The 57,671-nt window shown below is 40.0% G+C and carries 48 protein-coding genes, 1 tRNA gene and 2 riboswitches (2 of these 51 only partly in view); of the genes, 30 read left to right on the forward strand and 19 right to left on the reverse strand.

What is annotated here, in order from left to right; genetic code table 11:
* On the reverse strand, positions 1-377 hold the 5' portion of the coding sequence (locus OTG27_RS06100) for a 4'-phosphopantetheinyl transferase family protein (protein WP_268936507.1). Its footprint begins 370 nt before the window's first position; the window shows 377 of its 747 coding nt (coding positions 1-377); it begins with the start codon at positions 375-377; the stop codon falls past the left edge of the window.
* 82 nt (positions 378-459) lie between these two features.
* Positions 460-1,782, reverse strand: a complete 1,323-nt coding sequence (locus OTG27_RS06105; RefSeq protein ID WP_268936508.1) for an alpha/beta hydrolase family protein — start codon at positions 1,780-1,782, stop codon at positions 460-462.
* Positions 1,783-2,115: 333 nt separating this feature from the next.
* Positions 2,116-2,281, forward strand: a riboswitch (M-box (ykoK) riboswitch).
* A 268-nt stretch (positions 2,282-2,549) separates the two neighbouring features.
* Here OTG27_RS06105 and mgtE point away from each other — a divergent pair.
* The 4 genes from mgtE to OTG27_RS06125 all read left to right on the forward strand — a co-directional run bounded on the left by mgtE (position 2,550) and on the right by OTG27_RS06125 (position 6,364).
* Entirely contained in the window at positions 2,550-3,908 is a 1,359-nt protein-coding gene (gene mgtE, locus OTG27_RS06110; protein WP_268936509.1) for a magnesium transporter, read from the forward strand.
* 312 nt (positions 3,909-4,220) lie between these two features.
* Positions 4,221-5,249, forward strand: a complete 1,029-nt coding sequence (locus OTG27_RS06115) for an NADP-dependent oxidoreductase (RefSeq protein WP_268936510.1) — start codon at positions 4,221-4,223, stop codon at positions 5,247-5,249.
* 436 nt (positions 5,250-5,685) lie between these two features.
* On the forward strand, positions 5,686-6,099 hold the full coding sequence (locus OTG27_RS06120; RefSeq protein WP_057275616.1) for a YbjN domain-containing protein: 414 nt from the start codon (positions 5,686-5,688) through the stop codon (positions 6,097-6,099).
* Between the two features lie 191 nt (positions 6,100-6,290).
* Positions 6,291-6,364: transfer RNA gene (locus tag OTG27_RS06125), tRNA-Gly, on the forward strand.
* A gap of 1,537 nt (positions 6,365-7,901) precedes the next feature.
* Here OTG27_RS06125 and OTG27_RS06130 read toward each other — a convergent pair.
* The gene (locus tag OTG27_RS06130; protein WP_268936511.1) at positions 7,902-8,570 is read right to left on the reverse strand and encodes a B3/B4 domain-containing protein; all 669 of its coding nucleotides are present in this window, start codon (positions 8,568-8,570) and stop codon (positions 7,902-7,904) included.
* 105 nt (positions 8,571-8,675) lie between these two features.
* Here OTG27_RS06130 and queG point away from each other — a divergent pair, with 105 nt between their 5' ends.
* The 8 genes from queG to OTG27_RS06170 all read left to right on the forward strand — a co-directional run bounded on the left by queG (position 8,676) and on the right by OTG27_RS06170 (position 16,543).
* Positions 8,676-9,815: a tRNA epoxyqueuosine(34) reductase QueG gene (gene queG, locus OTG27_RS06135; protein WP_268936512.1), complete on the forward strand. Its 1,140-nt coding sequence runs from the start codon at positions 8,676-8,678 to the stop codon at positions 9,813-9,815.
* 424 nt (positions 9,816-10,239) lie between these two features.
* A complete protein-coding gene (locus tag OTG27_RS06140; RefSeq protein WP_268936513.1) occupies positions 10,240-11,097 on the forward strand; it encodes an amidase domain-containing protein in 858 nt (285 codons plus the stop codon).
* 67 nt (positions 11,098-11,164) lie between these two features.
* Positions 11,165-11,653, forward strand: a complete 489-nt coding sequence (gene trmL / locus OTG27_RS06145) for a tRNA (uridine(34)/cytosine(34)/5-carboxymethylaminomethyluridine(34)-2'-O)-methyltransferase TrmL (RefSeq protein WP_034315177.1) — start codon at positions 11,165-11,167, stop codon at positions 11,651-11,653.
* 76 nt (positions 11,654-11,729) lie between these two features.
* On the forward strand, positions 11,730-12,479 hold the full coding sequence (nfsA, locus tag OTG27_RS06150; protein ID WP_063577254.1) for an oxygen-insensitive NADPH nitroreductase: 750 nt from the start codon (positions 11,730-11,732) through the stop codon (positions 12,477-12,479).
* Positions 12,480-12,741: 262 nt separating this feature from the next.
* A complete protein-coding gene (locus OTG27_RS06155; RefSeq protein ID WP_057275622.1) occupies positions 12,742-13,590 on the forward strand; it encodes an ABC transporter ATP-binding protein in 849 nt (282 codons plus the stop codon).
* Positions 13,541-14,461 carry an iron-hydroxamate ABC transporter substrate-binding protein gene (locus OTG27_RS06160; RefSeq protein WP_268936514.1) on the forward strand — a complete coding sequence of 307 codons (921 nt, stop codon included), beginning with the start codon at positions 13,541-13,543 and terminating at the stop codon, positions 14,459-14,461. Before OTG27_RS06155 ends, OTG27_RS06160 begins: the two co-directional genes overlap by 50 nt.
* 67 nt (positions 14,462-14,528) lie before the next feature.
* Positions 14,529-15,539: a FecCD family ABC transporter permease gene (locus OTG27_RS06165; RefSeq protein WP_063577251.1), complete on the forward strand. Its 1,011-nt coding sequence runs from the start codon at positions 14,529-14,531 to the stop codon at positions 15,537-15,539.
* The gene (locus OTG27_RS06170) at positions 15,536-16,543 is read left to right on the forward strand and encodes a FecCD family ABC transporter permease (RefSeq protein WP_057275625.1); all 1,008 of its coding nucleotides are present in this window, start codon (positions 15,536-15,538) and stop codon (positions 16,541-16,543) included. The genes OTG27_RS06165 and OTG27_RS06170 overlap by 4 nt, the downstream gene beginning before the upstream one ends.
* Before the next feature lie 82 nt (positions 16,544-16,625).
* Here OTG27_RS06170 and OTG27_RS06175 read toward each other — a convergent pair whose 3' ends face one another.
* Entirely contained in the window at positions 16,626-17,573 is a 948-nt protein-coding gene (locus tag OTG27_RS06175; RefSeq protein ID WP_034315164.1) for a response regulator, read from the reverse strand.
* 4 nt (positions 17,574-17,577) lie between these two features.
* The gene (locus OTG27_RS06180; RefSeq protein ID WP_268936667.1) at positions 17,578-18,840 is read right to left on the reverse strand and encodes a sensor histidine kinase; all 1,263 of its coding nucleotides are present in this window, start codon (positions 18,838-18,840) and stop codon (positions 17,578-17,580) included.
* A 421-nt stretch (positions 18,841-19,261) separates the two neighbouring features.
* Between OTG27_RS06180 and OTG27_RS06185 the strand changes: the two genes are divergently transcribed.
* From OTG27_RS06185 to OTG27_RS06195, 3 genes are all read left to right on the forward strand, one after another.
* Positions 19,262-20,251: a glutaminase gene (locus OTG27_RS06185; protein ID WP_268564305.1), complete on the forward strand. Its 990-nt coding sequence runs from the start codon at positions 19,262-19,264 to the stop codon at positions 20,249-20,251.
* Positions 20,252-20,455: 204 nt separating this feature from the next.
* Positions 20,456-22,090, forward strand: coding sequence for a glutamate/serine transporter AimA (locus OTG27_RS06190; protein ID WP_063577250.1), 1,635 nt, complete (start codon positions 20,456-20,458; stop codon positions 22,088-22,090).
* A 497-nt stretch (positions 22,091-22,587) separates the two neighbouring features.
* Positions 22,588-24,483 carry a PrkA family serine protein kinase gene (locus OTG27_RS06195; protein ID WP_034315159.1) on the forward strand — a complete coding sequence of 632 codons (1,896 nt, stop codon included), beginning with the start codon at positions 22,588-22,590 and terminating at the stop codon, positions 24,481-24,483.
* A gap of 210 nt (positions 24,484-24,693) precedes the next feature.
* Here the strand turns inward: OTG27_RS06195 and OTG27_RS06200 are convergent, their stop codons facing one another.
* Positions 24,694-24,903, reverse strand: a complete 210-nt coding sequence (locus OTG27_RS06200; RefSeq protein WP_034315156.1) for a metal ABC transporter ATPase — start codon at positions 24,901-24,903, stop codon at positions 24,694-24,696.
* Between the two features lie 118 nt (positions 24,904-25,021).
* Here OTG27_RS06200 and OTG27_RS06205 point away from each other — a divergent pair, with 118 nt between their 5' ends.
* On the forward strand, positions 25,022-25,201 hold the full coding sequence (locus tag OTG27_RS06205; protein WP_034315155.1) for a hypothetical protein: 180 nt from the start codon (positions 25,022-25,024) through the stop codon (positions 25,199-25,201).
* A 468-nt stretch (positions 25,202-25,669) separates the two neighbouring features.
* A complete protein-coding gene (gene yhbH, locus OTG27_RS06210) occupies positions 25,670-26,839 on the forward strand; it encodes a sporulation protein YhbH (RefSeq protein WP_057275627.1) in 1,170 nt (389 codons plus the stop codon).
* Positions 26,840-27,403: 564 nt separating this feature from the next.
* Here the strand turns inward: yhbH and OTG27_RS06215 are convergent.
* The 7 genes from OTG27_RS06215 to galU form a co-directional block, all read right to left on the reverse strand.
* Positions 27,404-28,630, reverse strand: coding sequence for a CynX/NimT family MFS transporter (locus OTG27_RS06215; protein WP_268936515.1), 1,227 nt, complete (start codon positions 28,628-28,630; stop codon positions 27,404-27,406).
* A gap of 14 nt (positions 28,631-28,644) precedes the next feature.
* On the reverse strand, positions 28,645-29,322 hold the full coding sequence (locus OTG27_RS06220) for a FadR/GntR family transcriptional regulator (protein WP_268936516.1): 678 nt from the start codon (positions 29,320-29,322) through the stop codon (positions 28,645-28,647).
* A gap of 619 nt (positions 29,323-29,941) precedes the next feature.
* Complete coding sequence (locus tag OTG27_RS06225) at positions 29,942-31,273, reverse strand: amino acid permease (protein WP_268936517.1); 1,332 nt, start codon at positions 31,271-31,273, stop codon at positions 29,942-29,944.
* A 519-nt stretch (positions 31,274-31,792) separates the two neighbouring features.
* Positions 31,793-31,957, reverse strand: coding sequence for a hypothetical protein (locus tag OTG27_RS06230; protein WP_268936518.1), 165 nt, complete (start codon positions 31,955-31,957; stop codon positions 31,793-31,795).
* A gap of 72 nt (positions 31,958-32,029) precedes the next feature.
* A complete protein-coding gene (locus tag OTG27_RS06235) occupies positions 32,030-33,424 on the reverse strand; it encodes a cytochrome P450 (protein WP_268936519.1) in 1,395 nt (464 codons plus the stop codon).
* Between the two features lie 192 nt (positions 33,425-33,616).
* On the reverse strand, positions 33,617-33,757 hold the full coding sequence (locus OTG27_RS06240) for a hypothetical protein (RefSeq protein ID WP_156404291.1): 141 nt from the start codon (positions 33,755-33,757) through the stop codon (positions 33,617-33,619).
* Positions 33,758-34,019: 262 nt separating this feature from the next.
* A complete protein-coding gene (galU, locus tag OTG27_RS06245) occupies positions 34,020-34,880 on the reverse strand; it encodes a UTP--glucose-1-phosphate uridylyltransferase GalU (RefSeq protein WP_268936520.1) in 861 nt (286 codons plus the stop codon).
* A gap of 162 nt (positions 34,881-35,042) precedes the next feature.
* Here galU and OTG27_RS06250 point away from each other — a divergent pair, with 162 nt between their 5' ends.
* From OTG27_RS06250 to OTG27_RS06275, 6 genes are all read left to right on the forward strand, one after another.
* Positions 35,043-36,713 (forward strand): DUF6044 family protein, encoded by a 1,671-nt coding sequence (locus OTG27_RS06250; RefSeq protein ID WP_307730024.1) that lies wholly within the window; start codon positions 35,043-35,045, stop codon positions 36,711-36,713.
* A gap of 15 nt (positions 36,714-36,728) precedes the next feature.
* The gene (locus OTG27_RS06255) at positions 36,729-37,751 is read left to right on the forward strand and encodes a glycosyltransferase family 2 protein (RefSeq protein WP_268936521.1); all 1,023 of its coding nucleotides are present in this window, start codon (positions 36,729-36,731) and stop codon (positions 37,749-37,751) included.
* Positions 37,711-38,166, forward strand: coding sequence for a GtrA family protein (locus OTG27_RS06260; RefSeq protein WP_268936522.1), 456 nt, complete (start codon positions 37,711-37,713; stop codon positions 38,164-38,166). The genes OTG27_RS06255 and OTG27_RS06260 overlap by 41 nt, the downstream gene beginning before the upstream one ends.
* Positions 38,167-38,517: 351 nt before the next feature.
* Positions 38,518-38,664: riboswitch (cyclic di-AMP (ydaO/yuaA leader) on the forward strand.
* 136 nt (positions 38,665-38,800) lie between these two features.
* Positions 38,801-40,627 carry an APC family permease gene (locus OTG27_RS06265; protein ID WP_098864973.1) on the forward strand — a complete coding sequence of 609 codons (1,827 nt, stop codon included), beginning with the start codon at positions 38,801-38,803 and terminating at the stop codon, positions 40,625-40,627.
* A gap of 490 nt (positions 40,628-41,117) precedes the next feature.
* Complete coding sequence (locus OTG27_RS06270; protein ID WP_034315121.1) at positions 41,118-41,972, forward strand: RhaT/GlcU family sugar-proton symporter; 855 nt, start codon at positions 41,118-41,120, stop codon at positions 41,970-41,972.
* Positions 41,973-41,987: 15 nt separating this feature from the next.
* Positions 41,988-42,773 carry a glucose 1-dehydrogenase gene (locus OTG27_RS06275; protein WP_101223333.1) on the forward strand — a complete coding sequence of 262 codons (786 nt, stop codon included), beginning with the start codon at positions 41,988-41,990 and terminating at the stop codon, positions 42,771-42,773.
* A gap of 77 nt (positions 42,774-42,850) precedes the next feature.
* Here the strand turns inward: OTG27_RS06275 and OTG27_RS06280 are convergent, their stop codons facing one another.
* A complete protein-coding gene (locus OTG27_RS06280) occupies positions 42,851-43,396 on the reverse strand; it encodes an NADPH-dependent FMN reductase (RefSeq protein WP_268936523.1) in 546 nt (181 codons plus the stop codon).
* 107 nt (positions 43,397-43,503) lie between these two features.
* Complete coding sequence (locus tag OTG27_RS06285; protein ID WP_268936524.1) at positions 43,504-44,472, reverse strand: bile acid:sodium symporter family protein; 969 nt, start codon at positions 44,470-44,472, stop codon at positions 43,504-43,506.
* 309 nt (positions 44,473-44,781) lie between these two features.
* On the opposite strand from OTG27_RS06285, the gene OTG27_RS06290 reads away from it, so the two are divergent.
* The 4 genes from OTG27_RS06290 to cobT all read left to right on the forward strand — a co-directional run bounded on the left by OTG27_RS06290 (position 44,782) and on the right by cobT (position 47,995).
* Positions 44,782-45,198, forward strand: a complete 417-nt coding sequence (locus tag OTG27_RS06290) for an RrF2 family transcriptional regulator (RefSeq protein ID WP_057275636.1) — start codon at positions 44,782-44,784, stop codon at positions 45,196-45,198.
* A gap of 114 nt (positions 45,199-45,312) precedes the next feature.
* Positions 45,313-46,020: a nitroreductase family protein gene (locus tag OTG27_RS06295; RefSeq protein WP_106026743.1), complete on the forward strand. Its 708-nt coding sequence runs from the start codon at positions 45,313-45,315 to the stop codon at positions 46,018-46,020.
* 262 nt (positions 46,021-46,282) lie between these two features.
* Positions 46,283-46,819, forward strand: coding sequence for a signal peptidase I (gene lepB, locus OTG27_RS06300; RefSeq protein ID WP_106026814.1), 537 nt, complete (start codon positions 46,283-46,285; stop codon positions 46,817-46,819).
* A gap of 129 nt (positions 46,820-46,948) precedes the next feature.
* Positions 46,949-47,995: a nicotinate-nucleotide--dimethylbenzimidazole phosphoribosyltransferase gene (cobT, locus tag OTG27_RS06305; protein ID WP_268936525.1), complete on the forward strand. Its 1,047-nt coding sequence runs from the start codon at positions 46,949-46,951 to the stop codon at positions 47,993-47,995.
* Positions 47,996-48,081: 86 nt separating this feature from the next.
* On the opposite strand, the gene OTG27_RS06310 is transcribed toward cobT, so the two are convergent.
* A complete protein-coding gene (locus tag OTG27_RS06310) occupies positions 48,082-49,485 on the reverse strand; it encodes a sigma-54 interaction domain-containing protein (protein ID WP_054397515.1) in 1,404 nt (467 codons plus the stop codon).
* 268 nt (positions 49,486-49,753) lie between these two features.
* Here OTG27_RS06310 and OTG27_RS06315 point away from each other — a divergent pair, with 268 nt between their 5' ends.
* From OTG27_RS06315 to OTG27_RS06325, 3 genes are all read left to right on the forward strand, one after another.
* Positions 49,754-51,427: an alpha-keto acid decarboxylase family protein gene (locus OTG27_RS06315; RefSeq protein WP_268564304.1), complete on the forward strand. Its 1,674-nt coding sequence runs from the start codon at positions 49,754-49,756 to the stop codon at positions 51,425-51,427.
* A gap of 1,371 nt (positions 51,428-52,798) precedes the next feature.
* Positions 52,799-53,002 carry a hypothetical protein gene (locus OTG27_RS06320; RefSeq protein WP_252268734.1) on the forward strand — a complete coding sequence of 68 codons (204 nt, stop codon included), beginning with the start codon at positions 52,799-52,801 and terminating at the stop codon, positions 53,000-53,002.
* A gap of 432 nt (positions 53,003-53,434) precedes the next feature.
* Positions 53,435-53,845, forward strand: a complete 411-nt coding sequence (locus OTG27_RS06325) for a hypothetical protein (RefSeq protein ID WP_268936527.1) — start codon at positions 53,435-53,437, stop codon at positions 53,843-53,845.
* Between the two features lie 879 nt (positions 53,846-54,724).
* On the opposite strand, the gene OTG27_RS06330 is transcribed toward OTG27_RS06325, so the two are convergent.
* The 3 genes from OTG27_RS06330 to OTG27_RS06340 all read right to left on the reverse strand — a co-directional run.
* Entirely contained in the window at positions 54,725-55,897 is a 1,173-nt protein-coding gene (locus OTG27_RS06330) for a C40 family peptidase (RefSeq protein WP_268936529.1), read from the reverse strand.
* Between the two features lie 284 nt (positions 55,898-56,181).
* On the reverse strand, positions 56,182-57,018 hold the full coding sequence (locus OTG27_RS06335) for a TIGR03943 family putative permease subunit (protein ID WP_214769968.1): 837 nt from the start codon (positions 57,016-57,018) through the stop codon (positions 56,182-56,184).
* Positions 57,019-57,032: 14 nt separating this feature from the next.
* Positions 57,033-57,671, reverse strand: the 3' portion of a protein-coding gene (locus OTG27_RS06340; protein WP_222620109.1) for a permease. The gene runs 243 nt beyond the window's last position; the window shows 639 of its 882 coding nt (coding positions 244-882); the start codon falls outside the window, past its right edge — the gene reads right to left on this strand; the stop codon is at positions 57,033-57,035.

Consider the following 57,671-nt stretch of genomic DNA (forward strand, 5'->3'; position numbering starts at 1 on the left):
TCACTGCTAAAAGTACTTTTGGCAATTTCATAGATGTTGAAATCTTTGACCTCTTCTATATCAACGCCTATGGAATCATTATGAATGCCAACAACAACCCAATCACCTGAATGGGAAATATTAAAGTGAATTCTTCCTCCTGCTAGATGGGGTTTCCCATTTTCACCTAAGACAAATTGGATATTTTGAAATGGATCTTTTAAACTGTCACTTATGCACCACTTAGCTAATAGCTCCCCAAATAAAGAACGGTATTTATCCTTTATCTTTTGTAATTTGTGTATGTTCAATTGTCTTTGTCGAGAACACAAATTGAGCATTTCTTCATAAGTATTTTCATTCAAATCATTTGGTAATTTTAAAGCGATAATCTTCAATTTTGATCTCCTTATTTACCTTAATATTGTAGGCACGAGAATCATTTGAGTGATCTTTGCAAACCCGGGGGAGACACAATTCTCAATTTCTGGTGATGTCATTTTTGTTTAAAAATTCAATGATTCCACTCACCAATCCAGAGGATAATGGTAGTTCAGGATTTGTATAGGTTGCTAAATTTCCTGCTCGATCTGCAGGGGCTTCTTTCAATACATGATTCATCTTTTCGATTATAAGTAATTCTGAATCGCCTTTTTCCTCATGTAAAGCTTTTGCATTAGTTGCCGGCACTTGAATGTCTCTATTGCCGTTTACGATTAGAACAGGAATATTCAGTTCCTTTACTGATTCTAGCGGGTTATATTGAATCCAAGAAATCATGTAAGGCTGAACAGAGGGGCGGAATACACTTTGCAGATCAGCACTGACAGTCTCGACTTGTTTTCCTTGTTTTAGCTTTTCCAGAATATCTTTGGATTCCGTTAATAACGCCGGTGCAAGCTGCTCTTCAAGCTGTTTGATGAGAACTTGGTCAATAGGTTCACCTGCACCCGCCAATGAAATGAATATGTCTGTTTCTGTTTTCTTTGCGGCTGCCATTCCAATTAACGAGCCTTCGCTATGGCCGATGATGCCGACTTTGGAAAAACGGCCATCCTTTTTGGCAAATTGGACCCAGGCAGCTGCATCATCAATATACTGTTCAAATCTCAGGTCCTCTTCTTTTCCTGCCAATTGCATATTTTCACCAATTCCGCGCTTATCATACCGGATGCTTGCACTCCCTTTTTCAGCAAGACTTTCGGCTAACATTTTCAAACTATTATTTTTTCCGGGATTTGCAATGGTGTTACCATCTTTATCGGTCGGCCCGGAACCCGCAATTATAATCATCACAGGAAAAGGCCCTTCATGTTTTGGTGTTTCTAAAAGGCCTTTAATGGTTCCGTTCTTTAAGTCGGCCTGCACGATTTCACCTGATTCTTTTTCTTCAACTGCCTGATTGGATTTCTTGAGCAATTGAAAGGGGAAGGCTTGCCCTTTTTGAACGAATGTTCCTGAAATCTTATCCTGATTTACTTTCCCATCAAACGTAATTTGCTGGTTTTGGATTTTCATATCAAAAAACAAGTCTGATTCACTTAACATTACCCTTGTTAAGGGGAATTCATTCAACCCTTGTACAGGAATACTTATCGTTCCATCTTTCTTCGTAAAATGAACAATGATTGGAAGCGGTTGATTTGGGATCTTAATATCTCCTTCCCATCTGCCTTCAATAGCATTCAATGAGCTCACTTCCTTCGATTTCTCTTCCACCTGTACCTCGTCCTTGGTTCTGCAACCAGCCATTAATAAAGCAGCACTTACGATAATACATATAATCGACAAAATTTTTTTCATTTGAGCCGGTTCCTTTCTTAAAATAATTAGACTCAGTCATTGGATATCCGTCTTCATTATAAATAAGTTTCAATATGTAATTCCAATATTTTCCCTTGTAGTTGCATGTATTTCTCCGTTGTATCCTTTTAAATAGGGTGGCAATTGTGGCTGTTAAGAGGAATTCTTAAAAAATATCGAAGGGACATTCAATCAGGCATAATAACCGGGAGAGCAAAAGTCGGTGTTTTTTTCAGGTAACTTTTTTGGGGATGGATATCAGGTCAAAATTAGAATTATTTGAATTAACCATTGACATCTAAATGAAACTCTTTTAGAGTGGATGTGTAAATTAAATATCCTCGTTAGGTGAGGCTCCTGTGTAGGAGATACGCTACTGCCCAAAAATGTCGAAAGACGCCAATGGGTCAACAGAAACCATCGACATAAGGTGGTTTTTAATGTAGCTGGCTTTGTCCTATGCCACACAGTGCTAAAGCTCTACGAATGGAGGAGCTGGATTTATGCTTGTATTTGTCATTCAGTCATATACGGCTGTTTGTATTTGTCATCCAGACAATGTACGCATATATACCGTATTTAACACCTTCATTTGTAATGGAGGTGTTTTTGTTTTTTTCCTGGAGGTGAGGGATTTGGATAACTATTCACGACGATATACTCGTGAATGGAAACAAGATTTTGGAAGGGGAATAATAATATTTTTTTTACTTTTAATATTTAAGGGAAATATTTTTTGGCTCCCCTAAAAAGGAGTGAGAGATAAGATGATAAAAGTCCTGACGGAAGATCAAATGACTTTACAGATCATAAAGGTATTAAAAGAAGGAAAAAAGAAAGAATTTCAAGCGATATTGGATGAACTCCAACCATATGACATTGCGCGTATTTTTGAGGGGCTCCCAGAAAAACATCATACACGCTTCTTGTTGTTACTCGATTCAGAACAAATCGCTGAACTGATTCAAGAAGTTGAGAAAGTCCATCAATTAAAAATCCTTAGTAAATTGGGAATAGAAAAATCCGGTCATGTAATGGATTTAATGGATAATGATGATCTAGCTTCATTGTTAGAGGACCTATCCCCTGGAAAAATCGAAGAACTTCTTTCTGGCATGAAACAAGAAGAATCAAAAATCGTTCAAAATATCATGAATTATCCCCCTGAAACGGCAGGGAGAATCATGACAAACCGTTTTGTATGGATCCCCCAACATTATTCGGTCCGTGAATCAGTTGAAAAACTGAAAATCTTTGCGGAGTTTTCGGAAACGATCAACTATCTTTATGTAATAGATAATGATAAAAAATTAGTAGGTGTTGTCTCATATCGGGATTTAATAATAAATGATGAATCTGAAAAAATTCAAGATATTATGTACAGCCGGGTTATCTCCGTATCTGCAGATGAAGACCAAGAAGAGGTGGCTCGTGTTATCGAGCGGTATGATTTTTTAGCAATTCCAGTAGTTGAAAAAAATAATGAGTTATTAGGAATTGTAACCGTCGATGATATTATTGATGTTGTCATTAAGGAAGCGAATGAAGATATTGAAAAATTATCGGCATCCGGTAAAGCTATAGACTTTGACACGAAGGCGCATGTGGCCGCATATCGTCGGCTGCCCTGGCTTATTTTACTTTTATTCATCGGATTAGTGTCCGGAACCATTATAAGCGGTTTTGAAGAAACCTTGTCCAAAGTTGTTGCACTTGCCTTCTTTATGCCGATGATCGCAGGGATGACTGGAAATACAGGCACTCAATCTTTAGCTGTTGTTGTAAGAGGCCTAATCACTAGTGATACGGATAAAGGAGTCGTGATCAGGCTCATTATACGGGAACTGAAAGTTGGCTTGATAATAGGCATCACCTGCGGAATATTAATTTCCATCATAGCTTATGTTTGGCAGGGAAATCCCGTTTTGGGATTAGTGGTTGGAAGTTCATTGGTGATGACCCTGATTATCGGGACTTTAGCTGGGACCATTATTCCTTTGATCTTATATAAATTCAACATCGATCCCGCAGTTGCGTCTGGTCCGCTGATTACAACACTGAATGATATACTCTCGTTACTAATTTACTTTGGAATTGCAACGATGTTCATTTCAAAATTGATGTAGACTATCCATGAATTAGTTCATAAGAAGATGGGGCAGTAGCCCTGTAACGGAAAATAAAAAAAGAGTATTTCAAGCTACGGCCTTTTCCCGGTATCCAATCGGGGAAAGGCCGTTAAATTTTTCTGGTGAGCGAAACGTTTATTAAAATGAAAAACATGGGACATAATAGGCTGTAGCAAGTTTGAGGTTTTCAGGAAAGGATACATAAATAGTGTTATGGAAGCAATAGCCAATCATATTCTTTGACCTATGAACTTCATCAGTGATACGCTTCTTTTCGAAATTACGTATTCAAACCAAGGAGGAACAATGATGACACAAAACAAACAACAAATAATCACCCTGGCAAATCGTCCGAAAGGTATGCCTTCGAAAGGGGATTTTAACTTTGTTGAGAGTGAAGTTCCCACACCGAAGGAGAATGAGATTTTAGTACGTACACTATATTTATCTGTCGATCCATACATGCGTGGCAGAATGCAAGATACCAAATCATATATAGCTCCATTTGAATTGAATAAGGTCATCACGGGGGGCGTTGTTGCTGAAGTTGTTGAGTCGAAATCGAATTCCTTCAAACAAGGGGATGTCGTTGTTGGGAATATTGACTGGGCAGAATACACAGTTGTCACTGAAAAGGAAATCCGTGTGATTGATCCCAAGGTGGCTCCGGTCACAACTCATTTGGGGATTCTTGGAATGACCGGTTTAACTGCTTATTTTGGTTTGCTTGATATTGGTAAACCTCAAGAAGGTGAAACGGTAGTCGTTTCAGGAGCAGCTGGAGCAGTTGGTTCAGTAGTCGGACAAATTGCTAAGATTAAAGGTGCGAAGGTTGTTGGCATCGCTGGTTCGGATGAAAAACTTGAGTACTTAACGAAAGAGCTCGGGTTTGATGGAGCCGTAAATTATAAAAGTGATAGTTTTGCGACAGATTTAGCCAATGCTGTTCCTGATGGAGTCGATGTTTATTTCGATAATGTGGGCGGCGAGGTGTCCGATGCTGTTTTTACACTTTTGAATGCGAATGCCCGAATTCCATTATGTGGGGCGATTTCCTCATATAACGCGGAAGGAAAAGATCTAGGACCGCGTCTGCAATCGGCAATGATCAAAACCAGTGCACTAATGAAAGGTTTCACAGTTGGAAATTATGCTGCTAGATTCCAGGAGGGTGCTACGGAATTAGGTAAGTGGCTTCAAGAAGGAAAGCTGAAGTATGAAGAAACGATTATTGAAGGGTTCGAAAACACACCGGATGCATTTTTAGGTCTGTTTAAAGGAACGAACCTCGGAAAACAGCTTGTAAAAGTTGCGGAACCCGAATTCGCTCAACTATAAGTTTCATGGAAATATAGCTGAGGAAGGTTCTTCGATGTGATTTTTAAGCAGCTATAACAAAAGCGGCCTTTTTTCGATATTCAATCGGGAAAAGGCCGTTTTCCTTTCAAGTAAAATATATTAGTGGTATCTCTTAAACCATTTGAAGGATAAGCCATCGATAGCGGCAGATAAAGGTCGACTACTTACGAATAAAGAAGTTCCTGACATGGAAGGATACTCAAAAAACCGCCAGGTAATTTTGGACCTGCAAGTAGCACTTCAGTTTTGCGGAGAAGCAACTGGATAATCAATCCAGGAAGGGAGTTCATATATGACTCCCTTCCTTTTAAGGTCGCCCCTGTTAAAAGGAGGAAATTGGCAGGATAATAGAAAAGTCTGTAAAAATGCTTGTTTTCATTATAAAATGGACTTATAAACAGAAAGGTGATGAACCATGTCAAACGTTGCTAAATTTCGTGATTTTTTAACTAGTGAGAAAATCTATATGAATGAGTTGAATGAAGATGGCACCACCTTTTTTAGAGCCGAGCAAAAGTTAAAGGACGGGTGGAAGGTCCTTTTAGTATTTGCTTTCAATCAAGATGAAAATGTGGCGGACTTATTTTGCTTTAATGTCGCCGAGTTGAAGAACCCCGAAAAGAAACAGGATGTACATACACTGTTGAATGAATTTAATGCTAATTTCAGGTATTCCAAGCTGTATGAAGAAAATGGGACCATTTCGATTCGTTATTCATACTCCATTGAGGGGGATATCGTACCGGATCTGGCGTTCAGGAAGTTAATCATGCTGCTTGAAACGGCACAGGAAGTTTATCCGCGTTTAATGGAAGTCATTTGGTCTTAAATCATCATATAGGATGAAAAAAGTTCTCTGAATCAGAGGACTTTTTAACATACTTACTAGAGTGAATGAATATATTAACGTTACAATACGCTAATTATTAATTTTTTTTAAAAAACCTATTGCATTTTTTCACATTAAACTATATAATTAATTTTGTTGATTGGTAATTCGACAAACTTCTACAAGAATATGCGGGTGTAGTTTAGTGGTAAAACCTCAGCCTTCCAAGCTGATGATGAGGGTTCGATTCCCTTCACCCGCTCCAATACATACTCATAACGTAGGGTTTCGTTACCTGGAGAACGAAGCTTTGCGTTTAAATATTATTACAAGAATTCTACTGTTTACAGTGGGATTTTTTTATTGTCCAAATTCCCTGCATTTCATCGAAGCGGTAATACAGTAGTCATACCATTCATCCTTCATCCGGGAGTGTGGGGATTTCGATGCAGCACAAACTTAGTCAATATGATTAACTACGTTAGTAGAATCAGTTTGAATAGGTTTGTGCTTTTTTTGTTAAAGGGGAAGAGAAAGGCGTACCAGGCTTATGTAGCATCGATGATTATCAATCGAAAGGCAGAAAGTAACCATTGCAAATCGGCTGCCGGGACCTCGGAGACGTTTGCTTTGATGAGGCTTCGCAGACAGTCGGAGGGAAGGGAGCGGGTTTCTGGGGTAAAACGGAAAGTGTTTTTGAGGGTTAGCAAATCTGATCGTTGATTTCCACTACAGGCACTCGCTTTCCGCGGGCGGGCGGGAGCCTCCTCGGCGCGCCTGCGGGGTCTCACATGCCACGCTTTTCCCGCAGGAGTCTCGTACCTTACGTTCCAATCAACTTTGTGTTTTAAAAGAAAAAACTGCAGGCCGGTTTCATCACGAACCATGTTTAAGACTAATTTATCTTTCGTATTTTTTTCCAGTACTCCTTAATTGGATGGAAGAAATATGTGACACTCCTGCCGAGTAACTGGCTAGCCGAGATCCCGGAGACGTTTACGTCGAGGAGACTTGGCAGACAGTCGGTGGAAAGGGAGCGGATTTCTGGGATCGACTGGAATGAAATATTAAGAAAAATCCGTAGGCTGGACATCCCGAACCAAGTTTAAGACGAGGTGATCCTTGAGTTTTTTTCCAGTACTCCTTAATTGGATGGAAGAAATATGTGACACTCCTGCCGAGTAACTGGCTAGCCGAGACCCCGGAGGTGTTTACGTCAAGGAGGCTTGGCAGACAGTCGGTGAAAAGGGAGCGGATTTCTGGAATCGACTGGAATGAAATATTAAGTAAAAATCCGTAGGCTGGACATCCCGAACCAAGTTTAAGACGAGGTGATCCTTGAGGTTTTTTACATTAATCCTAAAAAGATGGAAGAAATATGCGACACTCCTGCCGAGTAACTGGCTAGCCAAGACCCCGGAGACGTTAACTCGAGGAGGCTTGGCAGACAGTCGGCGGAAAGGGAGCGGATTTCTGGAATCGACTGGAATGAAATATTAAGAAAAAACCGTAGGCTGGACATCCCGAACCAAGTTAAGACGATGTGATCCTTGAGGTTTTTTACATTAATCCTTAAAGGATGGAAGAAATATGTGACACTCCTGCCGAGTAACTGGCTAGCCGAGACCCCGGAGACGTTTACGTCGAGGAGGCTTGGCAGACAGTCGGCGGAAAGGGAGCGGATTTCTGGAATCGACTGAAAAGAAAATTTTAAGGTATGGATCGATCTGTTAACTGGTTTTATTAAGTGGAACAATAATGAAAAAACCCCTTCCGATTGTGGAAAGGGTTTATTTCCGTAATTATCCTTCCATAATCGAGTAAGTCCCTTCACCACCGTGGATTTCAAGGAACATATCCATCAAGGATTTCGTTAGCTGATTTGCTTCCGTGGTTGAAGTATTGGGTTGTAAATAAATGATTTGGATGGCTTTTTTCGTTTCCTTAGTGACTTTCGTGCGTTCTGAATCAACGTAGGGACTTCCGAATGCGCCAGCATGATCGGCTGAGGTAATCATATTTTCCATGGAATTGAAGCGGCCGTTCAAACCGTCATACCCATCTGCCCCCTCGCCAATCTTGATCGAGATGTCTCCCGTTAATTTTTCAGCATCATAAATGCCGATCGGAACTTCATATAACAATGAGAAGAAGTTATTCAAATCGATGGCCGAATGGATGGGCGTCAAGTAATTCTGTTTTTTCACGCGGCGGTATAGGGCTTCCGCGGAGGGACGATACCGTGATGGGTTTGTTCCTGTAGCCTTGAAAATTTCCCGCCACACTTTAATGCCGGAAAAGTCGGTCAATTCCTTTTCTTCAAGGTCGAAGAAAAGAGCTTCCTGAAATAGTTGAAGTCTTCCTTTCACCATTTGCGGGGAGGGACCGACTTCGATGTTTTCATATGTAATGACCCCGACTTTGAATTCAGGGATTTTACTGCTAAGATTAGCTGATACGGTAATTTCCAACCGTTTCACCTCCAAAAATGATTGCAATTAGTTTATCATAGATAGCAATGGTTTGAAATGGATTCAAGCTTCAATGGGAATACTGAATGAACGTAGGTGATTAATATGGATATGAACTCATTCAAGCAAGAAGTGATTTTATATAGTAAGGAAATCGGCATCGATAAAATCGGCTTTACTTCGGCTACGGCTTTCACCGAACTGAAAGGTCGGCTGATACGTCAACAGGAACTGGATTACCAGTCAGGGTTTGAAGAAGCCGATATAGAAAAAAGGGTAAGGCCTGAATTGATATTCGATAAACCGCAATCCATCATTTCGATTGCGCTTGCTTATCCTTCGAAATTGAAGGATGCTCCGCAAAGTACAAAAAGTGAACGCCGCGGGATCTTTTGCCGGGCGTCTTGGGGAACAGATTATCATACCGTTCTTCGTAATAAATTGCAGTTACTTGAGAATTTCATTAAAGATAAAGTGTCCGGGGCAATGATGAAGTCCATGGTTGATACGGGTGAGTTATCAGATAGGGCAGTGGCTGAGCGTGCAGGTATTGGCTGGAGTGCAAAAAACAGCATGATCATCACACCGGAGTTCGGGTCTTATGTATACTTGGGAGATATGATCACCAACCTGCCGTTTGAACCGGATCAACCGATGGAAGATCAATGCGGGACATGCAATAAATGTGTCGATGTTTGCCCGACTGGAGCGCTCGTTCAGGGCGGGCAGCTAAATTCCAAGCGTTGCATTGCGTTCTTGACACAGACAAAAGGTTTCCTTCCGGATGAGTTTAGGACGAAAATAGGCAATCGTTTGTATGGATGTGATACATGCCAGACCGTTTGTCCGAAAAACAAAGGAATGGATTTTCATTTTCATGAAGAAATGGAACCCGATCCCGAGCTGGCGAAACCGCTGTTAAAACCCCTGCTTACGATTTCAAATCGGGACTTCAAAGAGACATACGGCCATGTATCTGGCTCTTGGCGCGGTAAAAAACCAATCCAACGAAATGCCATTTTAGCATTGGCCCATTTCAAAGATGAAACGGCATTGCCTCTATTGATACAGGTCATGAAGAATGATCCGCGACCTGTCATCAGGGGGACGGCAGCCTGGGCAGTTGGGAAAATTGGCCGGGAGCAGGCTGTTTCCGCATTGGAAGAAGCACGAATGAAGGAAAAGGATGAAGAGGTATTGGCGGAAATTGAGAAAGGACTGCAGTTTACCTTGGAAACAAAATAATATTTAAAATGCAGCCGCCTCGTAAATATAACGGGGCGGCTTTTTTGCTTAGGCTCTTTTCGTAAAGATTGGTTGTTTTTAAAACGAAACTATTTAAGGTTGATTGGAGCGGAAGTGCGAGACTCCTGCGGGAGCAGCGGGACAGGTGAGACCCCACAGGCGTTTACGCCGAGGATGCTCACCGCCCGCACCAAGGAAAGCGAGCATCTGGAGGGGAAATCAACCACACCGCACTACTTGGTAAATAGCAACAAAGTATGTGAAAACAGCCTTTGCTTAAGATATTCCGGTTCCTTCAAGGAAAATCTTTATAAAAAGTTTCATTATGGTTAAGGATTGAAACTCCCACATTTATGAAGTTGTGTTTTTGTCCATGCCCTCGTACATACACATTAGCATAGATGGTAAGAAGGAGGGCATGAACTTGAGGGAACAATTGCAACGCCTTTTACAAGAAAGAGTGGAGTTTTATACTACAGATGATCTGGAACGGGGTGAAAGGAAGTTACATTTGAAGAAGAAAATGTTGAGGAACCGCGCCGCCGAAATTGTTCGGGTGAATGCGGCAGGCAAGGTACATTCGAAGAGAAAGGAAGACAGGGATACAGTCCTGACCTATCATGTCCATCTGCAATATTTATTAAAACAGGAAGATTCATTTTATATAGAAGAAGAAATGGAAGAAAGGGAGGCACGGTTTCGAAATGGGTATATAGTGGATGAAAATGAGTTGATTCCCAGCTTTGAAACCGAAGAGGCACCGCCAAAATGTGATCCAGGCGCAGATCGTCTCGCATATAGGTATGATCGAATGAAGGCCGTTCAATATGCCGAGCGTTGGTGGAATGAATTCAATCCGGCTTATCATAAATTCACTGATGATTGTACGAATTTCATTTCACAATGTTTACATGCAGGGGGAATACCGATGTGGGGGGCGCCAAATAAAAATAAGGGCTGGTGGATAAGGGGGAAAAGCTGGAGTTATACATGGACGACAGCTCATTCTTTATATCATCTGCTTAAAGCCGGGAATGCCATCAGGACAAAGCAGGTGGAGTCGGCCAAGGAATTGAATTTGGGCGATATCCTCTGCATAGATTTCGAAGGGGACGGACGGTTTGACCATAACTTGATTGTAACGGCGAAGGATCAGGACGGGATGCCGCTTGTGAATGCACATACGATGAACAGCCGTCACCGATATTGGACGTATGAGGATTCAACCAGATATACACCGAACATCGTTTATAAATTCTTTGTGATTTTGGATGGAGGGTGATAGGTTTTTAGTCTTTTTTGTTTAATGCTATAATTAAGGTGAAGTTCAAACTAGAGGTGAAAATGAAGTGTCAATACATGTAGTTTTATATCAACCACAGATTCCAGCAAATACAGGAAATATCGCAAGAACATGTGCAGGGACGGATACGTCTTTACATCTCATTCGCCCGCTCGGTTTCTCGACGGATGACAAACAGCTCAAACGGGCCGGGCTCGATTACTGGGAGAATGTAAAGATCCATTATTATGATTCGTTAGAAGAGTTTTTTGAAAGAAACGCCGGCGGCGAATTTTATTACTTGACGAAATTTGGGGAGCAGCCGCATTCCAGCTTCGATTACAGTGATCAAGAAAGTGAGATATTCTTCATTTTTGGCCGTGAAACGACGGGTCTCCCGAAAGATCTGATCCAAGAAAATATGGATCGGTGCCTGCGGATTCCAATGACGGATAAAGTACGTTCCCTTAATCTGTCGAATACGGCAGCCATCTTGGTTTATGAAGCACTTAGACAGCAAAATTACCGTGAATTGGATTTAAAAACAAAAGGTTAAGTTTCATCAATACTGTCATCGGGGGCATTTTAGCCCCGATGATGGATACTTTACATATTCTTTAGGGGTGGGAGCATTGAATAACATTATTGAGAAGATTTTAGATCACCGTTCCATTCGTTCCTTTGAGGACAAGTTATTGTCTGGGGAGCAAATCAATACGATTGTGGAATGTGCCCAAGCTGCATCGACTTCAAGTTATATTCAAGCGTATTCAATCATAGGGGTAACCGACCCGGAAAAGAAAGCCAAGCTTGCCGAACTTGCCGGACCACAGTCATATGTAGAGAAGAATGGACATCTATTCGTCTTTTGTGCCGATTTATATCGTCAGGATATGGTTTCCGAAATGGAAAACACGGACCTGTCCGAATCGATTGAAAGTACCGAGAAATTCATGGTTGCCTGTATTGACGCGGCACTAGCGGCCCAAAATGCAGCATTGGCGGCAGAATCGATGGATTTAGGCATTTGCTATATAGGCGGGATCCGCAATAATCTCCCGGAAGTGTCAGCGATTTTGAATATACCGCATCGTGTTATACCATTATTCGCTCTAGCGGTCGGATATCCGAAAAACCGTTCGGATAAAAAGCCGCGTTTGCCGTTGTCCAACATTTATCATGAAAATGGATATCAGGAGGATAAGCAAGAGTTCATCGGACAACTTGAAGAGTATAATGAAACGATTTCCAGTTATTATGAGCTTCGGACTAAAGGTAAACGAAAAGACACCTGGACCGGGCAAATGGCAGGAATGCTTGGAAAGAAAAGCAGGCTGTACATGAAAGATTATGTTGAGAAGCAAGGATTTAAGAAACATTGATTAATGAATACGGCCTATTAGGAATATTCTTGCCAAAGTCCTGAGTATGAGGCAAACAGTAAAGATCCCGGGAACGTCTCCGGGATCTTTGTTTTCATTGTCAGTCGGTAATACAGACCGGCCCCAAACTTCTTATATGACCATGAAATTACCATTGACAATATATTTAGATAGAATTATAGTAATTAAGTAGTGGATAATGATAATCATTTTCATTTGAGTTTTTACTTACCTATTTTTTTCAGTAATTGGAGGTTAAAAAATGGTTCGCCTATATACAGAGAATTTGAATATTGGTTATGGTGAACGTTTAATTGTAAAAGATCTCAGTGTGGAAATACCAGATAAAAAAATCACAACGATCATCGGTTCAAATGGATGTGGGAAATCGACACTTTTGAAAGCGATCACCAGAATCATTCCAAATCAATCAGGTACGGTTGTTTTAGATGGGGTTAATATCTCAAAAGAAAGCACTAAGATCCTTGCAAGAAAAATGGCTATACTTCCGCAGACACCTGAGAGTGCAAGCGGATTGACGGTTGGGGAGCTCGTATCATATGGGCGCTTTCCCTATCAAAAAGGTTTTGGGCGCCTGACCCAAAAAGACTATGATGTAATTGATTGGGCACTTGAAGTGACCGGCACGAAAGACTTCAAGTTCCGTCCCGTGGATGCTCTTTCAGGAGGTCAGCGCCAGCGTGTTTGGATTGCGATGGCCCTTGCCCAGGAAACGGAAATCATCTTCCTTGATGAGCCGACCACCTATTTGGATATGGCCCATCAGCTGGAGGTTCTGGAATTATTACAGAGGCTGAATGTAGAACAGGGACGTACAATTGTCATGGTTCTTCATGATTTAAACCAAGCTGCTCGCTTTGCCGACTACATCATTGCCTTAAAGGACGGGGAAATAGTCAAAGCAGGAGATTGTGAAGAAGTCATCACTCATGAAGTTCTTAAGGAAGTATTCCATATTGATGCGGTAATCGGACGAGATCAACGAACGAACAAACCAATGTGCAGCACATACAACTTACTAAAAGGAGATTTGACAACAAATGAAAAAGATAATGTTTCCGTTTATACTGCTGTTAGTGTTAATTATTAGTGCTTGTGGTAACGAGTCAGCCGAAAAAGAAAAAAGCTCCGCTTCCAAAAAGGAAAAATCAGGTACCATCACCTATCAATCTGAAAATGGTCCTGTTGAAGTTCCGGCTAATCCTCAGCGTGTTTTAGTACTATCATCTTTCGCAGGTAACGTAATGGCTTTGGATGTTAACCTTGTAGGGGTTGATTCCTGGTCTAAAATGAACCCGAATTTTAAAGAGTTAAAAGATGTGGAAGAAGTGACGGACGAAAACCTGGAAAAGATCATCGAGTTGAATCCGGATTTAATCATTGGTTTATCGACGATTAAAAATGTCGATAAATTAAAGGAAATTGCTCCAACCGTAACTTATACATACGGAAAAGTTGACTATTTAACACAACATGTAGAAATCGGTAAACTTTTGAATAAAGAAAAAGAAGCTCAAGCATGGGTGGATGATTTCAAAAAACGGGCAAAAACAACTGGTGATGAAATTAAAGCCAAAATTGGAGAAGATGCTACCGTTTCCGTTTTCGAAAAGTTTGACAAACAGTTCTATGTATACGGTGATAATTGGGGACGTGGAACGGAAATCCTTTATCAAGAAATGAAATTGGGTATGCCTGAAAAGGTAAAAGAAGTGGCACTGAAAGATGGTTACTTTGCCTTATCATTAGAAGTCCTTAAAGACTATGCAGGTGATTATGTGATTTTGAGCAATAACAAAGATCAGGACAATTCATTCCAACAAACTGAAACGTTTAAAAGCATACCTGCCGTTAAAAACAATAAACTGTATGAAGCTGATGCAAAAAAATTCTACTTCAATGATCCAATCACATTAGATTACCAATTAGACTTCTTTTCCAAAAGTTTTCTTGGAAAATAATACAGCGAGGGAGAGGGATTCCAATTCCTCTCCTTTTATTCTATAAAAAAAGAAATGAGAGAGACAGATGACTAATGAAAATCAACGTTTCATCCCATTTATAAGTAAACTGATCATAGCGATCGTCGCCTTTATAGGCATGTTCATTATTTCAATGGCATTTGGTGCGGCTGATGTTACCGTTAAAGACGTCTGGCAAGCACTGACATCAAATGCTGTTGGTGAAAAGATTTCAATCATTCGGGAAATCCGCTTCCCTCGTGAAGTGGGGGCAATCTTTGTGGGTGCAGCCCTTGCCGTTTCTGGGGCCATCATGCAGGGAATGACAAGAAATCCACTTGCCGATCCCGGGTTGCTTGGATTGACGGCAGGAGCCAATGCAGGTCTCGCCATCACTTTGGCATTCATTCCAAATGCTAATAATTTAGGGATCATGATTGCGTGTTTTATAGGTTCCGCTGTCGGGGCAACCATGGTTTTCGGAATCGGTGCGATGAAAAAGGGAGGATTTTCACCATTAAGGATCGTATTGGCTGGTGCTGCAGTCTCTGCATTCCTATTTGCCGTTTCGCAAGGGGTCGGCATATATTTCAAGGTATCAAAAGATGTATCGATGTGGACAGCTGGCGGGAATATCGGAACTTCATGGGAGCAGCTTCGTGTAATCGTTCCGTTCATTCTAATAGGAATCCTGATTTCCCTTATCTTTTCCAGACAGCTCACCATACTTAGCTTAAGTGAAGAAGTGGCCGTAGGCTTAGGACAAAAGACAACACAAATAAAGGCGGTTCTCTTCGTGGTCATCATTCTCCTGGCAGGGGCTGCCGTTGCGCTTGTCGGAAATATGGTTTTCATCGGGTTAATGGTCCCACATATCGTTCGGGCTATCGTGGGTACGGATTATCGATTCATCCTCCCTATGTCTGCGATTTTGGGAGCCACCTTCATGCTGCTTGCCGATACGATCGGCCGTACGATCAATTCTCCATATGAAACACCTGTGGTAGCGGTTGTTGCGATGATAGGTTTACCTTTCTTCCTCCTAATCGTGCGTAAAGGAGGTAAAGCATTTTCATGATCCAGTCAGCTTTAGTCAAAAAACAGCGTTGGATAATAGGTGCATTGAGTGCACTCATCATCATTACGATCATTATAGGGACGTGTTCGGGCTATTCCAATCTTTCTATAGGACGACTGTTTCCAACGCTCTTCGGGCAAGGGACGTTTAAAGAGGAATTCATATTATTTTCCGTCCGCTTACCGCGTATCATCATCACCCTTTTAGCAGGCATGGCCCTTGCACTGTCGGGAGCCATTCTACAAGGGATCACACGTAATGATTTAGCCGATCCCGGAATCATCGGGATCAACTCAGGAGCAGGTGTTGCCATTGCCGCATTCTTTCTGTTTTTCCCGCTTGACGCTGGTTCTTTTGTTTATATGGTTCCGCTTGTTGGTTTTATCGGAGCGTTACTGACGGCCTGTTTAATATATATCCTCTCATACAAGAGGAAGAGTGGACTTGAACCCGTCCGGTTAGTGTTGATCGGCGTAGGTTTTTCAATGGCGCTTTCAGGCCTGATGATTGTCCTCATTTCGTCAGCGGAACGAGCGAAGGTCGATTTCATCGCAAAATGGTTGGCAGGAAATATATGGGGCACGGATTGGCCTTTCATTTGGGCAATCATTCCATGGTTAGTCATCCTCATTCCATTCACCTTATATAAAGCAAATCGTTTGAATCTGCTTGGTTTAAGTGAACCGGTCGCAATTGGGGTCGGTGTATCGATAGAAAAGGAACGGATCGTACTGCTGATCACGGCTGTGGCACTGGCAGCGGCTGCCGTTTCTGTTACAGGCGGAATTGCATTCATTGGACTTATGTCCCCGCATATAGCAAAATCCTTGGTAGGACCTCGAAATCAACTATTCATTCCGGTTGCCATTTTAATCGGTGGATGGCTATTGCTGCTTGCCGATACGATAGGACGAAATATAATTGAACCCGAGGGGATTCCCGCAGGTATCATGGTTGCATTGATCGGTGCACCTTATTTCATGTATTTATTGTTGAAAAAATAAGATATTGTTAAAATCCCTTGAAATCATTCAGGGGATTTTATGTTTTTTGGTTCTTCCGTAATTTTTCGTATTTAATCATGTATTATCTATATCTATTTATTTCATCAGGATTCAATCGTTTCGCTTCGAAATAAAATACTTGAATAAACTTTTTTGTATTTACCCGGGTAGGTGTAAGAACGATTTTTGAATCATTTTGCAGTTCTTTCATCTTTTGGCGAACGACAGTGAAATCAAAAAATTTGGAAGCGTAATTTTCAAACTTCGGATTCGAAAAATCCGTTAAACCTAGCGAAGCGAAATGATTTAACGAATGGTTAATCGTTCTGCGTATTCTCTGTTCGGCAGCTTTTATTTCCCGATTGATATCAACCGGCAAAGCTGCTGTTCCGAGCTTTTTTTTGGTGATTTCTACAAAGATTTCTTTAAGGGTGGGGAATTGCTTTCCAAAAGTAAAAGTCCGTTCATACATAAATAAATACTGAAGCATTTCCATTAAATCTTTTGCGCCATTTTCTCCAACGACCCCTAATTCCGATAAAAGGAATTCACCCACCTCTCTTATACTTTTTTCATTAAAACTATTGGAATTATCAACTTTTGGCTGTTCAAAGTTCAATACACTATTTAAAGAGGCTTGGATATTAGTGATCGATCTTTCTAAATGGATGCGTTCCATGACTTTTCGAATGACTGTCAATATCTCAATCCGATTGATTGGTTTAGTAATATAATAATCAATTCCGAGCGAGTAAGCCTCGCCAATCAACTCTTTGGATTCAACCTGCGAAATCATTATTATTTTCCCGTTAAATGTACTTTTTATATGACGAAGTGTCTCAATGCCATCCCGGATGGGCATTAATAAATCAATAAATAATATATCAATTTGTTTTAAATTCAAAATATGTCCTTCCAATAGACTGCCATCTTCCGCTTCCTCCACCACTTCACCTAAATCTTCGTTTTCTATAATTTGGCTTAAGTTTGAACGTATGGCACAATCATCATCTGTTATAAAAAAACGCATGGAATCACCCTTTCTGAGTCAACTTCTGGATTGGTAACTTTATTGAAAAAACAGCGCCATTAAAACTATTCTCAAATAGGATTTCCCCTCCCAGTTCTTTCACGACTTCTTTAACATATGAGAGTCCAATCCCTGTTGAAGGTGTCCCGAACTGATCATACTTTGATGTAAAACCAGGTTTGAATATGACAGTCTGGTATTTTTGAGGAATTCCAGGTCCGGTATCAGCAACTTTAAATTCTACATTGTCACTAATTTCAAACAAACTTAAACGGACGGTTCCCTTTTCTTTAATTGCTTCCACTGCATTGGCGACTAAATTATTGAAAAGAGATAACACGGTATATACATGATAAGGTGAATCGTTTTTTCCTTCCAATGAGTATTCAAATTGAATGTCCTTTCCTAATGATAAGGCATATTTTTCATTAATTCGGATAATTAAATAAAAAAGTTCAGCAGCATTCATATAATCTTTAAAACTCTCATTGGAGATCAATTTGGAGAGACCAGCAAAAATCCGCTGATTATCTTTCTTGACTTCATGCATTTCACCCGCGATGCGTAATGCTTTTTGACTATATGGCTCTGTAAGATCATGAAGTAGCTTTTCCCTTTTTTCCAATGCTTTTAATTCACGATACAAATCATATGATTTCTTTGTAATATTCTCAGCATTTTTTAATGTTTTTTTTAAATGAATCGTTTCCTCGTATAAATTGGAAATGAGCATCAGCATATGTTCATTTTGTTTTCTGATTTGCCTTTCCCTTGATTGTGCTTCATAAAGTTTCATCATATTAAAAAAGCTCAAAACGATAAAACTGTGGCCGAATGCGATCACGATCATCTCATTTAGTGAACCAAACGTAATCGTTGTTTCCAACACAATATATTGAAAGATTAATTCTACGGAGTCGGACAATATTTCGATAATGAGACCAATAAATCCAATAATCAAAGTTCGGCTTTGAAAGCGGTTGATTTTCGCAAAATAGAATAGAACGGAATAGGTAAAATAAAAGAAAAAACTAGGATAATGAGCGTGAAATGCGGAAATCCAGGAGAAATTATCCTGCATGAAAAAGTCGATTAGAATGCGAAATATCACAACCATTGTTCCTGTCAAGATGCCCGAAAATATGGCAGGCGTTTTTTGTAATAATAGTAAAAAGAAGAAAAATGCAGGCACACCAAAACTTACCCGAAACGTTTCATTGAAAGGATAAAAACTCAATTCGCCTGCTAATGGCACAGTTAACAACATCAAAGCAAGGACATAGACCTCTTTTTTCATTAACGTACTGAGATACAAGTCGTCACCTCCTAATTTGTTTAAAAAATCAGTATACAGTTTCATCGGCTTCAATACAACGCTTACTTTTTCCTGAATAGAACGGCTTATAATCAATTATGGCAAAACCAAATTGTTTTTCTATCCACAAAAAATGGTAACGGGACATGTGAGATGATCACGTTTTTTTAGTGGATTTTTATTTTTTAGATTTTGTAGGTTTTTGTATGATTATGTAGTTCCTAATTTAAAATTAAGCAGAAAGAAATTTTTGAAAGCGCTTAACAATTTTTAGAATATTCATTATTTTTTCATCGAATCTAGTAATGGCATTCGGTAAAACGCTCATATTGAAAATATAATGATACAACAACTGAAGAGGTGGAAGAATGTGATTGAAGAATTGTCAAAAGAGTATGACATTCACGTTAATAGTCAAAGAAAATCCGACTTAGATGAATGGGTAGCATATTACAGATCCTTTGCTATTGAAGGACAAACCGCTAATTATATACCGGCATTGAGAAATGCACATTTATCGCAATTGGGCATTACCATACTGGAGCCGGGTGGAACAATGATCAAGTCAGGGGATTGGGAAGTTCCTTTCACGCTGCAGAGTATTTCAAAAGTGCTTAGCTTTATAGCCGCATGTTTGGGTCGCGGCATTTCTTATGTGTTAGAGAGGGTCGATGTGGAACCGACTGGTGATGCTTTCAATTCAATTATTCGTTTAGAAATGCATAAGCCGGGAAAGCCGTTCAATCCTATGATAAATGCAGGGGCGATTACAGTAGCTTCGCTTCTCCCAGGGGATTCTTCACAAAATAAATTGGAATTTCTCTATGAGCTATTTGAAAATTTGTTAGGGAAGCGCCCGACAATCAATGAGGAAGTGTATCAATCTGAGTGGTTAACCTCTCATAGAAATAGAGCTTTGGCTCACTATTTGAAAGAGACGAATTATTTGGAATCGGAAGTAGAGGAAGCTTTAGAGGTTTACCTCATGCAATGTTCCATAGAAGTGACCACAGAAGACATAGCCCTCCTTGGACTGATTCTTGCTCAAGATGGTTACCATCCCGTTCGTAAAGAACAAGTAATCCCTAAAAAATTGGCTAAGCTTGCCAAAGCATTAATGCTTACTTGCGGTATGTACAATGCTTCGGGGAAATTTGCGGCTTTTATTGGGGTGCCGGCCAAAAGCGGAGTATCTGGCGGGATTATGGCACTAGTTCCTCCAAGTGCCAGAAGCGAAATGCCTTTTCAAGATGGATGTGGCATTGGTATTTATGGACCAGCCATCGATGAATATGGGAATAGCGTAGCAGGTAGTCTGTTATTGAAACAAATGGCACAAGAATGGGATTTAAGCATTTTCTGAAATGCAGAAAAATTTGGCTCCGGTGTAATTAATAGAAGCAATAAGGGGAGATCCTTAAGGTTTCCTCATCAATTTTCAAACTTTTACAAGAGGTGATGTAAATGCAGCAATTACTTTAAGATGTAATTGGGCGCACTACACGAATCATTAAACCAGTTACTTTTAAACGTAAAGAATAATTTTAGAAAGCATGGTGAAAAATGTATGAATAATATGCAGCGAAAGATGGGAACATTTTCGTTAATGATGGTGGGACTCGGGTCAATTATTGGCTCAGGTTGGTTATTCGGAGCTTGGAGAGCGGCACAGATTGCAGGACCCGCTGCCATTATCTCTTGGATTATCGGGATGGTTGTTATTTTATTTATCGCACTATCTTACAGTGAATTAGGGTCTATGTTTCCTGAAGCTGGGGGAATGGTAAAATACACGCAGTACTCTCATGGTTCTTTTTTAGGGTTTATTGCAGGCTGGGCAAACTGGATTGCAATCGTTTCCGTAATTCCAGTTGAAGCGATTGCTTCTGTTCAATATATGAGCTCATGGCCATGGGAATGGGCACGGTGGACACATGGATTAGTAGAAAATGGAAGTCTTACTGGGGGAGGCTTGGCAATTGCCTCTGTATTGCTGATTGTCTACTTTTTATTAAATTACTGGACAGTCAGTTTGTTTTCGAAAGCTAATTCATTCATTACAGTCTTTAAGGTTATTATTCCTGGACTTACGATTGGCTCACTTTTATTTGCCGGATTTCATGCATCCAATTTTACATCTGCAGGAAGTATCGCTCCTAATGGATGGGCAAGTGTACTTACTGCTGTAGCAACTTCTGGTATCATCTTTGCATTTAACGGTTTTCAAAGTCCAATTAACATGGCAGGTGAGGCAAAGAATCCTGGACGTTCGATCCCAATTGCAGTAATTGGCTCCATTTTAATTGCAACGGTCATCTACGTTCTATTACAGGTTGCATTTATTGGAGCCGTTGACCCGTCCATGATTGTGAATGGATGGCAACATTTGAATTTCAATTCACCGTTTGCTGACTTAGCAATTGTTTTAGGCATAAACTGGTTGGTTATTTTACTATACGTAGATGCTTTTATTTCTCCTTCGGGGACAGGAATAACATACACGGCGACAACGTCACGAATGCTTTATGGAATGGAAAAGAATAAATATTTACCAAGCGTGTTTGGAAAACTGCATCCTCTTTATGGTATCCCGCGTCAAGCCATGTTTTTTAATCTAGGCGTATCTTTCTTATTTTTATTCATGTTTAGAGGCTGGGGCGTATTGGCAGAGGTTATTTCAGTTGCGACTTTAGTCTCTTATATTACAGGTCCAGTTACTGTAATGACATTAAGACGCACAGGTCAGAACTTGTACAGACCATTACGTTTAAAAGGATTAAGCATCATTGCACCACTGGGCTTTGTTTTTGCTTCTTTGGTTCTATATTGGGCAAGATGGCCGCTTACAGGTCAAGTATTATTTATCATTATGGCTGGTCTTCCCGTTTATTTCTATTATCAATCAAAAATAAAATGGAAGGGATTCCGCCAAAACTTTTCAGCAGGGCTTTGGATGGTTGTTTACTTACTCTGTATGATGACCATTTCATACTTAGGCAGTGAAAAGTTTGGTGGACTAAATATAATCCCATTTGGTTTGGATATGGTCATCATTACATGTTTATCACTAATGTTTTATAGTTGGGCATTAAAGAGTGGTTTCCAAACGGAATATTTGGAACAAGGACAAAAAGTAAATGAAGACTTGAGATCGATGGAGAACAACGTTTCAGCTCAAACTGATAAAAAGAACGCTGTATAAATGATGAAGCTTATTCGTTTGGCATGCTCAATAAGCCATTCGTGAATGACTGCGAAAGTGCTTCTATATTTATATAGATGAGGAATAAAAAAAGGGACGGCAAATTTAATTTGCTGTCCCTTTTTTTGGAGTTTTGGAAAAGGCTGTTATTTTTTATTTCACACCTGGTTTATCGTCATACCCGGCAGTGAAGATAGCGGCTAAAAATGTTAAAGCAACTCCAACGATAATAACTGTGCCCATGTTGTGACCTCCCTTTACCCATATTGTCCCACTTAAGTATAGGCTTAGTATACCCTAATTTTTAGCAGGAGTGCACACAAATTTTCTTGCCAGCATATTTGTCATCAATTCTCAATGATTAAGCCCTTTTCGATACATGGAGAGTCAAGGGGGATTCGAAACAATGCCCGTCCACTTTTTAAAGTCTGACATGTTTGTCAGACTTGGAGCATAGATTTAAGTATTCTCTGAAAGTGACAGGGGGAGGTTCCTTAATGGATATTTTAAAGAAAATCGAAAAATTTAGAGAAGATGAACAGAAGCTGAAGTGGGAAGGCACCTTCGCAGAGTACTTAGAAATATTGAAAGAAACGCCTTTAGTTGCTCAATCTGCTCATTCACGTGTATACAACATGATCAGAGATGCAGGGATAGAAGAAGTAAATGGGACAAAGAAATACAATTTTTTCAGCGGTCAGTTATTTGGCCTTGAAGATTCACTGGAAAGGCTCATCGAGGAATATTTCCATCCGGCAGCAAAACGGCTCGATGTCCGTAAGCGGATATTGCTTCTCATGGGTCCGGTGTCAGGTGGGAAGTCCACACTCGTTTCTTTACTGAAGCGTGGACTTGAAAATTATTCGTTAAAAGACTCTGGTGCGATTTATGCAATAAAAGGATGCCCGATGCATGAAGATCCACTGCATCTCATCCCGCAGTATTTACGGGATGATTTCTTTGAAGAATATGGCATCAGGATTGAAGGAAATCTTTCGCCGCTGAATGTAATGAGGTTAGAACAGGAGTATGGAAGCAGGATTGAAGATGTTATGGTCGAACGTATTTTCCTTTCGGAGGATAAGCGTGTTGGAATTGGAACATTCAGTCCTTCTGATCCTAAGTCACAGGATATTGCTGATTTGACGGGCAGCATCGATTTTTCGACCATTGCCGAATACGGTTCTGAATCAGATCCGCGAGCCTATCGCTTTGATGGCGAGCTGAACAAGGCGAACCGCGGGATGATGGAGTTCCAGGAGATGCTGAAATGTGATGAGAAATTCTTATGGCATTTGCTATCATTGACACAAGAGGGGAATTTTAAAGCTGGCCGTTTTGCATTGATCAGTGCAGATGAACTCATTGTGGCTCATACGAATGAAACGGAGTATAAAGCGTTCATTTCCAACAAGAAAAATGAAGCATTGCATTCCCGTATCATTGTCATGCCTATTCCATATAACTTGAAGGTTACCGAGGAAGAGAAGATTTATGAAAAAATGATTCGTGAAAGTGATGTCTCGGATGTTCATATAGCCCCGCATACATTGAGGGTGGCGGCTATCTTCAGCATCATGACCCGCCTGAAAGATCCCAAAAAGGGCGATATCGATTTAGTGAAAAAGATGAGGCTTTATGATGGGGAAAATGTTGAAGGATTTAATTCCGCAGACATCAATGAATTGAAAAAAGAATATCAGGACGAAGGCATGAGCGGAATTGACCCGCGTTACGTAATTAACAGGATTTCCTCTACGATCATACGTAAGGAGAATCCGTCCATTAATGCATTGGATGTACTTATGTCATTAAAAGCAGGTCTTGACCAGCATCCGTCCATTACGAACGAACTCCGGGAGCGGTATTTAAATTTCATTTCACTGGCACGTAAAGAATACGATGCCATTGCAAAAAATGAAGTGCAAAAAGCTTTTGTATATTCATATGAAGAGTCGGCGAAAATCCTCATGGATAATTATCTGGATAATGTCGAAGCATACTGCAATAAATCAAGGCTGCGCGATCCATTGACTGGAGAAGAAATCAACCCAGATGAAAAATTGATGCGCTCGATAGAAGAGCAAATTGGAATTTCCGAGAATGCAAAAAAAGCATTCCGCGAAGAAATATTGATTCGAATTTCAGCATATGCCCGTAAAGGGAAGCGATTTGATTATAATTCCCACGATCGTTTACGGGAAGCGATCCAGAAAAAACTATTCGCTGATTTGAAGGATGTCGTTAAGATCACCACTTCAACGAAGACACCAGACGAAAGGCAACTGAAGAAAGTGAACGAGGTCATCACGAGACTTATAGACGAGCACGGATATAATTCGACTTCAGCCAATGATTTGCTGCGCTATGTGGGCAGCTTGTTAAATCGGTAATCCATAGTTTTTTTGCTCCTGCCCCCTCATCGGGCAGGGGTTTATTACCGTTTACGGTAGGTTGGATGGATGAAAGGTGGATTAGAGGAAATCCAGAATTTATTGAAATCATGAATCTTTTGAAAACGGTGATTATAGTAGGCATGGGAGATTATAACTCAACAAAGCATCGGGCCCTTCTGAACGAAGGAAACCCGGTGCTATTGATTTCTATTTAGTTACATTCAAGCCATACTGTTCAATAAGTGTAATAAGTTGATTCGGTGAGAGTTTTTCTTCGCTATGGTCGATTTTAATTTCCCCATCATCAACATCGATGATCGCACGTTCCACACCTTCCGTTTTCAAAAGTATGGACTCCAGATTTAAAATAGGGCCTTCTGACGTTGCTTCCTTTACATAAAGGGTTGTTGTTTGCATAGATCTTGCACCTCCTTACATTTGCTCATAATGTTTTATCTATACCCCATATTTCCATTAGATATGTTACGTTTCGGATTTGGTAATATTGGGTATCAATAAGTAGAGGTGATGGCAAATGAGCAAAGAGGAACTGAAAAAAGAACATGTACCGGAAAATAGCTCCATGGCTAAGGATTATGAAGAGATGAAAGAACTTGGAAAGCAGATGGAAAATCAAAGGACGAATGAAGAATTGAAAGAGTGGGATAAACGCCCAGGTACAGTTCAACATGAAATAGAGGAAGAGAAGGATTGACGAATACCACAACCAGAATCATTCTATCTGTGTAAAAGGGGTGTCCAGAAAAACTGCTGGGACACCCTTTTTGTTGTGTTCCATTGCTTTTTTTTAATGTCCTTGGAAGTCTTTTGCTGCTCCATTACTTCTGGCTTAAAGCGATCCTATTACGAATGAATGAAAAAACGAACAGACCTGAAAATCATCAGGTCTGTTCGTTTTGTTATATTCCTTATTTAGAAATAACCTTAAAGGGCTTTAACGCCCCTGTCAGGACTTGTCTAGTTCATGGGCAAACATCCATTATTAATTTTGTTGTAAATTATCCTGCGTCGCTGCATAAGATAGAGTAATACTTTTCTTTTCATCCGTTTTTTCGCACTGTATTTTTCAATGGAAAACCGGAATGATGTGGGCATTCCCACACTAACTTATTATATGAAGGAATGATGAAAAGCGTGCAAACATTTTTAAGGGGGGAAGAGAATGTCGGAAGAGAATAATCAACAGTATGTAATCTCACAGGAAAATTGGACCCTCCATCGGAAAGGCTATGATGATCAACAACGTCATCAGGAAAAGGTGCAGGAAGCGATCAAGAATAATTTGCCTGATCTAATTTCAGAAGAAAGCATCGTAATGTCCAATGGCCGGGATGTCATCAAGATCCCCATTCGCTCCTTGGATGAATACAAAATTCGTTATAACTATGATAAGAACAAACATGTAGGGCAAGGCGATGGAGACAGTAAAGTGGGGGATGTAGTCGCAAGGGATGGCTCACCGTCCGATGCCGGAGCCGGTAAGGGTCAAGGTGCAGGTGACAAGGCCGGCGAGGATTATTATGAAGCCGAAGTGTCGATGATGGAATTGGAGGAGGCCCTGTTCAGTCAACTGGAACTCCCTAATCTTCAGAAGAAAGAACATGCGGAGCACACTCTTGAACATATTGAATTCAACGACATCCGCAAGACAGGCCTGATGGGAAATATCGATAAAAAGAAAACGATGATATCCGCTTTCAAACGGAACGCCTTAAGGGGGCACCCCGGTTTTCACCCTATTTATAAGGAAGACTTTAAATTCAAAACCTGGAATGAGGTTCAGAAACCTGATTCCAAAGCAGTTGTACTGGCAATGATGGATACTTCCGGAAGTATGGGGTTATGGGAAAAATATATGGCTCGAAGCTTTTTCTTTTGGATGAACCGTTTCTTGCGGACAAAATATGAAACCGTGGAAATCGAGTTCATTGCCCATCATACAGAAGCGAAAGTCGTTCCGGAAGAGGATTTCTTTTCAAAAGGGGAAAGCGGCGGTACGATTTGTTCGTCCGTATACCGAAAAGCATTAGAACTTATTGATCATAAATATGACCCTGCGAAGTTTAATATCTATCCGTTTCACTTTTCCGATGGTGATAACCTAACATCCGATAACGTCAGATGCGTTAAGCTTGTTGAAGAACTCATGAAGGTTTCCAATATGTTCGGATACGGGGAAGTCAATCAATACAATCGCCATTCGACATTGATGACAGCTTATAAGAACATCGATAATGAAAAATTCAGGTACTATATCCTTAAGCAAAAGGCTGATGTTTTCCATGCAATGAAGAGCTTTTTTAAAGATGAGGAAAGTAAGAAGTATGCTTAAAATAGGAAGAGTGGAGAGTAATTTTTTTTCAATTCAATATAGTTGAAGGTAAAAAGGCGTGCGGTTCACATCGGACGCCCTTTTCGGAATATTCGGTTTTATTTCGTATTAAGGAAATACACAAAGGCCATTGCTCAACACTAAGCAATGGCTTTTTCGCATGCACATCATTCGGATATTGAGCGAGGATCCGAAGAATGTAAATGAGTTATCGGAATCACTTTGTACTTTAACCCAATGATAATGAACCATAATATGCAGCAACCTCCTCTAAGTATAGGGCATTTCTTTTTCTCCAAATGGAGAAGGTGAAACTTTCTTATCTGACAGAGTTTGAGGTTGATAATTTTTACTAAAGATAAGGGAGCCGCGAAATGACCGAAACGAGAAGCGAGAACGCCATATATTCCTTCTCTATTTAAACCAAAGACCACTCTCTACTTATTCGAAATTAAAATCACGGAATAGGAACCTGTCGTACCGCTATCAGTGGCTGGTATGTAAATGGCCCCGGTACAATACCGGGGCCATTGCCGTTTAGAACCTTTTATACCTTTACTGGCTTTATTGAGTCGTTACATATTCATTATTTCCTGCACGCATTCCAACAATGAAAATAAGTGCCGATATAGCGGCCAACATCAGTAAGGGAAGAGTCCAGCTGTGTGTAATGTCATGAAGCAGCCCGAATAATACCGGTCCAATGGCAGCTAAAAGGTACCCGAATGATTGTGCCATTCCTGATAATTCCGTCGCTTCATGGGTGCTTTGTGTTCGAAGACTAAAGAACATCATCGATAAACTGAATATGGTTCCGACTCCAATCCCAATCAATATCATGCATACTGGGATGAAGAGAGTGCTTCCGAATAATATTCCGAATATCCCTGATATAAGGAAGATGACAGGCGGGACCACTAACAGACGCTGACTTTGTAAGCGCCCTGCTAAAATTGGCACAAGGAATGTTATGGGAATGACTGCAAGCTGCATGATGGAAAGCATCCAGCCAGCTTCATCAGCATTCAGGCCTTTTTGCTCCAGGATTTCAGGCATCCAGGTAATTACTGTATAGAAAATAAACGATTGCAAACCCATGAAAAATGTAATTTGCCAGGCTAAACCAGAACGCCATAAGTTAATCTTTTTATCCTTTTGCGCCGTTTGTACATCCTTACCTGAGTTGAATGGCCGTCTTAATTGCGGCATCCATAAGAAAACTGTAATAAGTGATAAAATCCCCCAACATCCAAGGGCACCAGCCCATCCCAATCCGGATGAAGAAGCAAGGGGAATGCTGATCCCAGAACCTATTGCGCCGCATAAATTCATGGAAACAGCATAGGTTCCTGTCATCAAACCGATGTTCCTGGCAAAGTTATGTTTAATCAGACTGGGTAACAAAACATTGCCTATTGCAATGGCTAACCCGATTAAAATGGTCCCTATGAACAATGTCGGCACTCCGCCAACTGAGCGTATCCCAATTCCGATCGTTAATAATACCAAGGAAAGGAAAAGTGTGAGCTCCATTCCAAAACGCCGTGCTATCCTAGGTGCAAACGGTGATAATAAAGCGAAGGAAAGCAAAGGCAATGTCGTTAATGAACCTGATAATGTATTGGAAATCCCCAAGTTATCACGGATCGAAGTGACAAGGGGTCCAACCGATGTTAAGGGAGCCCTCAGATTTGCCCCTAGAAGAATGATTCCGATGATGAGCAGTCCTAATCTGGGTTTAATATCCACTTTTCTTTGTTCTAGTTGATTTGCCGCTTGATGAATGCCCATAATCTCCTCCTTACTTACTCTAAAGATTTTTTGAATTGTGCAATGTATTCATTCACTGTTTCGATTGCCCGGTTCATATCTTGTTCGATGATGGCATCCACAAGTTTGCAATGAATGTTCAAATGAAAGTTCACATCAGAACTCATCACCACTATCTGATGGATGGATTCATGCAGGGAGTGTTCCATATGTTCGTACAAATCAATCAATAAATCATTATGTGATGAAACCATAATCGATTTATGTAACTGTATATCCGCTTCTTCGTAGGCCTTGATATCCTTTGCTTCGGCAGCTCTACTGCAGGCTGATATATGAAACCGCAATTGTTCTATATCTTCTTGATTACGTCTTAATGCCGCCAACTGGGCTCCTTCTCTTTCAAGGGCATGACGGACCTCTAACGTTTCTAATATACTTGACTGCTGGATCCTTCTTTCAAATGCTGCCCCCAAGGCACTTGAGGACCTTACGAATGTCCCCTTTCCTTGTTTCGTTACTAAAAGCCCTGCATAAACAAGTGATCGTACAGCTTCCCTTAATGTATTTCTGCTTACATCGAACTGTTGGATCAAATCCATTTCAGGGGGAATTTGATTTCCTATTTTCCATTCACCTGATTCGATTAACGATTCGATTTGGGAAACCACCTGCTCTACAAGTGATAAGCGATTTGTTTTAGATATGGTCAAGATACACACCTCAAATTTGTAGGATGATTGGTTCATTGGTTATTTTAACATATGTATGTTGAAAATGGGTATATTCTTGGAAAAATTGCAGTTGATTTCAGAAATCCGCTCCCTTTCCGCCGACAGTCTGCCAAGCCTCCTCGACGCAAGCGTCTGTGGGGTCTCGGCTAGCCAGTTATTCGGCAGGAGTGTCGCAAATTTCTTCAATCCAATAAGGATTACAGGAAAAAGCATGAAGGATAAATTAATCTTAAACATGCTTCGGGATGAGACTAACTCTCAGTTTTTCTTTGAAAAAATTGCAGTTGATTTCAGAAATCCGTTTCCTTTCCATCGTCGGTGTTAGAGTATTCCGATTCTCCTTTATTATTAGTTTGTAGACAAAAGGTGTTATTTCTTTTAAAACAAAGTTGATTGGAGCGGGTGTTCGAGACTCCTTCGGTAAAAGCGAGTCCATGGAGACCCCACAGGCGCAAAAGCGCCGAGGGCGGACCGAGTTTCTTGAGTGGAAATCGACGTCCAATTTGTACTGACACTAAAAAGACTGAAGGCAAACCCGATTTTCATCGAGTTTGCTTTCAGTCTGAAATCCCTAATAAAATTCAGGGGGATAATATTTCTATTTTTTTTGTTTGACAATAAATGAGAGAAGGATGAATATCACTAACGTGACAAGACATACTGTAGTCCCGATGATGTTTTGCTTATTAAAGAGAAATGCCAAAAAGATAATGCTTAAAGCCGTGATGGCTAATATAGTTGTATATGGATACCATTTTACCCGGAATCCTGGTTTGCCAGTGTATTGCTTACGCAGTTTCAATTGCGCGGAACAAATACTGATCCACAATAATAAAACCGTGAATCCAGGAATGGCCATAAGGTAGCTTAAAATCAGGTCAGGATACAAATAGGATAAAAACACACCAGCCAAGATGCATAATGTAGTTAAAAATATACCATTAAGCGGAATACCCTTTTTCGTTGTTTTTAAAAATGCCTTGGGCGCTTCCCCGTTCTGGGAAAGAGTGAACAGCGTTCTTGAGGTAGCGTATATACCTGAATTTGCAGCTGATAAGACAGCGGTTAACAGAACGAAATTCATGATATCGGCGGCTCCGGGAAGACCCGATAAGCTGAAAACCTGAACGAAAGGACTTACTTCGGTGCTTACTTGGTTCCAAGGTATTACTCCACAAATGATAAGTATCGGCAAGACATAGAAAAGAATCACCCGCCATACTGTTCCTTTTATGATTTTTGGTATGACTCGCTGACTATCTTTTGTTTCCGTGACGGCTACACCAATTAATTCTGCACCCCCGTATGAAAACATGACCACTAAAAGTGCACTTAACATTCCGTCAATTCCTTTTGGAAAAAAACCGCCATGTTCCGTGTAATTAGAAAATGAAGCCGAACTAGGAAAAAGTCCTAGCATGATCAAAGCTCCTAAAATGATAAAAGCAATTAAGGTTATTATTTTAATTCCTGCGAACCAAAATTCGAGTTCTCCATAGTATTTTACTTGAAACAAATTAATTCCTATTATTACTGAAGAGCAAAGTATGCTTAACAGCCATAATGGTACTGTAGGAAACCAATATTGTAGAAAACTGCCGGCTGCAACTATTTCTACAATGATTACGATAATCCAATTGAACCAATAGAGCCATCCGACAATGAAGGATAGTTGAAACCCAAAAGCTTTATTAATGAGATGTTGGACGTTCATATTAGGAAAAGCGGTTGCCATCTCCCCTAGTGCGGCCATTACAATGAATAACAATAGCCCCCCTATTAAATAGGCTATTACAACACTTGGGCCTGCCATATTTAATGTATCGGAACTCCCCTTAAAAATCCCCGTTCCTATCATTCCGGCTAAAGCAATGAACTGGACATGCCTCGGCAATAGGCCCTTTTTTAGATCTTGATGAGTCTTCTCCATTATATTCATGCCTTTCTTTCACAATTTTAATAAAATAGCCTATCAGTAAAACTTAAAAGTTTCTTCTACTATTGAACGCTTTCACGTACTAAAGTACTATATTAATATATCATGAATCGGAAAAAAGTCAATTTAGGCCGGTGAACGGGAATGGATTTCCAACCGGCGAAAAAAGGTTATCTGAAAATATTGAATTTTATGAAATGAATCAAAGTAAAAAACTGCTAGGTGATTTTTTAAGGGATGAATTAACAATTCTTCATTCTTTAAAATACATATTGAAAAGAGAGAAATATAATCCTGTTTAATTGCATTATTACTGTCATTTGTTTCGTAGTAAATAAGTTGATGGAATCAGTTTCAGTCCTTAATAGTCGAAGTCGCTTAGTTTTCCTATCAGGTTTGTCGCAGCCAGCATTTGGGGCTGCGGGGGCCAGGGTTATGGAACATACTGCAGAATTACAAAAAACCGACCTTTCAAGGTCGGTTTTTCTTTAATAATAGGTACGAAGCGGGAAACTATCCGTTCCCATTTGAAAAGGGGAGCGGCGCCTGTAGGTACTCGGTTTCTTGTTTCGGTTCAATTTCGCTTAAAAATTGCAGATAACCGGTATATACCTGTGAAGCCATTCCTAAATAGTGCAATTCAGTGTGGATGATTCCCTTTGAATGGAGCAAATACATTTTTTCATCCCTCCTTTTAAAAGGGTAGGCCAGTTAGTACAACGATATTTATTAGGGAAAAAACCCCTATTACTAAAAATTGGATGCACCAGGTTCAAAGGCTTCTGCAGCTCTTTCTTCTAACACCATGCGCAGTCCATTCTTGGGTCTGAGTGTAAGGGAGGGAAGGGGAGTTACATCATGATGGTCAGGTGCAAGCTTTATCCTATATCTCTTTGCAATGCAGGCCAGGACAAACACCGCTTCCATCATGGCAAAGTGATTGCCAATACAAACCCGCGGCCCTCCGCCAAATGGAAAATAAGCGAACGCAGGCAGGCTTTTCATAAAGTTATTTTCAAATCGCTCAGGGATAAATGATTCCGGTTGATCAAAATACTCTGGATTATGCTGCATCACATAAGAACTTATTAGTATCATATCGCCTTTTTTAAAGCGATATCCTCCTATTGTGACATCCTCCGTCACATCACGGGATATGATATACAGTGGCGGGTAAAAGCGAAGTGTTTCATGAATGATATTTTGAGTGTATTGTAATTTCATGAAATCTTCAGGCTTGGGTGTCCGTTGACCGATTATGCTATTGACTTCATTGAAAAGCTTGACTTGAATTTCCGGATGCTTCGAAATTGCATACAATGCCCAGGAAAGAGCATTTGCTGTCGTTTCATGACCGGCAAGAAAAATAGTCATTAATTCATCACGGACCTGATGGCTTGACATGCCTAACCCGTCGTCGGCATCACGGGCGTCCATCAAGACCCCTAGCATGTCTTCATGTTTTACTGTGTCGTTCTTCCGTTTTTCAATAATGCCGTATATCACTTTATCAAGCCTTTGTATCGCCTTTTTATATTCACGGTTGATTTTAGTCGGTAACCATAATGGCATACGGAAAATCTTTCTCATCCTTTTGACTGTTATTCTCAATGCAGTTTCCAGAGGTTTCCCAACGATTTCATATCCATCCTTGAATTCCATGCTGAACATGGTCTTGCTGATTATCCCGAGAGTGATGTTCATCATATCCTTCGTTATACTCCGTTCATCATCATGTTGCCAAGTTGATATATAATCCATTGTGACATCAATCATATCCTTGGCATATTGGCTAATATGAGTCTTTTTGAAAGAGGGTTGGATAAGCCTTCTCTGTCGCATATGAAAGTCTTTTTCGCTTGTAAGCAGACCTTCACCGATAAGCGGTTTTAATAGATTGAAGTCACTGGATTTGACGAAAGATTGTTGTTTTGTTACAAGTATTTGTTTGATTAAATCAGGATTTAAAACGTGATAAACAGTTTGTAATGGTCCTAAACGGAATTTAGCGACTTCCCCATATTCCTTGGACAATCGGGTCAGGAACCCAATCGGATCTGTTTGGAACTCTTTTGTATGTCCGGAAACCAGCCTTCCTTTTGGAACCATTTGAGAAGTGCGGAAGACATCATCAGCGTGGCTCAATGAAGTTTTTCCCCTTTCTTTAAAATACTTACATGTAATCATTGTATGAGGATAAGCTAAATTGGTTTGGACAAGTCGTTAAAGAAAGGGCTGATAACTCTATTGAAGAAATAAAGTTACAGCGAAAAAACCCTGGATGAATATAGCCAGAGTTTTTCATGAGAGCTTTAGATTAATGAAGGGGGATTCAATTCAACTTCTTTCATCATCGCCCCTATGTTGGAAACGATCATTTTTTTCATTGATGGGCCCGCCAAATTGTGCATTGATCTCCTTAACCACTTTTTCTAAAAATTCATCAGATATTATTGGATTATTTGCTTTATTGTGCATGTGTTTCTCTACAATCCTTTCTGGATATCGTGTGTTTGGAACAATCATGAAGGATATGTTATCAACATAACCTCACTTATAGAAAACTATTCTTTCTCTGTTCAACTTTTTCTGCTGTAACATTTTACGGAAGCATAAACAGTTATATTTTACTTGGATGATTATGGTAAGTGGATCATTTTACAACCAAAGGGGTCAATCCGATGTGGAAATGGCCCAATCACCTCTTCTTGGTAATTGGGCATGGTCTATATTAACTTCATTAAGGAAACAACTGACTTAAATATTTTATTAGCTGATCACGAAGTTCAGGTCGTTTCATGGCGAAATCTATTGAAGCTTGAAGGAAGCCGAATTTATCGCCGACGTCATAACGATTTCCCTCGATGATATACGAATATAATGGTTCCTTTTCTAACAAAAGGTCTAAAGCTTCGGTAAGCTGGATCTCCCCCTTACGATCAGGCTGTAAGTTTTCAAGGATTTCAAAAATCGTAGGTGATAAAATATATCGGCCAATTATCGCCTGTGTTGATGGTGCATCCTCCACTTTTGGCTTTTCCACCAAGCTTCTTACCAGAAATAAATCCTCATATCGTTCTTGGAAGTTTACGATCCCATACTTGGAGACTTCGGCTGGTGATACTTCCTTACATCCGATAATGCTCGCTCGAACCTTGTTATACCGCTCCATTAACTGCTTCAAGGCTGGAACCTGGCTATCCACGATATCATCCCCTAACAGGACGGCAAAAGGTTCGTCTCCGATAAAAGTTTTGGCACATAAAACTGCATGACCCAGACCTAAAGGTTCCTTTTGCCTTACATAGTGGATATCGACCATGTTGGAAATGTTCTCCACGATCTTAAGCAGATCATTTTGACCTTTCATTTGCAGAAGCATTTCAAGCTCAATCGATTTATCGAAATGATCTTCGATGGCACGTTTGTTTTTACCCGTAACGATGATAATATCCGTAATCCCTGATTGTACCGCTTCTTCGATAATATATTGAATGGTCGGCTTATCGACAATCGGCAGCATTTCCTTTGGTTGAGCTTTCGTAGCAGGCAAAAATCGTGTTCCTAAACCGGCTGCTGGAATCACCGCTTTCCTTATCATAGCCCAGCCCCTTTTTAAGGTTCTTTTATATGCTTATTGCATTTTATGTGGTCATTGGTTGACCTATATCAAAATAGGTTAAAATAAATCCCTAAAAAAGAATAGATTTACCTCCGAAGCCAAATATTATGGATATATGAATTTAATCAAGAGGTGGATATTTTGCCAATTGAAAATAAAGAGAGAAAACAAATCCTTTTTGCCTTACTCGTCATTGTTTTATATCTTTCGCCCTTAATCATCCTTGGAGAAAATGCGCATATTCGCGTACATGATAATTTGGATTCCAACCTTGCCTGGTATAAAGTCCTTTCAGAAAGCGGTGAGTTATTCGGTGCAATTGACGCCAGAATTCCTCAGATTATGAATGGGCTGCCCCGTAATGCTTTTGGCAGTGAGTTCAGTATTATCGTGTGGCTTCATGCTCTTTTTCCGACAATGGTCGCATATGCAATAAGCCAGGCATTAACAAGGTTTATTGCATTCTTTGGTATGTATATCTTATTGAAGGAACATTTGGTTACAGGAAGACAATCAGGTTGGATTAGGGTTGGAACATCCTTAGCCTTTGCCCTTACCCCATTTTGGCCATCGGGAATGCTCAGTACACTTGGGATGCCTTTAGCCCTTTGGGCTTTTTTGAATATCCGCAGCAAGGATCATTCTTGGAAGAATTATTTGGTCCTTACACTTCTACCGCTTTATTCAAGCATCGTGCTTGGCTTTTTCTTTTTCCTTGTTGCAATGGGCTTTCTTTGGCTAACGGATGTAATCAGGGGAAAAGGATGGAATATAACGTTTCTTCTTTCAATCGTTTATATGACCGTCATTTTTGGTTTGGTGGAGTATCGTTTGGTCGCTTCATTCATTTTTGATTCGGAGCCAAACAGCAGAGATGAATATTTTCACGCAAGGCTGCCGCTCGATTGGGTCATTAAGCTTACTTTCAAAAATTTCGTTCTTGGACATACGCATGTCATGACTGTACATGCGCTTATCATCCTGCCGATTACAGTCTTTGCCCTTTATATTATTCTGACAAAAAAATTGTGGAGACAGGAAAAGGTATATGTTTTTTTATTCGGCTTGAATTTCATGCTCTCAGCGTGGTACGCATTTTGGTTTTATAAAGGCTGGCTTCCTTTAACGGAAAGGTTCCATACCCTGGATACTTTTAACTTTGCCAGATTTCACTTTTTAAGGCCGATGATCATTTACTTGGGGTTTGCCCTTGCGATAAAAATCATTTGGGAATACAGCGACTATGCTAAGAAAACCCTTTCTATTTTCATCGCCGTTCAAATACTGATTTTAATCGGTTTCAATGAGGAAATCACTCACAATGAAAAGCCAACTTTTAAAGAGTTCTATTCAGAAAGCCTTTTTCAGGAAATAAAAGATCATATTGACCGTCCACAAGAAGAATATCGTGTTGCCAGCATTGGGCTGCATCCCGCAATCGCTCAATATAATGGATTTTACACGCTCGATAGCTATAACAATTTTTATCCGCTTTCTTACAAACATCAATTTCGTCAAATAATTGAAAACGAATTGGCTAAGAATAAAAACATCAGAATCTATTTTGATGAATGGGGAGGACGTTGTTACCTATTTACCGATGAGCTTGGGAAGCATTATATGTTCAAGAAAGGCTCGAAGAAAGAGCTGAAAAATTTGGACCTCAACATGGATGCGTTTAAAGGATTAGGCGGAACGTATATATTTTCTGCCATCCCAATCAACAACTCGAAGGAAAACGGATTGGTGCTGGATAGGGTTTTCACTAAAAAAGGAAGCGTATGGAAAATTCATTTATACAGAGTCATGTGAAAAGGGGGGAATAGAATGAATTCACCGATTGTAACGATTGTTGTACCTTGTTATAACGAAGAAAGCGTTTTGCAGGAAACCATTTCCCAGCTTTGTGGATTGATGAGGGGGTTGGTCGATGAAAACGTTGTTTCCGGTCAAAGTAAAATTTTGTTTGTCGATGATGGGAGCAAAGATCAAACTTGGAAGATCATTTACAAAGAAACGATTAATAATGAATATGTTCGCGGGCTAAAGCTTTCCCGGAATGCTGGACATCAAAATGCACTTCTGGCTGGGTTGTTTACAGCCAAGGAAGCCTCAGATTGTGTGATTTCCATTGATGCAGATTTACAGGATGATATTCAAGTCATCCCGGAATTCATTCGTAAATTCAATGAAGGATGTGAAATCGTATATGGTGTCCGCCAGAAAAGGGACCTTGATTCATTCTTTAAACGAACATCTGCAACAGGTTTTTATAAATTGATGAACAAGATGGGGGTTAACCTTGTCTATAATCATGCCGATTTCCGGCTAATGAGCAAAAGGGCGATCATGGAGTTGGAACGCTTTAATGAAACGAATCTTTTTTTACGGGGGATTGTACCGCTCATTGGGTTTAAGACGGACTCTGTTTATTATGACCGTAAAGAAAGATTGGCCGGGGAAACGAAATATCCATTTAAGAAGATGGTTGCTTTTGCACTTGATGGCATTACTTCCTTTTCAGTTACACCGATCCGGCTTGTATTATGGCTAGGATGTCTTTCCTTTTTTATTAGCTTACTCTTTGGGTCTTACTTTTTATGGTTGAAATTTTATGGGCAGACCGAAACTGGCTGGACCTCATTGATCACCTCCATATGGTTGATCGGTGGACTACAGTTGATTGCTGTCGGGTTGATTGGGGAGTATATCGGAAAAATCTATAATGAATCCAAACGCCGGCCTAAATATATTGTTGATCTTGATCTATTTAATCCGCTCGATTTTAAAAAACGGGAGCAATTAGAAAATGAACGGAACAGTATTGAAAAACTATCTAAAACAAACTAACTCCTTTATCCGCTTTTTATTGGTTGGAATAGTCAATACAGCGGTTGGACTTTCCATCATGCTTTTTCTCATGAATGCTCTTGAATTATCTTACTGGATCTCCACCTTTATCGGCAATGGTACGGGAGCTGTAACGAGTTTTCTTTTGAACAGGACTTTTACCTTTAAAAGCGATATAGAATGGCGGCGAGGAGTTGCCCGTTTCTTTTGCGTCATCCTGATTTGTTATTCCGCCGCTTATTCTATAGGCCAAGCCATTTCAGAATCACTGGAAGGAACCGTTCATTTATCCATACAACAAAATTTGGCTGTTCTGATAGGAACAATCTTTTATACAGTGCTTAACTATCTTGGTCAGAAATACTTTGTCTTTAAAAAAAGCAATTTGAGGCCAATTCAAGAAGGAAGGAACTAATTGGCATAGATCAGTGGAATAATGCCCCCGAATGGACGGGAATTAAAAATGGAATCGGAAAGCGAAATTCTGATTTTATGACTATCCAAGCTGGGGCAGATCTGTTTTACTTAATCCATCAAGTTACTTCATTTTTCCTTTTGGGGAATCTATCTTTTGTTCATTGTCTTCTTGAATATCTTCCTTTCAGACGTTTACTTTCCTCCTTTCCTACCATCGAATCATGTGTTTGCATGACTTTTGTTATATAAGTCAAGAATAAAACCTCGCTTATAAATAATAATTCTATTTCTGTGCAAAATTTTCATTTACTTTTCCATTTCACGGGAGTATGATAATCAACAGTTTCATATTTCTAAATCGCTTAAACCTTATGGTGCGGGGGACCCGTTATTGGGATTGTCTTTAACAATCCAAGGGGTGAATCCTTTAAAAGGTAGGGCTACTCTTAGGTCCGAATCCGACAGCTAACCTCGTAAGCGTTATATGAGAAGGAAGGTGGAGCTTGTTAGACAAAAAAATTGATGTCTACAGGTCTATTTAGCTATGACTTGTAGGCATTTTTGTGTTTCGTCTCGTTTTTTTGCTACAGCTGGGAAACATAAACTTAAATTAAACTGGTGGTGAATTCTTGATGTTATCTTCTATAAAAAGGTTCTTGATCGGGAGACCTTTAAAATCAAATGCACTTGGTGAACAAAAGCTTAACAAAACAAAGGCGTTGGCGATATTATCTTCAGATGCATTGTCTTCGGTTGCATATGGGCCGGAGCAAATATTGATTGTCCTGATCACGGTCGGTGCTGCGGCATTCTGGTATTCAATCCCTATCGCGATTGGAGTATTGATCCTGTTAACCGCTTTGATTTTGTCCTACAGACAAATCATTTTCGCTTATCCACATGGCGGGGGAGCCTATGTGGTTTCAAAAAACAATTTAGGTGTCAATCCAGGGTTGATAGCTGGAGGATCCTTATTGGTCGATTATATATTAACTGTCGCGGTAAGTGTTTCCGCTGGTACGGATGCCATCACGTCCGCTTTTCCCGGCCTGCATGATTATAATGTCCTCATAGCCATTATTTTCGTCATCCTACTTACTATCTTGAACCTTAGGGGGGTTACGGAATCGGCATCTGTCTTGGCCTATCCGGTGTACCTATTCGTTTTAGCCTTGTTCATCTTGATTGGGGTTGGAATTTACAAAATTCTGACGGGAGGAGTCTCACCGGAATTGCATGCGTCAATCGGGACTCCGGTAGCCGGCATCAGTTTATTTATATTGCTAAGAGCATTTGCATCAGGAAGCTCCGCATTGACAGGAGTCGAAGCGATTTCCAATGCAATCCCGAACTTTAAAGATCCAGCACCGAATAATGCTGCGAAAACATTAATAGCGATGGGTTCCTTACTAGCTGTTTTGTTTTCGGGAATCGTATACTTAGCCTATTATTTAAGCATTGTTCCTAGCGCAGAGGTAACGGTCGTCTCCCAGATTGCTGAAGAGATCTTTGGACGGAATTTCATGTATTTCTTCATTCAAGGTACAACTGCATTGATCTTGATACTTGCGGCAAATACTGGATATTCGGCTTTCCCTTTGCTTGCGGTAAATCTGGCGAAGGATAAATTCATACCAAGGGCGTTTACGATCAGAGGGGACCGTTTAGGGTATTCCAATGGAATTATCATACTTGGACTTGCATCCATCATCTTGATAGTCGCAGTTGAAGGACATACGGAAAATCTCATTCCGCTTTATGCGGTTGGTGTATTCATCCCATTTACGTTATCCCAGACCGGGATGATTGTTAAATGGATTCGCGAAAAGCCAAAAGGCTGGATGATGAAATTAACCATTAATTCAATTGGTGCCATAATTAGCTTTATCGTCACGATGATATTCTTTTTAACCAAATTTATTCAGGTTTGGCCTGTTTTGATTTTTTTACCTATCATCATTTTAATTTTTCATCGAATCAGAAAGCATTATGAAGCAGTTGGAGACCAACTAAGGATTACAACATGTGAGCCGATCTTACCAATCGAAGGAAATATCATCATTGTACCTGTTGCGGGTATAACTCATGTGGTTGAGAACTCTTTAAATTATGCAAAATCTCTATCTGCACATCAGGTCATTGCCGTTTATGTCGCTTTTGAAAGAGAAGATGAAAAGAAATTCGAAGAAAAATGGAAAAAGTGGCAGCCGGATGTAAGGCTCGTTACACTGAATTCGTATTACAGAAGTATCATTCAGCCACTAACTAAATTTGTGGATACAGTAGAACATAAGGCTAGTGAATCCAACTATAAAGTTACGGTGATCATCCCCCAATTCATTCCGAAGAAGGGCTGGCACAATATACTTCATAACCAATCAAGTTTACTGATTAAGGCCTACTTGCTTTATAGAAGAAATGTGGTTGTTACGACAGTGCCCTATCATTTGAAGAAGTAAGATCCATTATCTAAGAAAAGAAGCAGACCTACATAAGGTTTGCTTTTTTTCTTATCTTTACAAAAAATTCAGCAATAACTTACGCTTCCGATATGTGAGTATGAACATTCATTACTCACAGTAACTATGAAGCCCGTACAATAAAAAGGATTTGCAGTAAGATGTGGGGATACTTCCTCTTTTAAAGCTTTAATTAATGTTAATATAAAACCTTCTCCATCATCATTATCCGATTGACTGCTGTTTGGGAAAGTTATTATTTCAAAGTCACTGATAATACGGAAATGGACATGCGACATCATCAACGGTGGATGGCATCAATCAGTATCATTAAAAAGGGCGTGCGTCTGCAGCCCTTTTGTGTTGAACACTACTTTAGGGGAAACACTTCATAAAATTACCAAGGGTCAATTCAAATAATGCGAACATATTAAGAAGACAAAATGAAATTTCCTGCTTAGTTTTGTACTTACATATATGGGGGTTGAAAATGGATATACTATTAGCTCTCTTGCCGGCATTATTCTGGGGAAGCATCGTTTTATTTAATGTGAAACTCGGGGGTGGACCCTATAGTCAAACACTAGGTACAACGATTGGAGCCTTGATTTTTTCAATTGGTGTTTATATTTTTGCCGATATTAAGCTGTCACTTTTGGTGTTTGGTGTCGGAGTCGTATCTGGATTGTTTTGGGCCGTTGGACAAGCTAATCAGCTTAAGAGCATTGATTTAATGGGAGTTTCTAAAACAATGCCGATTTCAACAGGATTGCAGCTCATTTCAACCACTTTATTCGGGGTCATAGTTTTTAACGAATGGTCTACAATGAAGGCGATTATTTTAGGCGTATTGGCATTGATCTTCATTATTATAGGAATCATCTTGACCTCCTTGGAAGATAAAGAATCGAAAGAGGGAAAGTCGGGAAACTTGAAGAAAGGAATTGTTATTCTCCTCATCTCGACATTCGGTTATTTGGTTTATGTGGTCGTGGCCCGTCTTTTTGATGTTGACGGGTGGTCAGCGTTGTTCCCTCAAGCGATTGGGATGGTAATAGGCGGTCTGTTATTGACTTTTAAGCATAAACCGTTTAACAAATATACGATTCGTAATATCATTCCGGGATTGATATGGGCTGCAGGGAACATGTTTTTATTCATTTCCCAGCCACGTGTGGGAGTGGCCACCAGTTTTTCACTTTCGCAGATGGGCATAGTCATCTCAACCCTTGGCGGGATCTTCATTTTACGTGAAAAGAAAACGAAGCGCCAACTAATTGGAATCGTAATTGGGATTATCTTGATCATCATAGCTGGGATTATGCTGGGATTGGCAAAAAGTTAATTGGAGGATGATTACATGTATACAGATTTAGAAGGTAAGGTAGTTGTTATTACCGGATCATCCACTGGTTTAGGAAAAGCGATGGCCATTCGCTTTGCTAAGGAAAAGGCAAAGGTCGTGGTTAATTATCGCACTAAATCAGAGGAAGCGGATAGTGTAATGGAAGAAATCAAAACGAATGGCGGGGAAGCCATTGCAGTAAAAGGCGATGTCACCGTTGAAGAAGATGTTATTAACCTTGTTCAATCAGCGATAAAGAACTTCGGGAAACTCGACATATTCATCAATAATGCAGGGATTGAAAATCCGGTTCCATCTCACGAGATGCCGTTAAGCGATTGGAATAGGGTAATCAATACTAACTTAACGGGGAATTTCTTAGGCTGCCGCGAAGCTATCAAGTATTTTGTCGAGAACGATATTAAAGGGAATGTTATAAACATGTCCAGTGTACATGAGATGATTCCCTGGCCTTTATTCGTTCACTATGCAGCTAGCAAGGGCGGGGTGAAGCTGCTTACGGAAACCCTGGCTCTTGAATATGCACCAAAAGGGATCCGTGTGAACAGCATTGGTCCTGGAGCCATCGCCACGCCAATAAATGCCGACAAGCTTGAAGATCCCGAAAAGAAAAAGGACCTTGAAAGCATGATTCCGATGGGGTATATCGGAAAGCCTGAAGAAATTGCTGCGGTTGCTGCATGGCTGGCATCTTCAGAATCCAGTTATGTAACGGGCATCACTCTATTCGCTGACGGGGGAATGACAAAATACCCTGCATTCCAAGCGGGAAGAGGATGAAATGAGTTTAATTCCTCTTTTATGATGCAACAAGAATCCCAGCAGGATCATTCCTGCTGGGATTCTTGTGTAAAGCATTAACGAGTATGATGATTATACCAGCTAATGAAATTATCGACGACCGTATCGATAAACTGGACAGTTGACTCATGTGTAAGCCTGCCTTCGTTATCGATTTTGTCATGCACTGCACCAACATATACTTCATTCCCAGGAAGGAGTGGGGAGGAGATGCCTATTGCGAATAAGATTTCACGCAAATGCAATTGAGCTTTTACCGTCCCTAATTGCCCCATTGACGCACCCATGATCCATGATGGTTTGCCGATCAAGACTTTATCGACACGTGATAACCAATCAATTGCATTGCCCAATACACCTGGAATCGTCCCGTTGTATTCAGGTGTTACCCACAAGACTGCATCTGCTTCGGCCACTTTGCTTTTAAATTCTTTTACAACCAATGGAGGATCATTTTCAATATCTTGATCATAAAAAGGTAAATCCCGAATGTTCAAGATTTCGAAATCAAAACGATCTTGATATTTAGTTTGAATATATTTGGCTAGCTTAAGGTTGTATGACTCTTTACGGATACTTCCCACTATGGCAACAACTTTCATCTGCAATACCCCCAATGATTTTATAATGGATAATCATGTAAATATGTTCCACTTCCCTATTATAATTGGAATGTAATTGAAAGGGAAAAAGGATGCTTGGGAAATAATCATTCGGCGGATGGCCCTTCAATCACACCACGATGAAAATGTCTTTCCATGACATACCCAAAAAAGGAGGCAAGCATTTGTTGAAACAGCATGCCAAGTACAACGGGTACCGCAACGGCAGCAGGGAAATAGGTGGTTGCCAGAACGGCTCCAGCACTGATGTTTCGCATACCGCCTGTAAATGTCAAGGTGATGATATCCGCCTTTTCCCATCTTAAACATGCACCGACCATCCAAGAAAGGGCATAACCTGAAGCGGCTATGAACAAAACCAAGAAGGCCATGATCATTATTTTCTTATCGAAATGGGTTAAGAAAGGCGCTATTTTTGAACTGTTCAATATGACTACGATTCCAACGCTTATCTTGGAGAATGGAGCTAATCGGGGAGATAGTGAATATTGTATCTTTCCTTTTGTAGCCTGATTCAAGAACATGGCAAGCATGGAGGGCAGAACGACCATTCCGATTAATCCTTTCACTATCGACCCCAAATCCATTTCGATCGAACCGCCTCCTAAAAAGGAAATGCTGTAAGGGACGATGAATGGCGAGAGTAGGGTGTCGATTAAGATGATGGTTAGGGCAAGTATGGCATTACCCTTATAAATGGATACCCAGATCATACTGGTGACACCGGTTGGAATCACTACTGCGAGGACTAGGCCGGTAATTGTGAAAGCATCACCATGAAACACTAAATGACCGAGGCCAAAAGCCCAAATTGGCATAAGCATATGAAGGATGATCAATACGATGAAAACGGGTAAAGGGTGGGTGACTGCCTGTTGCACAGATTTAAAGTTAGAGCCTAAACTCCCGGAAAATGTAATGAAGGCAAATATCCATGGAACAAGAAAGGTGTAATCCATTAGATGTTCGGACAATAATACCCCAATAATCACGCTTATCGGCGTGATGAGAGGCATGACTTTATCGAGTTGTTCATTTATTGTTTTCAGCATCATTCATCCACTTCCTCATCCATTCTATTAAGTAAGTTTACCATATTCCAAAACATATAATTTGTAAGACAAGAATTTTGTCAATTTATTTTTGAAGATGGCTAAATGCATTTAATGTAAGACTATATAAAATAGGCCAAGTGGGCTGCTAATATATCCATTCTTTTTGTGTTCTCCGCTGCTATGAAACAAAAGGGCTGCAAGCTTTCCCTGATGGATGGTTTTATAAGGAGGTTATTAGGCAGGATTGTTCGATGTAACGTTGTATATTCAATGAAAAATAGTTTAAAGTAGAGGAGAGAGGTGAAAGAAATGGCAGAAAAGGTTTCCAGTATAATGTGGTTTAGTCTTGCAGTACAAGCCCTGCTTGTTCTTGCTGATCATGATGGATTATGCAATAGTAATAAATTGGCCGTTAAGCTTGATTCGGAGTCAGGTTTTCTTAGAAAAATATTAAGTAATTTAGTGAAGGCAGGGCTGATTCAAGCGAAGGAAGGAAGAGATGGGGGATATTCACTTGCCAAAAATCCCGAACAAATCATTCTTGCAGATATATACTCTGCAATTAAATCCGAACCTTTTTCAAAAGGCTTTCTTGATGTGAATGCTAAAAAATGCTTTCAACCATCTTCCCGCGAAGCTTTATGCGGCTTGAAAAACGAGATGGAGAGCTGGATTATACAAGGCTTGGAACAAAAGACGATTGCTGATTTACTTTCAAAATCTTGATTTGAAAAACGAAACTGCCAGGGTTTCGTTTTTCTTAAACTGTATTTGACAAAAGAACAGTATGCGTTATATACTGTTCCTGTAATAATTACAGTTAAATGGAGGTCATTATCAATGACAAAAAATATAATGAGTAAAGAAGAGTACCTGAATAAAGCTAAAGAATTGAATGTACCGCTTGAAAAGCCGAAAGTCCTTAATGATACGGATTTCATTACGGTAGCAAAAGAACGGAGATCTGTTCGTCAGTACGATGCTGAATACGTGATGACTGAAGAGGAAATTCGTGAAATCTTGGAGATTGCGATTCAAGCGCCGTCTTCTTCCAACTTACAGCCATGGAGATTTCTTGTGATTCAAGATAAGCAAACCCAACAAGAATTGCTACCCATCGCAAATAACCAACAACAAATCGTCGATGCATCTGCTGTCATTGCCGTTTTAGCTGATATAGAAGGTTACAAAAATGCAGAACGGATTTATGGTGAATTAGTCAATAAAGGGATCATGAAGAATGAAATCAAAGAGCCATATGTAGCCTCTATTCTGCATAATTACGGCAACTTTTCCGCTGAGAAGGCTTTAAGCGTAGCCATGATTGACGGTGGCTTGGTTTCCATGCAGATCATGTTGGCTGCAAAAGCAAAAGGATACGATACAGTCCCAATGGGAGGGTTCGATGAAGCCAAATTTGTGGATGCGTTCAATGTACCGGAAAACTTCAAACCTGTCATGTTGATTTCCCTTGGAAAAGGAACTAAAGCAGGCTTTGAAAAAGTCCGTTTGCCACTCGATGATATATTGACTTGGAATAAATTCTGAGGAACAAACTAAGAAAAAGGATAGCTAAAATCGCTATCCTTTTTCTCATGGTTTGAGATTTGCTCTCAAAAATCATTTATTCTCGCGAGCAATAAATGAATGTGTTACAATTTTTCCAGATATTTCTTTGGGATGTTTCCTCTAAAAATCACCGACCGGCAAATTAAGCTAATGAATTCTTTTTGGCGTTGCTAGCCAAAATACAGCAATTATCGTGGGTTTAGCCGTTGACAATGGATGGGAGGGAGTCCGTGTGAAGAATATGAAAAGTGAAGTGTTTTCGTGGTTGAAAGCTATCTTATTCGCTTTAATGATCGTGTTCATTTGCCAACAGTTTTTATTTACGCCAGTCACGGTAAAAGGTGAATCAATGGAGCCGACTTATGAAAATGATGACCGGATCGTGGTAGCTAAAATCGGAAAGCCGGAGCGTTTCGATATGGTCGTATTTTATGCTCCGGACGCGGAAGAGAATTATATAAAAAGGGTGATCGGTTTACCAGGGGACAGCGTCGAAATGAAAGATGATGTCTTATATATCAATGGGAAAAAGTATACAGAACCATATTTGAATACAAAAAAAGGAGAAATTCCACCTGAAGAGAACCTGACGGAGAATTTCACCCTAAGTGATTTACTCGGGAAATCCAAGGTACCTGTCGGTCATTTGTTTGTCATGGGGGATAATCGAAGGAATAGTTGGGATGGAAGAAGATTTGGTTTTATTTCTGAAAAATCACTTGTGGGCAAGGTGAAATTTCGCATCTACCCTTTAAAGGAAATGGGAGTGCCGAAGTGAAACGACCACAGTGAATATAAGTGAAAGCTTGGATGATAATGATATGGACTAAGTTGTATTTATAGCAGATGATGGATAAGAACCTTTTCCTATGGTTAAGGTTTTTATTTTGGATTGTGGGGGATTAATATGAAGAATGGTTTATCTGCCATTTCCATCCCGATGCTGGATGAAGAAATGGGACGTCAGGTTAAAGGACATGTCGATTCGCTGACGGTTCCTCAGGGAAGCTTAGGACGGCTGGAAGATTGGATAATTGAACTGGCCAAGATGACAGGGGAGGCATTTCCGGACATTTCGAAACCGGGAGTGATCGTGTTTGCAGCCGACCATGGAATTACGGAAGAAGGCATTTCCGCGTATCCAAAAGAAGTGACGGAACAAATGGCACTTAATTTCCTGAATGACGGTGCTGCCATCAATGTATTAAGCCGTGCGATAGATGCTTACTTGGACATTGTCGATATAGGGATCGATGCAGATATCGAAGCACCGGGGTTAACTTCCAGAAAAGTCCGTAATGGAACTAGAAACTTTTATAAGGAAGAGGCTATGACAAAGGAAGAAGTAAATCAAGCGCTTGACATTGGGTATGACCGTGCAGAGAAAATGATTGCCCGTGGGGTGAACTGCCTGATTCTTGGTGAAATGGGAATCGGAAATACGACATCCAGTACCGCCATCATCTCCATCATAAGCGGGAAAAGCGTCGAATCACTAGTGGGTCAGGGAACAGGATTGAAGTCAGAAGGCATTTTACATAAGCGAAGAATAATTGAAGAAGCGATTTCATTAAGAAATCCTAATCCTGATGATCCAATCAACATTTTGATGAATATCGGTGGATTCGAAATTGCAGGTATGGCAGGGGCCATGCTTGCTGCAGCGAATAACCGTATACCCATTCTTGTTGATGGTTTCATTACAACAACGGCTGCTGTATTGGCAAACCTGATTTCCGGCCGTGCAGCCGATTATATGTTTGTTGGACATCGATCTGCAGAACCTGGTCATAGAGCGGCCATAGAACTGCTTGGCAAGGAACCGATCCTCGACCTGGGAATGAGAATCGGGGAAGGAACAGGGGCTGCCCTATCATACCCCATTCTCAAGGCGGCGACATTGGTCATTAAAGAAATGGCAACATTTGAATCTGCGGGCGTGTCAAATAAGTAAGAAAAAGGAGACCTCGATAACGCTGGTCTCCTTTTTATACAGGTGAAAAATTGGATACTGCATTGAAACATTCTTCTATTCCGCTGTTATTTAATAGGCAGATGATCTTTATATTTCTTCATTTTCCTGACGACGGAAGGCTGGCTGATACCTAAGAATTTAGCCATTTCATATGTGGACTTGCATTGTTTACTCGCTTTCATCAACATCCATTTTTCGACTTGTTCGAGAGCAGTATTGAGATCACTATCATCAACCATCATATTGTCGATCATTAGGGTATCATCTATTTTCTCCAAAGATTCTTGTCCATGGAAATGGGAGGGGAGAAAGCCTGGGAAAATGATGGAGTCTTCCGAGGTCAAAATGAGCCGTTCAATCAGGTTTTCCAATTCACGCACGTTTCCTGACCATTTATGCTGAATCAGTATTTCGTAAGTGGAAGGGTGCAATTTCTTATCCGACTTGTATTTCTTATTGATGATTTCGAGATTATGATTGATTAAGATGGCAATGTCTTCTTTTCTTTCTCGTAACGGCGGTATTTGGATGGGAATCACATTTAAGCGATAATACAAATCGAGCCTGAATGTTCCCTTCTCCACCATTTCCTCAAGGTTTTGATTGGTTGCCGTCACAAGCCGGAAATCAATTTTATGCTCTTTTTTTCCTCCCACTCTTTTAAAGGTCTTCTCTTGCAGGACATTTAATAACTTCACTTGCATATCGAGGGGAAGCTCCCCGATTTCATCCAGAAATAAGGTTCCGTTATCTGCTTGTTCGATCAGCCCTTGCTTCCCCTGCTTCTGCGCTCCGGTGAAGGATCCCGCTTCATATCCAAACATTTCGGATTCAAAGAGACTTTCTGGGATGGTACTGCAGTTGACTTCGATGAATGGCTCTTTGCTGCGGTAACTCTGATTGTGCAGCCGGCGGGCGAATACGCTCTTTCCCACACCGGATTCCCCAAGTAGCATGACTGTCGCATCCGTTTTGGAAACACGGTGTATCGTTTTGGCGATTTGCCGCATTTCCTTGCTGCGATAGATCAACTCCTCCTGTTCCCTTAGTTCCTCGACCTCCGATTGGTATTCTTGAATCTTTTTCTCCAATTGACCGTACTGATCCTGGAGGTTCCTGATTTCAGTTTGATCTTGGGCATAGCTGACGACACGAATCAATTCACCATCATCATCAAAGATGGGATAGGCAGTCGACATGACGATTTTTCCCGTCTTCGTTTGCTGCATGATCTGGATAGGCGTTTTCTCTTTCAATACCATGGCGGAAATCGAAGGTGAAAGGATTCCTTCCGTTTCGAGCTGGTAAACGGATTTTCCAAGGTAATGTTCTGGTTCGATTCCATATATCCACCAATGGTTAGGATTCGTGAATAAAATGAATCCTTTTTCATCGGTCACGGTAATATTATTATTGGATGTGTTGATAATGCATTCCAAAACTCTTTTGACGTTGTTATCACTCATCATTTTCCCCCTTATCACTGTGCCGGTGATTCAAATATAAATCAAAAACAGAAGCGAAATCAAGAATTTTCAGATATTTCGATTTGGAATTGAATCATTTTTTATAAGAATCATGCCTGAGATAGTCTCACTCACTTACTTCATTCATCAAGCTAAAACTAGAGTAATAGAGACGCCACCTACATTAAAGCAAATGGATACTTATACGGTTAACCTACTTATGTTTGGGTATAAATAAAGTAGAGAGTAATCGATTGAAGGAGTGATTGACTTGGCTGAAAACACAACCTTGGGACAATATTTATACGACTGCTTAAAAGCAGAAGGCATTACAGAGATTTTTGGTGTGCCTGGAGATTATAATTTCTCATTGCTAGATACTTTGGAAGATTACGATGGGATTGAGTTTATTAATGGACGAAATGAACTCAATGCTGGTTACGCAGCGGACGCATATGCCCGGGTGAAGGGCATGTCGGCACTGATAACCACCTTTGGTGTCGGTGAAATGAGCGCATGTAATGCAATCGCTGGAGCGTACAGTGAAAATGTGCCGCTCATCCATATTGTCGGCTCGCCAAAGACCATGATGCAGCAGGAAAAGGAGCTTGCCCACCATACGTTAATGGATGGAGATTTTGATGTTTTCCGTAAGGTTTATGAGCATATTACCGGTTATACAGCAATACTTACACCAGAAAACGCGGCTAGGGAGATACCGGCTGCAATCAAAATCGCGAAAGAAAAGAAAAAGCCCGTTTATTTGGTAGTGGCTATCGATCTCGTTGAAAAACCATTGCTTTCTCTCGGTAAGACATCAGAAAACATGACAAAAACGAATGTCGATGCTTTGCAGTCAGCAGTGAAGCATATAAAAGGCATGTTAGAACATGTAAATAAAGCCGTTCTGCTTGTCGACGTGAAAACACTTCGTTATAACTTGCAGAAACCCGTACTGCAGCTCGCTGAGAGGTTAAATGTTCCAGTTGCTTCATTGATGCAGGGGAAAAGCGGGTTTGATGAGAGTCATCCCCAGTATATTGGTGTATACGGCGGAGCTTTCGGAAGCAAGGATGTAACTGAGACTGTTGAAGAAGCGGATTTGATCATAGCCGTTGGTACTGTTTGGTCAGACGTCAATACTTCCAAAGGTACAGCAAAGCTTAACCCGTTGAAAATGGTGGAAATTCAACCTGACACATTAAAAGTGGGGGAAGCCAGCTATATGAATGTCAAGGCGGAGGAAATACTAAATGCGCTCCAGGACATTGGCTACCGTCAGAACGAATCTGTCGGAAACATCTCGTTTCCGTTTGACACAATGGTGGAAGACCCATCTGCACCACTGAAAGCGACTTCCTATTATCCTCGAATTCAGCAAATGTTGAAGGAAAATGACATTGTGGTCACGGAAACAGGAACATTCTCTTATGGCATGTCACAGGTCAGATTGCCGAAAGGGGCGACCTACATAGCCCAGGGAGGCTGGCAAAGCATTGGTTATGCGACGCCTGCAGCTTTCGGTGCTTGTATAGCGGATAGAAACCGGCGTGTCCTTTTGTTTACCGGGGACGGATCGATACAGCTGACAGCACAGGAAATAAGCTCGATGCTGGAGAACGGCTGTAAGCCCATCGTGTTTATCCTCAACAATAACGGCTATACGATAGAAAAATTCTTAAACGTAAAAGTCGATATAGAAAAACAGAAATACAACGAGATACCAGAGTGGAATTATACAAAACTGGCTGAAGCATTTGGTCAAGAGGCATTCACAGCAAGAGTCGAGACGAATGGTGAACTGGATGAAGCCATTACAAATGCCCAAGATATGAACGCCGATAAACTTTGCCTTATAGAACTGGTCGTGAAAGATCAGATGGATGCACCAGATTATTTGAAAAAAATAAGGCAGTACCTTGAAGAGCAAGAGAAACTAAAGTAATTAATCCTTGAGTTTTTTTTACATTAATCCTTAAAGGATGGCAGAAATTTGCGACACTCCTGCCGAATAACTGGCTAGCCGGGACACCACAGGCGCTTGCTTTGAGGTGGCTTGGCAGAAAGCCGGCGGAAAGGGAGCGGATTTCTGGAATCGACTGAAATCAAATTTAAGAAAAACCGTAGTCTAGGCTCATCCCGAACCAAGTTTAAGACGAGGTGTTCCTTGAGTTTTTTTTACATTAATCCTTAAAGGATGGAAGAAATTTGCGACACTCCTGCCGAGTAACTGGCTAGCCGAGACTCTGGAGACGTTTACGTCGAGGAGGCTTGGCAGAAAGCCGGCGGAAAAGGGAGCGGATTTCTGGAATCGACTGGAATCAAATTCAAGAAAAAACCGTAGGCTAGGCTCATTCCGAACCCAGTTTAAGACGAGGTGATCCTTGAGTTTTTTTTACATTAATCCTTAAAGGATGGAAGAAATTTGCGACACTCCTGCCGAATAACTGGCTAGCCGAGACCCCGGAGACGTTTACGTCGAGGAGGCTTGGCAGAAAGCCGGCGGAAAAGGGAGCGGATTTCTGGAATCGACTGGAATCAAATTTAAGAAAAACCGTAGGCTAGGCTCATTCCGAACCAAGTTTAAGACGAGGTGATCCTTGAGTTTTTTTTACATTAGTCCTTAAAGGATGGAAGAAATTTGCGACACTCCTGCCGAATAACTGGCTAGCCGAGACTCTGGAGACGTTTACGTCGAGGAGGCTTGGCAGAAAGCCGGCGGAAAAGGGAGCGGATTTCTGGAATCGACTGGAATCAAATTTAAGAAAAACCGTAGGCTAGGCTCATTCCGAACCAAGTTTAAGACGAGGTGATCCTTGAGTTTTTTTTACATTAGTCCTTAAAGGATGGAAGAAATTTGCGACACTCCTGCCGAATAACTGGCTAGCCGAGACCCCGGAGACGTTTACGTCGAGGAGGCTTGGCAGACAGTCGGCGGAAAGGGAGCGGATTTCTGGAATCGACTGGAACTTTTTTGAAATAAAAAAGCTCAGGCAAACTTACTCTTCTTATTAGTATACTTTCTGAAAAGGTCTTCTGTGATGAAGGCCTTTTTTTGTTGGAAATGTAGATAATGTACTTACTTATATCTGCACGGCCCGATCAAGGACAAGCATGCTAGTTGAAAAAGTGAACAGGATATACCCAGAATGACAATACCAATATTGGTAACGGTTATTTCAAAATTGAAACCAAGAATTTTTAAACTAAGAGTATTATGAAAATATCATGAAGTAATAGGAAAAATATTCTTCCTTAGCAGAGAAAACCATTCTTTTTCCTGCTAGCAATTTCTGTAGAGAAGGAGATCCAAAAAATGCGTAAAAATGTATCATTAGCGCGGTTAATAGAGTCGAATAAAGAAAATCTCAACAATAATCAGCTGTTCATAGATCTTATAGAAGAAAAAGTCCATAGAAAGCAGGTTGAAATGCAGGAAAGACATCTAACAAAACAGGCAGGTGAGGGAAATGTTATTAAGAAAGGCTTGGTTATTACAACAAATGATAACCTATCATAGAAAAAAGAAGGATGAAATAGGCCAACGAAAGGAGTTATCAAGCTTTGAAGGAGTCCATATCAGTAATCAACTGAATTATGCGATAGTGGAAATGCGAAGGTTAATGCTCCAGGTATGAGGAAAGAGAGGATAATGTAGTAAATACAATAGGACGGATCTTCGGAGCCCCAATACAATCCGAGAATTCGTATTAACGCTTCCAGGATTCTCTTAATATGAAACGCTTCGACGATGAAATACATAAATAAAAACCTAAGTAACAAAATCAATTTCTTTGCGCTTTGTCAGCATTTACTCGATTAATCAGAGCACGAAGGCATTCCCTTTAACTTTATCGACTGTATAATCGAAAAAAAAATAGTATGAATTAGCTAAACGAAAACGATGAGTTTAATAATTATACATAAAATTAAAATATTGGGGGATAATGAGATGATAAAAAAATTTTATAAGAGTACATTTGTTTTAATTTTAGTATTTAGTATAATTACACCAGTGTTTCCCAATAAAACTGCAGAAGCTTGTTATCCGGCATATCAATGTATGTCTAAATCAATTTTGCCAACAAATTACAAATTGTATTTTAGTAATAAGAATAGATCAAGAGGATTATTAGTCGGTTCATTAGCAATAGGAGCTGCTGGTTTGATTCCTGGAATGAGTGTTACATCATTTTTAGCTGGATCTGCATTTGGAATAAAGGAATATTCAAAGGGCTATATGTCATACAAGGTATATATCAAAAGAAGTTCAAAATCTAATAAAAAAGGACAACTTAAATTTGTATATTATAAAGAGAAGAATTTTAAGGGGGCAACTAAAACTACCTATTCAGATTTTTAAAATTGAAAAGAGGTGTTGATAATGAGTAAGTATTGGTTTTATAAAATCTTTTTAACTGGTGTGTTTATTATTGCTACTATTATCTTTTACAAATTCGGGTTTACTAGTGAAGGTTTAGTTTACTTTGTATTTTTTGCAATACTTTTAAGTGTTTTGAGTATTTTTAATCGTAAAATCAACTATAAAAAAAAGACTTAATACTTTAACAAATTAAAAATAAATTTCCAGTTATAAATAATAAACCACAATTGAATTATTGCGCTTTTATGCGATTATGGAGATGTAAAGGTTAATGCGCAAGAAATGAGTCAAAAAGATAATGATGTGGGAACATTTGTAGGTAACGGTGTAAAATGATTTTTAATTTTTTTGAATATTACATCATTTTATATTGAGAGAGTCTTGGAGCCATTATCTCTACCTATTGTTTTGCCTTGGGAAAGGTAACTGCTCTGAAGTCAGCCAGTTAATATAAATGATAATTGCTGGATAGGAGCCAGGATACTATTTTGTCAGGTGTGTAATTGGCAGAATCGATAATCACTAAAAGTATTTATGCTACAATTTTTCATCATTGCGGGTAATCCAGCAAAAGTGATGAAAATGTTACTTGCTAAAGAGACTAATAGAACTGAAAAAAATATATTTTTTATGGAAATATGACCAGTATCTGACAGTGAAGGGACTCTCCTTAGGGGACAATCTGAAATGGAAGCTTGTTTTCCTCATTACAAAGGAAATTGTAATATGGAACCTACTAGTGCATTTGTACCATAACACCAGTTGCCGGCTAGTTAACATTATCATAAGCAAAAAAGCGTGTATGATCATTTATCGAAACACGCTTTTTTGCTTTTTATCGTTTACTGCCACCATCATTTAGTTTAGGACTCGGACTGCCTTCACAAAGCTTGGTCCCCAGTAGGAATTGTTAATATTAGCGTAGGATACACCTTTAGATGTCGAAGCATTCAGCATTTGACCGTTACCGGCATAAATTCCTACATGATTGATTACTCCATCATTATTGGTATCGAAGAATACTAAATCCCCTTTTTGCAGGGCCTTTGAAGATACAGCTTTACCAACGTGTGATTGGGCCACTGAATTTCGAGGCAAGGAAATACCTGCACTTTGGAATGCTCTTAATGTGAATGAAGAGCAATCAAATACATCAGTGCGTGAAGTGCTCGCACCGTAAACATACTTGGCTCCCAAGTATTTAGCGCCAGCTGCCAAAACTTGATCTGCCTTGTTGGATTTGGACGGTTTATTAATTGCAGATACCGAGGCCTTCCCTGAAACCCGGATGGTTTGGCCGATACGAATACGATCTGAATTGGAAATGTTAGGGTTTATTTTAAGTAAGGCACTAAGGGAAAGGTTATATCTTTTAGCGATTGTTGATAAGGAATCCCCTAATTTAACGACATAAACGCCTGTTGTATTTTTACCTTTATCCGGATTGCTGGTAATGGCATTAACCTTCAAGACCTGACCTGGAAAAATGAGAGTGCTAGTCAAATGATTCATAGACTTTAATTGTTGGACAGTCATATTATTGACTCTGGCAATTTTGCCCAGGGTATCCCCGGATTTGACTTTATATGTAGCATTTGAACTATTTTTAGCCGTAGAGCTGGATCCGGCCGTTTGTCCGGAAACCCGGATGGTTTGGCCAATATATATCCGGTCCGAACTAGAAATATTAGGGTTTAATTTAAGCAGGGCACTAACGGATACATTATATTTATTGGCAATTTTAGATAAAGAATCCCCAAGTTTAACCACATATTTTTCGGTTTTATCTTTACTTTTATCTGTATGGTTGTTAAGGGTATTGAATTTCAAGACTTGGCCGGGAAAAATAAGGTTACTAGTCAAATGGTTTTGAGATTTTAAGTGCTGGACAGTTGTATTATTGGCTTTAGAGATTTTATCCAGGGTGTCCCCTGATTTAACTTGATAAGAACCAGCATAAGCAGAAGTGCCGGCGATTAGGGTACCTATAATGGTCCCCGCAAGAATGAAAGAGTTTTTAGAATTGTTCATTTAGGAAAGTTCCTCCTGATGTGGTAAAAAAATATCTAGCATTTATATTATAAAGGTATGGAATATAAAAAACATGACCCATATAAATAAAATTCAACTTTTTCGTCATTTTTCGGGTAATCTTGCTACAGGGGAATGGGGATTAATGGGATTTAGGTGGAGTGTAAGAGGGCCATATGTAATTTCGCATAAATGGATAAAAAGAGATTTCATAAAAATGGAGGTTTTAGGTGATTAAAAGAAAGGTAAGGATGGCATATCCTTACCTTTCCATGATTCATTTTTTAATATTGTCTATAAACATAGGGATCATCCGGTTCAGCGATTTTACTATGTGATGATACTTTGAGCAGGGGAATGGTTTTCTTGAATGGCTGATAATAAATGGATTCCAATTCACCTGTCACGGAATACCACTCATCATTTTTAGGATGCATTCCTTCAGGAAATTCGATTAACATACCGAATACCCCAGAGTCAGCGACACAGTGAATGACCCCAAAACGAAACAGGAAGACCTGGTTTTTTGCTAGCTCATCTGAATTGTACGAAAATCCGGTTAACGTTATTTGCTTGCCAGTGAACTTTCCAGGAGAGTAATAGATGGCTTCTAAATCGTTTAGATAGTTTTCATCTGTTAATTGGAGACTATCACGATCAACCAGGCCTTTGAGAGAGTTATCCATTAAAGTTAAATAGTCATCCTTGCCATAATAAAGACTCGTATCCGGCTGCAGGAATTGATGCTGGCTATATTCATCCGAGTCTTCATATACAGGGAAATGAAAACCTTTTTTTTCTACAATATTGGAGTCCATAGTGGCAACAGGCAAAAAGAGACCGGTTAAAATGGGAATGAAGTATAGGAAGTAAGTAAGGTTCCTTTTCCATTTCTTATTTTCCCGGGAGTGATCATGTCCGCACTGACAATCAACACCTTCTTCTTGATTATCTTCCTTAAAATATAAGTAAGATCCCATTAAAGTGAATATTGCCAGTATATAGATAGCAATCTGTGAAACATATGAATATTCCATATTAATGTATTTCGATATATTCCCTGAGGCGTGTAAATGCATGAATAAAAAAGTAAGTCCAAGTAATATGAATAATCTTCCCATATAAAACACCCTCTTTAAGAAATAAACAATAAAGTTAGGCCTAAGACGGAAATAAATATATAGGCCATCAAACATAAAACGAATTTTGTTTTGAAGGTACCTAAAAGCATGATCGTATTTTTAATATCAAACATGGCCCCAAATACAAGAAAAGCAACTAGTGAAGAGGGAGAGAAGGTACTTCTAAAAGAACTTGCAACAAAGGCGTCCGCTTGGGAACACAAGGACATGACATAGGATAAAGCCATCATGACTGCATTCCCTGATAGTTTTCCTTGACCGATTTCAAGCAATAGGGATGTTTTCAAAAAGGTTTGAATGGCAGCTGCCAGCAATGCACCAATGATTAAGTATTTTCCAACAGAAAAGAACTCTTCAATCGAATGTTTGAACATCCCCGTTATTTTGTCATTAAATGTAAGTTTATGGTGATGTATATGTTCGATATGTTCCTGTTTAAGCTGATTTGTCTTAAATTGAAAAGACAGGATGAATGCAATGATCAGGACGACCGCGAATGCAATTCCGCCACGATAGAAAACCATGCTCCAGCTATTTCCAAACGCTATATAGGTGGAAAACAGGACGATCGGATTGAGAATGGGTGCAGAAAGCATAAAGGCAATGGCCGCTGAAAGAGGAACCCCTTTAGC

This window comes from Peribacillus sp. AS_2, from assembly GCF_026891895.1.
Lineage (GTDB): Bacteria > Bacillota > Bacilli > Bacillales > DSM-1321 > Peribacillus > Peribacillus frigoritolerans.

Excerpts from the sequence above, each read along its gene's own strand:
- OTG27_RS06260 (WP_268936522.1), top strand. The coding sequence starts at position 37,711 with ATGAACGGAACAGTATTGAAAAACTATCTAAAACAAACTAACTCCTTT.
- galU (WP_268936520.1), bottom strand. The coding sequence starts at position 34,880 with ATGATAAGGAAAGCGGTGATTCCAGCAGCCGGTTTAGGAACACGATTT.
- OTG27_RS06225 (WP_268936517.1), bottom strand. The coding sequence starts at position 31,273 with ATGGAGAAGACTCATCAAGATCTAAAAAAGGGCCTATTGCCGAGGCAT.
- OTG27_RS06325 (WP_268936527.1), top strand. The coding sequence starts at position 53,435 with ATGATAAAAAAATTTTATAAGAGTACATTTGTTTTAATTTTAGTATTT.
- OTG27_RS06230 (WP_268936518.1), bottom strand. The coding sequence starts at position 31,957 with ATGTATTTGCTCCATTCAAAGGGAATCATCCACACTGAATTGCACTAT.
- OTG27_RS06115 (WP_268936510.1), top strand. The coding sequence starts at position 4,221 with ATGACACAAAACAAACAACAAATAATCACCCTGGCAAATCGTCCGAAA.
- OTG27_RS06285 (WP_268936524.1), bottom strand. The coding sequence starts at position 44,472 with ATGATGCTGAAAACAATAAATGAACAACTCGATAAAGTCATGCCTCTC.
- OTG27_RS06155 (WP_057275622.1), top strand. The coding sequence starts at position 12,742 with ATGGTTCGCCTATATACAGAGAATTTGAATATTGGTTATGGTGAACGT.
- OTG27_RS06215 (WP_268936515.1), bottom strand. The coding sequence starts at position 28,630 with ATGGGCATTCATCAAGCGGCAAATCAACTAGAACAAAGAAAAGTGGAT.
- OTG27_RS06335 (WP_214769968.1), bottom strand. The coding sequence starts at position 57,018 with ATGGGAAGATTATTCATATTACTTGGACTTACTTTTTTATTCATGCAT.
- OTG27_RS06270 (WP_034315121.1), top strand. The coding sequence starts at position 41,118 with ATGGATATACTATTAGCTCTCTTGCCGGCATTATTCTGGGGAAGCATC.
- OTG27_RS06205 (WP_034315155.1), top strand. The coding sequence starts at position 25,022 with ATGAGCAAAGAGGAACTGAAAAAAGAACATGTACCGGAAAATAGCTCC.
- OTG27_RS06175 (WP_034315164.1), bottom strand. The coding sequence starts at position 17,573 with ATGCGTTTTTTTATAACAGATGATGATTGTGCCATACGTTCAAACTTA.
- OTG27_RS06330 (WP_268936529.1), bottom strand. The coding sequence starts at position 55,897 with ATGAACAATTCTAAAAACTCTTTCATTCTTGCGGGGACCATTATAGGT.
- OTG27_RS06190 (WP_063577250.1), top strand. The coding sequence starts at position 20,456 with ATGAATAATATGCAGCGAAAGATGGGAACATTTTCGTTAATGATGGTG.
- OTG27_RS06195 (WP_034315159.1), top strand. The coding sequence starts at position 22,588 with ATGGATATTTTAAAGAAAATCGAAAAATTTAGAGAAGATGAACAGAAG.
- cobT (WP_268936525.1), top strand. The coding sequence starts at position 46,949 with ATGAAGAATGGTTTATCTGCCATTTCCATCCCGATGCTGGATGAAGAA.
- OTG27_RS06310 (WP_054397515.1), bottom strand. The coding sequence starts at position 49,485 with ATGATGAGTGATAACAACGTCAAAAGAGTTTTGGAATGCATTATCAAC.
- OTG27_RS06200 (WP_034315156.1), bottom strand. The coding sequence starts at position 24,903 with ATGCAAACAACAACCCTTTATGTAAAGGAAGCAACGTCAGAAGGCCCT.
- lepB (WP_106026814.1), top strand. The coding sequence starts at position 46,283 with ATGAAAAGTGAAGTGTTTTCGTGGTTGAAAGCTATCTTATTCGCTTTA.
- OTG27_RS06160 (WP_268936514.1), top strand. The coding sequence starts at position 13,541 with ATGAAAAAGATAATGTTTCCGTTTATACTGCTGTTAGTGTTAATTATT.
- OTG27_RS06170 (WP_057275625.1), top strand. The coding sequence starts at position 15,536 with ATGATCCAGTCAGCTTTAGTCAAAAAACAGCGTTGGATAATAGGTGCA.
- OTG27_RS06295 (WP_106026743.1), top strand. The coding sequence starts at position 45,313 with ATGACAAAAAATATAATGAGTAAAGAAGAGTACCTGAATAAAGCTAAA.
- OTG27_RS06165 (WP_063577251.1), top strand. The coding sequence starts at position 14,529 with ATGACTAATGAAAATCAACGTTTCATCCCATTTATAAGTAAACTGATC.
- OTG27_RS06275 (WP_101223333.1), top strand. The coding sequence starts at position 41,988 with ATGTATACAGATTTAGAAGGTAAGGTAGTTGTTATTACCGGATCATCC.
- OTG27_RS06180 (WP_268936667.1), bottom strand. The coding sequence starts at position 18,840 with ATGTTGTTAACTGTGCCATTAGCAGGCGAATTGAGTTTTTATCCTTTC.
- OTG27_RS06290 (WP_057275636.1), top strand. The coding sequence starts at position 44,782 with ATGGCAGAAAAGGTTTCCAGTATAATGTGGTTTAGTCTTGCAGTACAA.
- OTG27_RS06320 (WP_252268734.1), top strand. The coding sequence starts at position 52,799 with ATGCGTAAAAATGTATCATTAGCGCGGTTAATAGAGTCGAATAAAGAA.
- OTG27_RS06105 (WP_268936508.1), bottom strand. The coding sequence starts at position 1,782 with ATGAAAAAAATTTTGTCGATTATATGTATTATCGTAAGTGCTGCTTTA.
- OTG27_RS06265 (WP_098864973.1), top strand. The coding sequence starts at position 38,801 with ATGTTATCTTCTATAAAAAGGTTCTTGATCGGGAGACCTTTAAAATCA.
- OTG27_RS06120 (WP_057275616.1), top strand. The coding sequence starts at position 5,686 with ATGTCAAACGTTGCTAAATTTCGTGATTTTTTAACTAGTGAGAAAATC.
- OTG27_RS06255 (WP_268936521.1), top strand. The coding sequence starts at position 36,729 with ATGAATTCACCGATTGTAACGATTGTTGTACCTTGTTATAACGAAGAA.
- mgtE (WP_268936509.1), top strand. The coding sequence starts at position 2,550 with ATGATAAAAGTCCTGACGGAAGATCAAATGACTTTACAGATCATAAAG.
- yhbH (WP_057275627.1), top strand. The coding sequence starts at position 25,670 with ATGTCGGAAGAGAATAATCAACAGTATGTAATCTCACAGGAAAATTGG.
- OTG27_RS06240 (WP_156404291.1), bottom strand. The coding sequence starts at position 33,757 with ATGCACAATAAAGCAAATAATCCAATAATATCTGATGAATTTTTAGAA.
- queG (WP_268936512.1), top strand. The coding sequence starts at position 8,676 with ATGGATATGAACTCATTCAAGCAAGAAGTGATTTTATATAGTAAGGAA.
- OTG27_RS06280 (WP_268936523.1), bottom strand. The coding sequence starts at position 43,396 with ATGAAAGTTGTTGCCATAGTGGGAAGTATCCGTAAAGAGTCATACAAC.